Annotated in this window: 45 protein-coding genes, 4 tRNA genes and 4 pseudogenes (2 of these 53 only partly in view); 41 read left to right on the top strand and 12 right to left on the bottom strand. The window is 37.9% G+C overall.

Features of this window, described 5'->3' with window-relative positions:
* The 10 genes from AYT27_RS05605 to ilvC all read left to right on the top strand — a co-directional run.
* A protein-coding gene (locus AYT27_RS05605; protein WP_011180949.1) for a thymidylate synthase crosses the window boundary here: on the top strand, window positions 1-690 show its 3' portion. Its footprint begins 105 nt before the window's first position; only the last 690 of its 795 coding nucleotides appear in the window; its start codon lies beyond the left edge, outside the window; it ends in the stop codon at window positions 688-690.
* On the top strand, window positions 687-1,196 hold the full coding sequence (locus tag AYT27_RS05600) for a dihydrofolate reductase (protein WP_011180948.1): 510 nt from the start codon (window positions 687-689) through the stop codon (window positions 1,194-1,196). Before AYT27_RS05605 ends, AYT27_RS05600 begins: the two co-directional genes overlap by 4 nt.
* A 117-nt stretch (window positions 1,197-1,313) precedes the next feature.
* Window positions 1,314-2,459: an FtsH protease activity modulator HflK gene (hflK, locus tag AYT27_RS05595; protein ID WP_011180947.1), complete on the top strand. Its 1,146-nt coding sequence runs from the start codon at window positions 1,314-1,316 to the stop codon at window positions 2,457-2,459.
* A 2-nt stretch (window positions 2,460-2,461) separates the two neighbouring features.
* Window positions 2,462-3,409, top strand: coding sequence for a protease modulator HflC (gene hflC / locus AYT27_RS05590; RefSeq protein WP_011180946.1), 948 nt, complete (start codon window positions 2,462-2,464; stop codon window positions 3,407-3,409).
* Between the two features lie 150 nt (window positions 3,410-3,559).
* Window positions 3,560-5,077, top strand: coding sequence for a Do family serine endopeptidase (locus AYT27_RS05585; protein WP_011180945.1), 1,518 nt, complete (start codon window positions 3,560-3,562; stop codon window positions 5,075-5,077).
* 640 nt (window positions 5,078-5,717) lie between these two features.
* Entirely contained in the window at window positions 5,718-6,590 is an 873-nt protein-coding gene (gene miaA / locus AYT27_RS05580; RefSeq protein WP_011180944.1) for a tRNA (adenosine(37)-N6)-dimethylallyltransferase MiaA, read from the top strand.
* Between the two features lie 271 nt (window positions 6,591-6,861).
* A complete protein-coding gene (locus AYT27_RS05575) occupies window positions 6,862-8,661 on the top strand; it encodes an acetolactate synthase 3 large subunit (protein WP_011180943.1) in 1,800 nt (599 codons plus the stop codon).
* A 409-nt stretch (window positions 8,662-9,070) separates the two neighbouring features.
* The gene (locus AYT27_RS05570) at window positions 9,071-10,192 is read left to right on the top strand and encodes an ATP-dependent DNA helicase (protein ID WP_011180942.1); all 1,122 of its coding nucleotides are present in this window, start codon (window positions 9,071-9,073) and stop codon (window positions 10,190-10,192) included.
* Window positions 10,193-10,276: 84 nt separating this feature from the next.
* Window positions 10,277-11,011 (top strand): pyridoxine 5'-phosphate synthase, encoded by a 735-nt coding sequence (locus AYT27_RS05565; RefSeq protein ID WP_011180941.1) that lies wholly within the window; start codon window positions 10,277-10,279, stop codon window positions 11,009-11,011.
* A gap of 1,616 nt (window positions 11,012-12,627) precedes the next feature.
* Complete coding sequence (gene ilvC / locus AYT27_RS05560) at window positions 12,628-13,647, top strand: ketol-acid reductoisomerase (RefSeq protein WP_011180940.1); 1,020 nt, start codon at window positions 12,628-12,630, stop codon at window positions 13,645-13,647.
* Window positions 13,648-13,742: 95 nt separating this feature from the next.
* Here ilvC and AYT27_RS05555 read toward each other — a convergent pair whose 3' ends face one another.
* Together AYT27_RS05555 and AYT27_RS05545 are read right to left on the bottom strand one after the other, a co-directional pair.
* Entirely contained in the window at window positions 13,743-15,143 is a 1,401-nt protein-coding gene (locus AYT27_RS05555) for an amino acid permease (RefSeq protein ID WP_011180939.1), read from the bottom strand.
* A 1,390-nt stretch (window positions 15,144-16,533) separates the two neighbouring features.
* Window positions 16,534-16,609, bottom strand: a tRNA-Lys gene (locus AYT27_RS05545).
* Window positions 16,610-17,084: 475 nt separating this feature from the next.
* Between AYT27_RS05545 and AYT27_RS05535 the strand changes: the two genes are divergently transcribed.
* A complete protein-coding gene (locus AYT27_RS05535; RefSeq protein ID WP_034447910.1) occupies window positions 17,085-18,653 on the top strand; it encodes a TerC family protein in 1,569 nt (522 codons plus the stop codon).
* 681 nt (window positions 18,654-19,334) lie between these two features.
* On the opposite strand, the gene AYT27_RS05530 is transcribed toward AYT27_RS05535, so the two are convergent.
* From AYT27_RS05530 to secD, 3 genes are all read right to left on the bottom strand, one after another.
* The gene (locus AYT27_RS05530) at window positions 19,335-20,288 is read right to left on the bottom strand and encodes a lysylphosphatidylglycerol synthase transmembrane domain-containing protein (RefSeq protein WP_011180937.1); all 954 of its coding nucleotides are present in this window, start codon (window positions 20,286-20,288) and stop codon (window positions 19,335-19,337) included.
* 46 nt (window positions 20,289-20,334) lie between these two features.
* Window positions 20,335-22,068, bottom strand: a complete 1,734-nt coding sequence (gene ybaL, locus AYT27_RS05525) for a cation:proton antiporter domain-containing protein (RefSeq protein WP_011180936.1) — start codon at window positions 22,066-22,068, stop codon at window positions 20,335-20,337.
* Window positions 22,069-22,172: 104 nt separating this feature from the next.
* Window positions 22,173-24,686, bottom strand: coding sequence for a protein translocase subunit SecD (secD, locus tag AYT27_RS05520; RefSeq protein WP_011180935.1), 2,514 nt, complete (start codon window positions 24,684-24,686; stop codon window positions 22,173-22,175).
* A gap of 623 nt (window positions 24,687-25,309) precedes the next feature.
* Here secD and AYT27_RS05510 point away from each other — a divergent pair.
* The 3 genes and pseudogenes from AYT27_RS05510 (at window position 25,310) to AYT27_RS05500 (ending at window position 29,598) form a co-directional block, all read left to right on the top strand.
* Entirely contained in the window at window positions 25,310-27,673 is a 2,364-nt protein-coding gene (locus AYT27_RS05510; RefSeq protein WP_011180933.1) for a mechanosensitive ion channel family protein, read from the top strand.
* Window positions 27,667-27,939, top strand: coding sequence for a hypothetical protein (locus AYT27_RS05505; RefSeq protein ID WP_011180932.1), 273 nt, complete (start codon window positions 27,667-27,669; stop codon window positions 27,937-27,939). Before AYT27_RS05510 ends, AYT27_RS05505 begins: the two co-directional genes overlap by 7 nt.
* A gap of 774 nt (window positions 27,940-28,713) precedes the next feature.
* A pseudogene (locus AYT27_RS05500) lies at window positions 28,714-29,598 on the top strand (outer membrane protein).
* 331 nt (window positions 29,599-29,929) lie between these two features.
* Here the strand turns inward: AYT27_RS05500 and AYT27_RS05495 are convergent.
* Window positions 29,930-30,015: transfer RNA gene (locus tag AYT27_RS05495), tRNA-Leu, on the bottom strand.
* Between the two features lie 147 nt (window positions 30,016-30,162).
* Here AYT27_RS05495 and ilvA point away from each other — a divergent pair.
* From ilvA to AYT27_RS09255, 7 genes and pseudogenes are all read left to right on the top strand, one after another.
* Window positions 30,163-31,440 (top strand): threonine ammonia-lyase IlvA, encoded by a 1,278-nt coding sequence (ilvA, locus tag AYT27_RS05490; RefSeq protein ID WP_041583395.1) that lies wholly within the window; start codon window positions 30,163-30,165, stop codon window positions 31,438-31,440.
* 836 nt (window positions 31,441-32,276) lie between these two features.
* Complete coding sequence (locus AYT27_RS05475; protein WP_011180930.1) at window positions 32,277-33,659, top strand: DEAD/DEAH box helicase; 1,383 nt, start codon at window positions 32,277-32,279, stop codon at window positions 33,657-33,659.
* A 301-nt stretch (window positions 33,660-33,960) separates the two neighbouring features.
* Entirely contained in the window at window positions 33,961-34,110 is a 150-nt protein-coding gene (locus AYT27_RS08790) for a hypothetical protein (RefSeq protein ID WP_155245593.1), read from the top strand.
* A 77-nt stretch (window positions 34,111-34,187) separates the two neighbouring features.
* Window positions 34,188-34,836, top strand: a pseudogene (locus AYT27_RS05470) (lysozyme).
* Complete coding sequence (locus tag AYT27_RS05465; protein WP_011180928.1) at window positions 34,833-35,060, top strand: hypothetical protein; 228 nt, start codon at window positions 34,833-34,835, stop codon at window positions 35,058-35,060. The pseudogene AYT27_RS05470 and the gene AYT27_RS05465 overlap by 4 nt, the downstream one beginning before the upstream one ends.
* A 478-nt stretch (window positions 35,061-35,538) precedes the next feature.
* A pseudogene (locus tag AYT27_RS09565) lies at window positions 35,539-35,646 on the top strand (type II toxin-antitoxin system YafQ family toxin); the annotation flags it as partial.
* A gap of 101 nt (window positions 35,647-35,747) precedes the next feature.
* Window positions 35,748-36,110: pseudogene (locus AYT27_RS09255) on the top strand (XRE family transcriptional regulator).
* Window positions 36,111-36,188: 78 nt separating this feature from the next.
* On the opposite strand, the gene AYT27_RS05445 reads toward AYT27_RS09255, so the two are convergent.
* Window positions 36,189-36,263 (bottom strand) — tRNA-Asn (locus AYT27_RS05445).
* Window positions 36,264-36,450: 187 nt separating this feature from the next.
* On the opposite strand from AYT27_RS05445, the gene AYT27_RS05440 reads away from it, so the two are divergent.
* The 6 genes from AYT27_RS05440 to AYT27_RS05415 all read left to right on the top strand — a co-directional run bounded on the left by AYT27_RS05440 (window position 36,451) and on the right by AYT27_RS05415 (window position 43,832).
* A tRNA-Cys gene (locus tag AYT27_RS05440) sits at window positions 36,451-36,524 on the top strand.
* A gap of 202 nt (window positions 36,525-36,726) precedes the next feature.
* Window positions 36,727-37,401, top strand: a complete 675-nt coding sequence (locus AYT27_RS05435; protein WP_011180927.1) for a protein-L-isoaspartate O-methyltransferase family protein — start codon at window positions 36,727-36,729, stop codon at window positions 37,399-37,401.
* 33 nt (window positions 37,402-37,434) lie between these two features.
* Entirely contained in the window at window positions 37,435-38,757 is a 1,323-nt protein-coding gene (locus tag AYT27_RS05430; protein ID WP_011180926.1) for a TolC family outer membrane protein, read from the top strand.
* Window positions 38,758-39,009: 252 nt separating this feature from the next.
* Window positions 39,010-39,570: a DUF2497 domain-containing protein gene (locus AYT27_RS05425; protein WP_011180925.1), complete on the top strand. Its 561-nt coding sequence runs from the start codon at window positions 39,010-39,012 to the stop codon at window positions 39,568-39,570.
* A 135-nt stretch (window positions 39,571-39,705) separates the two neighbouring features.
* Entirely contained in the window at window positions 39,706-42,429 is a 2,724-nt protein-coding gene (locus AYT27_RS05420; protein ID WP_011180924.1) for a valine--tRNA ligase, read from the top strand.
* A 608-nt stretch (window positions 42,430-43,037) separates the two neighbouring features.
* A complete protein-coding gene (locus AYT27_RS05415; RefSeq protein WP_011180923.1) occupies window positions 43,038-43,832 on the top strand; it encodes a tetratricopeptide repeat protein in 795 nt (264 codons plus the stop codon).
* Between the two features lie 96 nt (window positions 43,833-43,928).
* On the opposite strand, the gene AYT27_RS05410 is transcribed toward AYT27_RS05415, so the two are convergent.
* The 5 genes from AYT27_RS05410 to xth all read right to left on the bottom strand — a co-directional run bounded on the left by AYT27_RS05410 (window position 43,929) and on the right by xth (window position 48,121).
* Complete coding sequence (locus AYT27_RS05410; protein WP_011180922.1) at window positions 43,929-44,675, bottom strand: amino acid ABC transporter ATP-binding protein; 747 nt, start codon at window positions 44,673-44,675, stop codon at window positions 43,929-43,931.
* Between the two features lie 11 nt (window positions 44,676-44,686).
* Entirely contained in the window at window positions 44,687-45,403 is a 717-nt protein-coding gene (locus tag AYT27_RS05405; protein ID WP_011180921.1) for an amino acid ABC transporter permease, read from the bottom strand.
* A gap of 3 nt (window positions 45,404-45,406) precedes the next feature.
* Entirely contained in the window at window positions 45,407-46,159 is a 753-nt protein-coding gene (locus AYT27_RS05400; RefSeq protein WP_011180920.1) for an amino acid ABC transporter permease, read from the bottom strand.
* Window positions 46,160-46,302: 143 nt separating this feature from the next.
* Complete coding sequence (locus tag AYT27_RS05395) at window positions 46,303-47,214, bottom strand: transporter substrate-binding domain-containing protein (RefSeq protein ID WP_011180919.1); 912 nt, start codon at window positions 47,212-47,214, stop codon at window positions 46,303-46,305.
* A gap of 124 nt (window positions 47,215-47,338) precedes the next feature.
* Window positions 47,339-48,121 carry an exodeoxyribonuclease III gene (gene xth, locus AYT27_RS05390; RefSeq protein WP_011180918.1) on the bottom strand — a complete coding sequence of 261 codons (783 nt, stop codon included), beginning with the start codon at window positions 48,119-48,121 and terminating at the stop codon, window positions 47,339-47,341.
* A gap of 555 nt (window positions 48,122-48,676) precedes the next feature.
* Here xth and rpsL point away from each other — a divergent pair.
* The 14 genes from rpsL to rpmC form a co-directional block, all read left to right on the top strand.
* Complete coding sequence (gene rpsL, locus AYT27_RS05385; RefSeq protein WP_011180917.1) at window positions 48,677-49,048, top strand: 30S ribosomal protein S12; 372 nt, start codon at window positions 48,677-48,679, stop codon at window positions 49,046-49,048.
* 18 nt (window positions 49,049-49,066) lie between these two features.
* Complete coding sequence (gene rpsG, locus AYT27_RS05380) at window positions 49,067-49,537, top strand: 30S ribosomal protein S7 (RefSeq protein WP_011180916.1); 471 nt, start codon at window positions 49,067-49,069, stop codon at window positions 49,535-49,537.
* A 29-nt stretch (window positions 49,538-49,566) separates the two neighbouring features.
* The gene (fusA, locus tag AYT27_RS05375; RefSeq protein ID WP_011180915.1) at window positions 49,567-51,651 is read left to right on the top strand and encodes an elongation factor G; all 2,085 of its coding nucleotides are present in this window, start codon (window positions 49,567-49,569) and stop codon (window positions 51,649-51,651) included.
* A gap of 64 nt (window positions 51,652-51,715) precedes the next feature.
* On the top strand, window positions 51,716-52,891 hold the full coding sequence (tuf, locus tag AYT27_RS05370) for an elongation factor Tu (protein ID WP_011180527.1): 1,176 nt from the start codon (window positions 51,716-51,718) through the stop codon (window positions 52,889-52,891).
* 65 nt (window positions 52,892-52,956) lie between these two features.
* The gene (gene rpsJ, locus AYT27_RS05365; RefSeq protein WP_004855744.1) at window positions 52,957-53,265 is read left to right on the top strand and encodes a 30S ribosomal protein S10; all 309 of its coding nucleotides are present in this window, start codon (window positions 52,957-52,959) and stop codon (window positions 53,263-53,265) included.
* A 27-nt stretch (window positions 53,266-53,292) separates the two neighbouring features.
* Window positions 53,293-54,033: a 50S ribosomal protein L3 gene (rplC, locus tag AYT27_RS05360; RefSeq protein WP_011180914.1), complete on the top strand. Its 741-nt coding sequence runs from the start codon at window positions 53,293-53,295 to the stop codon at window positions 54,031-54,033.
* Window positions 54,033-54,653, top strand: coding sequence for a 50S ribosomal protein L4 (gene rplD, locus AYT27_RS05355; protein WP_011180913.1), 621 nt, complete (start codon window positions 54,033-54,035; stop codon window positions 54,651-54,653). The genes rplC and rplD overlap by 1 nt, the downstream gene beginning before the upstream one ends.
* Window positions 54,650-54,943, top strand: coding sequence for a 50S ribosomal protein L23 (locus tag AYT27_RS05350; protein WP_011180912.1), 294 nt, complete (start codon window positions 54,650-54,652; stop codon window positions 54,941-54,943). Before rplD ends, AYT27_RS05350 begins: the two co-directional genes overlap by 4 nt.
* A 21-nt stretch (window positions 54,944-54,964) precedes the next feature.
* Complete coding sequence (rplB, locus tag AYT27_RS05345) at window positions 54,965-55,798, top strand: 50S ribosomal protein L2 (RefSeq protein ID WP_011180911.1); 834 nt, start codon at window positions 54,965-54,967, stop codon at window positions 55,796-55,798.
* A 15-nt stretch (window positions 55,799-55,813) separates the two neighbouring features.
* On the top strand, window positions 55,814-56,092 hold the full coding sequence (rpsS, locus tag AYT27_RS05340; RefSeq protein WP_011180910.1) for a 30S ribosomal protein S19: 279 nt from the start codon (window positions 55,814-55,816) through the stop codon (window positions 56,090-56,092).
* Window positions 56,093-56,094: 2 nt separating this feature from the next.
* Window positions 56,095-56,484 (top strand): 50S ribosomal protein L22, encoded by a 390-nt coding sequence (gene rplV / locus AYT27_RS05335; protein WP_011180909.1) that lies wholly within the window; start codon window positions 56,095-56,097, stop codon window positions 56,482-56,484.
* On the top strand, window positions 56,484-57,194 hold the full coding sequence (gene rpsC, locus AYT27_RS05330) for a 30S ribosomal protein S3 (RefSeq protein ID WP_011180908.1): 711 nt from the start codon (window positions 56,484-56,486) through the stop codon (window positions 57,192-57,194). The genes rplV and rpsC overlap by 1 nt, the downstream gene beginning before the upstream one ends.
* A 35-nt stretch (window positions 57,195-57,229) precedes the next feature.
* A complete protein-coding gene (gene rplP / locus AYT27_RS05325) occupies window positions 57,230-57,643 on the top strand; it encodes a 50S ribosomal protein L16 (protein WP_011180907.1) in 414 nt (137 codons plus the stop codon).
* A gap of 12 nt (window positions 57,644-57,655) precedes the next feature.
* Window positions 57,656-57,671, top strand: partial view of a 50S ribosomal protein L29 gene (gene rpmC / locus AYT27_RS05320; protein ID WP_011180906.1) — the start only. It continues 185 nt past the right edge of the window; only the first 16 of its 201 coding nucleotides appear in the window; it begins with the start codon at window positions 57,656-57,658; the stop codon falls past the right edge of the window.

The raw sequence follows: 57,671 nt of genomic DNA, 5'->3' as shown, positions 1-57,671 counted from the left end.
TTTGATTTACAGGCTGGATTTCCATTGTTAACAACGAAGAAATTGCATTTACGCTCGATCATTTATGAGCTTTTGTGGTTTCTTAGAGGTGATACCAATATTGCCTGGTTGAAAGAACATGGTGTGTCAATTTGGGATGAGTGGGCTGATGAAAAAGGCAATCTTGGTCCTATTTATGGTTATCAGTGGCGTTCTTGGCCAGCTCCTGATGGACGTCATATTGATCAGATCAGTAATCTTTTGATGATGATTAAAAAAACGCCTGATTCTCGTCGTTTAATTGTCTCTGCGTGGAATCCTGCCTCGATAAAGGAAATGGCTCTTCCACCATGCCATTGTTTTTTTCAATTTTATGTTGCAGATGGTAAATTGTCTTGCCAACTTTATCAACGTTCTGCAGATATTTTTTTAGGTATTCCGTTCAATATTGCTTCCTATGCGTTATTAACAATGATGATTGCACAAGTAAGTGGTCTTAAAGTCGGCGATTTTATTCATACTCTTGGTGATGCGCATCTTTATTCTAATCATTTTGAACAGGCTCAACATCAATTGTCTCGTATACCAAATGCTTTGCCGTTTATGCGTATAAATCCAGCGGTAACAGATCTTTTTTCTTTTAAATTTGAGGATTTTGAATTGCTTAATTATGATGCACAACCACATATCAAGGCGCCAATAGCAGTATGACTTTTCCCATTTGTTTAATTGCAGCTGTTGCAAAAAATGGTGTTATCGGTCGTGAAGGTGCGATGCCTTGGCATTTATCGACGGATTTGCAACGCTTTAAGGCTTTAACTTTCGGTAGTCCTGTGATTATGGGGAGAAAGACTTGGGATTCTCTCAGGGCTCCTTTACCAGGGCGTACAAATATTGTCATTACGCGCAATTGTGCATTCAAGGCTGAAAGCGCTGTTATTACCCACTCTTTGTCTCATGCTTGTTCTATCGCAAAAAAGGTGGCTTCTCAAAATGGTGCAGATGCAATTTTTATTATTGGTGGTGGGGAAATTTTTCAACAATGTTTTGATATTGCTGATAAAATATTCCTTACAGAAGTTTTAGATTCCATCGAAGGTGATAGTTTTTTTCCTGTTTTTGATAAAGAGAAGTGGACTATTGTGCAAACACAATATATTCCAGAAGGAGATAAAGACAGTCATCCGACACGTTTTGTGGTTTATGAGCGAAAATAATTATTTGTAATTAAGTGAAAAGAGGCTATCAGTTGCCTTGTAATGAGATGAGAGGCACCCTATAGATCAAGTGAATGGTTGGTATTTTAGGAATGGTAGTCAGTTAAAGAGGTGATGATGCCCTGGACAAATCAAAATGGTGGTGGCCCGTGGAGCGGCGATAAAAATAAGCTTAGTGGTGATAAAAAAACACCCTCTAAGAATCTTTTCGGTTCTGGTGGCAATAATGGTGGTGACAATAGTCCCAATATTGATGATATTTTGCGTAAAGGGCAGGATCAGTTTAAACAATTTGGCAAAAATGGACTTTTTGTTTTGTTATTTCTATTTGCTGTGTTGTTTTGGCTCTATCAGTCCCTTTATATTGTTCAGCAAAATGAACAAGCGGTAGAGTTGCGTTTTGGTGTGCCTAAGACAGAAACTATCGGTGATGGTTTGCATTTTCACTTTTGGCCAATTGAGACCTATATGAAAGTGCCTTTAACGGAAAAAACAATTGCGATTGGTGGTCAGCCGGGGCAGAGACAACAAAGTGAAGGCTTGATGCTTTCCAGTGACCAGAATATTGTTAATGTCAATTTTTCCATTTACTATCGCATTTCACATCCAGGTCAATTTTTATTTAATGTGAATGATCAAGAAGGGACGGTTCGTCAGGTTGCTGAGAGTGCAATGCGTGAAGTCATTGGTTCAAGGCCTGTTGATGATGTTTTACGTGATAAAAAAGAAGAAGTTGCAAGTGACGTTAGAAAAATTATTCAATTGACTGTAGATAAATATCAACTTGGTGTTGAAATAAGCCGTGTGTCGATCAGTGAAGCTGCTCCTCCTACCAAGGTTGCTGCTGCGTTTAATTCTGTCCAGCAAGCAGAACAGGAGCGTGGGCGAATGATTGAAGAGGGAAATCGTGTGCGTTTTAATAAGATTGGTTTAGCCAATGGTGAGGCTTCACGAACGCGGGAGATTGCAAAAGGTGAAAAAGCACGAATGGTTGAGGAGGCAACAGGGCGTGCTGAGCGTTTTCAGGCTATAGCTCGTGAATCTGCAATTTCACCAGAGGCCGTTCGTTATCGTCTTTATATGGAGACGATGGGGCGTATTTTTTCTTCACCAAATAAGTTAATTCTTGATCAAACGAATTCTCCAGCGGTGCCTTATCTTCCTTTGAATGAATTGTTGCGTAGCAATTCATCAGAAAAAGTGAAAACAAGATCAGCGCATTCTGCATCGTTGTTGGATAATCACATTTCTGGAGGACGCTAATGATGCAGCAGTCTCGTTTTTTGTTTATGTTGAGTGCTATAGTGCTTATTTTCATGGTTTTGTGGATGTCCGTTTTTATTGTCTATCCTCGTCAGCAAGTGGCAATTAAACGTTTTGGGCAAATTGTTAAAGTGGAGTCTGATCCAGGAATTTATTTGAAAGTGCCCTTTGTGGATAAGAGGATCGTTGTTGATAACCGCTTGTTGCGTTACGATGTTCCTACGCAATCTGTACAGGTTCGTGGTGGTGCCTATTATGAAGTGGATGCATTTTTTATTTATCGTATTACAGATCCTAAGTTGTTTTTACAGCGTATCGCTTCTGGGCGTCCGCAAATTGCTGCACGTGAAAATCTTGCTCCGCGTTTTATTGATGCTTTACGTGCTGTTTATGGTAAACGGGAATTTAAAGCCGCTTTATCAGATGAACGCGGAGCTATGATGGCTGAAGTACAACGCCAGTTTTCTGTAGATGCCGGTTCGTTAGGTATTACTATTGTTGATGTGCGTATTCGCAAAACCGATTTGACCGATGCAGTTTCAGAAGATGTCTATCGACAAATGGCAGCTGAACGGGAGGCTGTAGCAGAAAATATTCGTGCTCGTGGTCAGCAAGAGCGAGATCGTATTGTGGCGGAAGCTAATCGTGAATATGAAGAAATCGTAGCGGCTGCAAAGCGTGATGCCGAAATTACTCGTGGTGAAGGTCAGGCTGAAAGTATTCGCCTTTTATTGAAAGCGAGGGAGGCTAATCCATCCTTTTACGATTTTTGGTTGGCGATGGAGCAATATAAGAATTTAGAGCATACTCCGATGGTGATTTCACCAAATGAGGATTTCTTTTTCTATTTTCGTAATTTACTACAGGCAAGGGAGAAACTTTCATCGACAATGAACACTAATGGGAATACTGGACTTAATAAAACTGTTTCAAAATTTGGAGGAGAATAGATGAAACACTTGATTGCGAACACAAGATTTCGCGTGATAAGTGTAATATTTGATTGCTTTCTTTTAGGATGAAAATGGGTATTGAGCCATACTGATTTTGCAGAGATAAATTTGGTGTGGCTCTTTTCAGTATTTAGTTAGAGGCGTGTTATGGGTAGAAATGTCATAGGTAAAAATACGTCTATGAAGTGCTTTCTTATAAGAGCTTTTGTTTGCGTGCTTTTATTTTTATTAGGATCAATGAATTCTTCTTGGGCGGTGGAGACAAAAAATAGATCGCTTTCCGTTCCTGATCTCGCTGCTCAGCTTTTGGAGACAGTTGTAAATATTTCTACAGCACAGACAGTTGATGGGACCGAACAGGATGAACATACTTCGGTACCCGTTATTCCAGAAGATTCATTGTTACAAGAATATTTTACTGATTTTTTCTCTCCTAAAGATGGTCAAAAAGAGAGTCAGTTTCAAAAAGTACGTTCTTTGGGGTCTGGTTTTGTAATTGATGCCCAAAAAGGGCTTATCGTTACAAATTATCATGTTATCGTTGATGCTGATGATATTGAAGTGAATTTTACCGATGGTACAAAGCTAAAGGCAAAATTACTTGGAAAGGATAGCAAGACTGATTTGGCACTGCTTCAAGTGGATGCAGGAAGTAAAAAATTAAAGGCTGTACGTTTTGGTGACTCAGAAAAGGCCCGTATTGGTGATTGGGTGATGGCTATTGGTAATCCTTATGGTTTTGGTGGAAGTGTAACGGTTGGTATTATTTCTGCACGTAATCGTGATCTCAATGCTGGTCCTTATGATAATTTTATTCAGACAGATGCAGCGATTAACCGAGGTAATTCTGGTGGTCCGTTATTTGATAGAAATGGTGAGGTTATTGGAATTAATACAGCAATTGTTTCGCCTTCTGGAGGGTCTATTGGTATTGGTTTTGCTATACCATCGGATATGGCGCTTTCTGTTATCAATCAATTGCGTGATTTTGGAGAAATAAGGCGTGGTTGGTTGGCTATTCGTATTCAGCCGGTGACAGAGGATATTGCAAAAAGTTTAAAATTAGAAAGTCCTGTAGGGGCGTTGGTTGCAGGTAAAATGGAACAAACAGATGTAGATAATAGTCAGTTGCAGATTGGCGATATCATTCTTTCCTTTGGCAACGCTAAAATTAAACATGCACGTGACTTGCCTCGTTTGGTGGCGGAAAGTCTGGAAGGAAAGGTAGTGGATATTACTGTTTTGCGCAATGGGCAAGAAAAAACAGTAAAAGTTAAGCTTGGACGTTTAATTGAGACAGATACAAATGAGAATATGGTAGAAGAATCTGATAATGAAAGAAGCGGTCCTATATCGAAAAGCGGGACAATGCAATTTATGGGAATGACATTATCTGAGCTTACAGCGGATTTACGTCAACATTATTCTATTACGGATAAACTTCAGGGATTGGTCGTGATATCTGTTGCCAAAAATAGTGCGGCGGATAAAAAGCGTATTCGCACTGGTGAAGTGATTGTTGATATCAATCAAAGTACTGTCACGACAATTGGTGAGGCTAAAAAACGTATTCATAAATTACGTGAAGCCGGACGCAAAAATGCTCTCTTCATCATTGCTAGGCCTGATGGAGAATTACGATTCGTAACGATTCCAATGGATTGATACTTTGAAGATTGATGTTTTAGTAATTCATTTTTTTGAATATGTATTTAATCATCTGTGTTTTTGTTGTCACTATAAAGATATGGGACAGGTGAGAGTTTTTTCTCTCCAGTTTTTAAAATAGTAAATTATACAAAAAAAATTCATATCAGAGTTTTTCATCTGGACATTACTATGTTTTGCTTCGTGGTTGATGGAAAAAATTGAAAGAAAAATGGGTGCTTGAAGATGATGATCTGCAGAAAGCTTGTTATAAATAGAATATCATCCATTTTTTAAAAAGGTAAGCTGTGTGTTTATGTGCGTTAAGCGAGTATTATTTTAGTATGTGATTGCAAAAAGTATGTTTGTTGATGATCGTTTACTTGAAAAAAAATTTATGGCTGTGTTTTATTATTGAATAAGGATATAAAAAAGAACTTTAAGATTTTTTAGGTATTGTTATCGTGTTCATTTTTCCTTTTTTCAAAGGGTGCAGAGTTATCATAGGTACTTTCTTTTTGTTCATTAAAGGGATTATGATTGTATTTTCTTTAAAAGCATTCACATTTATGACGATGGAGATGAAATACAAGGTCTTTGGAGTTGCTCGTGCGTGTTGCACGAAGTTGTTGAGTGATGGATGTAAGGATTTCCATTTATGAAAGGGAGAACGATTACCTTGATAGCAGGGCCAACTGCGAGTGGCAAATCAGCGCTTGCCTTACAAATAGCTCAGGAAAAAAATGCTCTCATTATTAATACTGATTCAATGCAGGTTTATGATGTTTTAAATATTTTAACGGCAAGGCCTACACGGACTGATACTGCAACTGTTCCGCACTATCTTTATGGTTATGTGAATCCTGCTCTTCACTACTCAGTGGGACAGTGGTTATGTGATGTTAGCAAGCTTTTAATGACATTTACGTCGAAATCACTTATTTTTGTTGGTGGAACAGGACTTTATTTTCGTGCTCTTTTAGAGGGAATTTCAAAAATCCCTGATATTCCAGATGTTGTGCGGCAGAAATGGCGACTTCGGCTTGATAAAGAGGGAGCTGAGAACCTTTATCGCCAATTGTGGCAGGTTGATGCTGTTCTCGCTGAGAAAATTTCTTCACAAGATGGACAACGTATTGTTCGTGCTTTGGAAGTTTATGATGCAACTGATAAAAAGCTAAGTTGGTGGCAGAAGAAAAAAACAACACCTCTTATTGCGCGAAATTGTTCAGAAAAACTTCTTCTCATTCCACCGCGTCAGTTGCTTTATGAACGTATTCATAAACGGTTGGACTCTATGATTGAAAAAGGCGCTTTAGAGGAGGTGATTGCTATGAAAAAGCTTGCGCTTTCTCCTTTGTTACCGGCGATGAAGGCTATTGGTATACCTGAATTTATAGCTTATTTGGATGGGAAGCAAAGTTTTGAGGAGGCTCTTGAAATGGTGAAGACACAAACGAGGAGGTATGCAAAAAGGCAAATAACATGGTTTCGTAATCAATTTGATGAAGAATGGATGCTTCTTTCTTGATAAAAGAGTCAAGAATCCTAAAGGATAATGTAAAAAACTTAATTATGCATGGAATTTTTTAAGAAATATAATTTTTTATTGACGGATGGTATCAATGGAATTAGAAATCTCTTTATAAGAAAGATTTTTCTTAATATATTTTGTGCATTGGAGTAATGGGGGGATAATCATACAATCTATGTTTTGTGTGTAGTAGGCTCTCTAAGAGCCTTTTTTTATGGGCTCTTCTGGGGTCTTTTTTTATTGTGCTATCAAGTAGACGAGTGGGAAAATGACAAATCATCCAAGAATGCAAGAGAGTGCGAACGGAAAAAAAATGTTGGGCGCTGAAATGGTGGTTCAAGCTCTTATTGATCAAGGGGTTAAACATCTATTTGGTTATCCTGGTGGGGCTGTCCTTCCTATTTTTGATGTACTTTATCAACAGGATTCACTGCAGCATATTTTGGTGCGTCATGAACAAGCAGCAGGTCATGCTGCTGAAGGTTATGCACGCAGCACAGGGAAGGTCGGCGTTATGCTTGTGACTTCTGGTCCAGGGGCAACGAACGCTGTAACACCTTTGCAAGATGCACTTATGGATTCTATTCCTCTTGTTTGTTTTTCTGGTCAGGTGTCAACAACTGTGATTGGAACAAATGGTTTCCAAGAGGCTGATACAGTTGGTATTACAAAGTCCTGTACGAAACAAAATTGGTTGGTTAAAGATGTAAATGATCTTGCCGCTATCATTCATGAAGCTTTTGCTGTTGCTCAATCAGGACGTCCAGGGCCAGTTTTGGTTGATATTCCTAAGGATATACAATTAGCTTCAGGTGTTTATAGAGCGCCTCAAGTTTTGGTATCTAGGCATTTTTCTCCACAGTTGGAAAGGAATATTGAGGCTATTGAATGTGCTGTTTCTCTTTTAGAAGAAGCAAAACGTCCTGTTATTTATTCTGGTGGTGGTGTTATTTCATCAGGTCTTCAAGCTGTACAGCTTTTGCGTGATTTGGTTCAATTGGGAGATTTTCCGATTACTTCAACACTCATGGGACTTGGTGCTTATCCGGCTTCTGGTAAAAATTGGCTTGGAATGCTTGGAATGCATGGAACTTATGAAGCTAATATGGCCATGCATGATTGTGATGTTATGCTGGCTGTTGGGGCACGGTTTGATGATCGTATCACTGGGCGGCTTGATGCATTTGCACCTCATGCGCGCATTATTCATATTGATGTTGATCCTTCTTCTATCAATAAGATCGTAAAAGTGGAAGTTCCAATTATTGGCGATGTGGCTGATGTTTTAGGAGATATGATGCAATGTTTGCATAGACAGCAACCAATCTTTAAGAGTGAAGGCCGTGATGCGTGGTGGAAGCAAATTGATTGCTGGAGAGCTCGTAATTCATTAGCATACCCTAAGAAAAAAGATATTATTATGCCACAATACGCTCTTGAACGACTTTATGCTCTTACTAAAGATGTGAATGCTTATATTACGACTGATGTTGGGCAGCATCAGATGTGGGCTGCACAATATTATCACTTTGATGAGCCAAACCATTGGATGACTTCTGGTGGTCTTGGAACTATGGGTTATGGTTTGCCTGCTGCTATTGGGGTACAAATCGCACATCCTGATGCATTTGTTGTATGTATTTCTGGTGATGCTTCAATTCAAATGAATATCCAAGAACTCGCAACGGCAATGCAGTATAACACACCAGTGAAAATTTTTATTTTGAATAATCAGTATATGGGTATGGTCCGCCAGTGGCAGCAGTTGTTGCATGGTAATCGTCTTTCTCATTCTTACACCGAATCAATGCCTGACTTTGTGAAATTGGCACAAGCTTATGGAGGGATTGGTATTCATTGTTCCAAACCGGATGAACTTGATGATAAAATACAGCAAATGATTGACTGTGACAAACCAGTTCTCTTCGATTGCCGGGTTGATAATTTAGAAAATTGTTTTCCAATGATCCCATCTGGGTGTGCACATAATGATATGCTATTACCTGACGAGGCTCATGATGAAGCAGTTGCCAATGCTATTTCCGCTGAAGGACAATGTTTGGTTTAAGGAGTTTGCAATTACGATAACACGGATTTAAACTTTTGCTTTAGTGACTTTTTTTACTTTGAATATGATTCAACAGAAGCTCAATATGTAGGTTGTTTTAAGTTTATTGCATATAGTGATTTGGCTGTTCATATTGTTTTGCTGTAGAATAAGGTGTTTTGTTCAATAAGAATGAGTTTTGATTAAGGTATGTGATACAAGTTTTGCATGGGGCAAGATTGAGAATGTGAAAGCGTTTTGTGCGAAAATTTCACGGGTAGGAGGGGTGATGATTATGCTGTGAAAATGGGAGAATACTCATGTATCAAAAATTCCTAATGACAAAGATTTTTTGGGGAGTAGGATTTTTCTTAATAGTGGGGGGTGTTAAGTGCTTGCTCTTTTTATACGAATCTTATTTTGATAAATTATGCAGTTTTCACCGGAACAGGATAATGCATTGAAGGCTGTCTCTGCGTGGTTGAAGGAGGGGCGTTCTCCACTTTTTCGTCTCTTTGGCTATGCAGGAACAGGGAAGACGACACTTGCTCGTTATTTTGCAGAAACGGTTGATGGCTCTGTCCAATTTACTGCGTTCACAGGTAAGGCGGCTCAGGTTTTGCGTTCTAAAGGTGCAAGCAATGCTTGTACTATTCATTCACTGATTTATTGCCCGCGTGGGGAGGAAGAAGTTTCCGATGAAGTCACCGGAAAAAAGTCTATTGCACCGACATTTGCATTAAATCGAAGAAGTGCGGCTGCACAAGCGAAGCTCATTATTGTTGATGAGTGTTCGATGGTAGATGAACAATTAGCCCGTGATTTAATGAGTTTTCGGACACCAATTCTTGTTCTTGGTGATCCAGGTCAGTTGCCTCCTATCTCAGGAGGCGGTTTTTTTTCCAATGGTGTACCAGATTTTCTTCTCTCAGAAATTCATCGACAAGCGCGGGATAATCCTATCGTTCGTTTAGCTATGGACGTGCGTGAAGGACGTGATATTCCTTATGGTAATTACGGAGCAGCTCGCGTTGTTACACGCAAAGAGGTTCATCAGCAATTGGTTTTGGATGCTGATCAGCTTTTGGTGGGGATTAACCGAACACGTTACCTTTATAATAAACGTTTGCGTGTATTGAAGGGCTTTACGGCAGCTTATCCACAAGCAGGAGACAAGCTTGTGTGTTTGCGCAATGATCCGGCGAAAGGCTTGTTAAATGGCTCTTTATGGAAAGTAATGACTTCACAGAAGGAAACTGTTAAACCCGGTGTTAATCTTCTTGTTAAGCCAGAAGAGAGTGAGCGTGGAGTAGTGAAGATTAAGCTTTTAAAAGCATTGTTTGAAAATCCTGATAGTGATATTTCATGGCAATTAAAAAAAAGATATGATGATTTTGATTATGGATATGCATTAACTGTTCATAAAGCACAAGGGTCTCAATGGAATAATGTTGTTTTATTTGATGAAAGTTTTGCATTTCGTGATATGTCTGCGCGCTGGCTTTATACCGGGATTACTCGTGCGGCAGAGCGTTTAACCATTGTTCGATAGAGAAAATTATTTTTATTATCTGGGCTTATGCTGTGAAATGTATTTTTTTCTATCTTTTAATTATGTATGCAAATGGGAATATGTATGGCAGTAAAACTTTCGGTTAATCTCAATGCTGTTGCTGTTTTACGCAATCGACGTAATCTTCCATGGCCAAATATAAAGAGTATTGGGCATATAGCGCTTACAGCTGGCGCAGCAGGTTTGACGGTTCATCCGCGACCGGATGAACGACATATTCGTTTTGCTGATTTGCCAGATATACGTTGTTTAATTAACAGCGCTTTTCCTACTGCAGAGTTTAATATTGAAGGTTATCCAAGCGATAGATTTTTGGATTTGGCAGAAAAATATGCTGATCAGATTACCCTTGTCCCTGATGATCCAGCTCAATCAACCTCCGATCATGGTTGGGATTTTGCTCATAATGCGGAATTTTTGGCGCCTATTATTCAACGCTTGAAAGAAAAGAAAATTCGTGTGTCGTTATTCGCTAATCCTCTTGTAGATGGCCTTGACATTGCTAAAACAATTGGTGCTGATCGTGTGGAGTTTTATACTGGACCTTATGGTGGTGCATTTAAAGATAAGACAAAACAGGATCAAGAGTTGAAGAAACTTATTTTAGCGGCAAGAAAGGCCAAAGAGCTGCAATTAGGTGTTAATGCAGGTCATGATCTGACAATTACTAACCTTCCTGCTCTTGTTAATCATATTTCTTGGCTTGATGAAGTCTCTATTGGTCATGGGCTTATTGCTGATGCATTAGAATACGGAATGTATGAGACTGTTCAGCGTTTCATCCGGTTATTGTCTTAATTCTTTTCTCCTTTATTCAATTTTATGAATGAGATTTTATAAAACTCTACAAATTCTGATTCATAAGAATAATTTTGCATATGTTTGATAAAGAATAGAGCGCTGCTTTTTTCTGATATGGTTTATAACTGTGTATTAATTTTGTATTGATGTTTTTCGGTTGTGAAGATGTTTTTTAGTGAACACTTTTCCATTTAAGCTTTCAGTAAAGCTAAAAAAAATATTTTTAAGTTATTTTTTTATTTTTAAAATTGTACTCCTTTGTTTGAGGAGTGTTTTTAATGTGGAAGAGGCAAGATTGATTTTTTATACTAGATTTGTGCATCTCAGAAAGATTTGAAAGTAAGATGCGAATGATGGTTGTTTTATTTGTAAAAGATTAAGAGTGTTACTAGGAGAAGTATGATATCAAGTTAGAGGTTGACAAAAAATTTATCGTTTATGGGGGATAAGTTTTGCAGATGCTTGTGAGAAATGAAAACCTTTACTCTATCGTTTTAGTGAAGAAGTTCATATTATTGAAAAACTGAGTCTCAATGGTGAAAGTTTCTTCTCACTCTTAGGAAAGTGTGACTTTATTCATATATCCATGGGCATGGGGTGGCTTAGAATCTATCGATAAATCTTGTGAATTGTGTTGTCAGAAGGAGACATTAGTTTTTAGAAAAACTTTCTAAGAGCTAGTGGTATGGATGGTGATCTTGAAGATTTGTGTTTTCTCTATTCGTATTTATCAATGTGTTGAAAGCTCTAGATTGTGTGGCAGATTATAGAGAATGTCAGTATGAGAGGGAAGCGTTGGAAAAAGTAAACCTAAGATTTGATCACCTAAAAGTCTACACTGTTCTGAATGCCTTAAGTTAAACTTTATACTTTGAGGCTTAATAGTATCCAAGCAGTTTAGATTGTTGAAGGGCAAGAAATTACACAAGTTGTTTCTGATATGATAATAGTGGTTGGTGTTAAGAGGCATAAAGAGAAGAAATAAGCAAGCAGAATGCATTCCTTTTTCCCAATTAAGAACATAATGCAAAACGATGATGAACTTTTTGAGAAAGTACACTACCTTATCGAGTATTTTTTCAATAAATCAAATACTTAAGATGTGTTTTCTAATGATTGGATAAAAAAGCTTCTTCTGTTATAGGATTATTGTTTTAAGCTTCAATTTTCCTCAAGGGTTGGATGTTAAGTGCAAAAATCTAAAGTATAACTACGGTGCTCATTTTATAATTTTTCTTGCTATCCACTTTAATTTAGTTCATGTTTAGAGATCACATCGGTATCTTAACTTTTAAGGGTACAATGGTTCGTTGTGCAGAAGAAGATTACAATTCAAAGTCTCTATTTTTCTTCGGTAGTATTATTTTGTATAACATATTATTTTTTGTAGAATAACGGCTGAAATTTCTTTTTGGATCTCAATATGTTTTTGTAAAGATTGGGGCATATTTTTTTGTATGCAATCTATATCTTTTAAGGTTATTCAATTGTAGTTCTGTTGTGAAGAATGATTTGTTTATTCTAGTGTGTGAAGCACTTAGGGGTGGTTTTAGCTTTTTATTCAATAAAAAATCTAAAATTCAGTTTTAATATAAAGATAAGGAAGTATTTTCATGCGTGTTTATTATGATCGTGATGCGAATGTTAATTTAATTAAAGAAAAAAAAGTGGCTATTGTTGGTTATGGTTCACAAGGGCGAGCGCATGCTTTAAATCTGAGAGATTTCGGTGTTAAAAATGTGAAAATTGCTTTGCGTTCGGAGTCGGCAACAGTTAAAAAAGCTGTCGCAGACGGTTTTGAGGTTGTTTGTGTTGCTGAAGCGGCAAAATGGGCAGATCTCATCATGATGGCAACGCCAGATGAATTGCAAGCTGATATTTATAAAGAGCATATTCATGATCATTTACGTGATGGTGCTGTAATTGCTTTTGCGCATGGTTTGAGTATTCATTTTGGTCTCATTGAGCCTAAAAAAACAGTTGATGTCGTGATGATTGCTCCTAAGGGTCCAGGTCATACAGTTCGCAATGAATACCAAAATGGTTGTGGTGTTCCTTGTTTAATTGCTGTTGCACAAGATGCTTCAGGGCATGCCCATAATGTAGCATTGTCTTATGCATGTGGTCTTGGTGGGGGACGTGCTGGAGTGATTGAAACGACATTTAAAGAAGAGTGTGAAACTGATCTTTTTGGTGAACAAGCTGTTCTGTGTGGTGGTCTTGTTGAGCTTATTCGAGCAGGTTATGAAACACTAACAGAAGCAGGCTATGCGCCGGAAATGGCTTATTTTGAGTGTTTGCATGAGGTTAAATTGATTGTTGATCTCATGTATGAAGGTGGCATTGCAAATATGAATTATTCCATTTCCAATACGGCGGAATGGGGCGAATATATGTCTGGTCCACGCGTGATTACAGATGAGACAAGAGCAGAAATGAAGCGTATTTTGAAAGATATTCAGACAGGTAAATTTACATCGAATTGGATTCAGGAATATAAAGCCGGTGCTGCTCATTTTAAAGGGATGCGCCGTTTGAATGATAGCCATCCTATTGAAGAAGTTGGGAAAAAACTCCGTTCTATGATGCCTTGGATAAAGGCGAATGCTTTGGTTGATAAAGAACGTAATTGAAGTTTATATGAAATATTAGTAAACAGCTTTTACGCTTTATGTACAAAAAGGGTAACTTTGGTTACCCTTTTTTGATATGCCTTTTATGTATAATTTTATTTATTATCTTGAGCAGTTTTTTTTCTTATAAACATAAAATATGTTATGCCTAAGAAAATAAACCAAAATATACTGTATTTTAAAGCTGTTAGAGTATCAGATTCTAATGTCAACAAATAGAGCATGAAAGCAAAAAAAGCTAAAATAATCCCGCATGTGATAACACCTCCTGGCATTTTGTAGACGGATTCAGTATGTAAATGGGGGTGGTTGTGGCGATACACAATATAGCTAACTAAAATTACAGACCATACGAATAAAAATGCAATTGCTGGAATGCTGCTCACGATTGTAAAAGCACTGATGATGCTTGGAGATGATGATGCAATTGTGTATCCTAATAAAATACATAAGCAGGAAAAGAATAGGGCATTGGCTGGAACATGGTATTTGGAAAGTTTTCCAAAAAACCGAGGTGCACCTTTTTGTGTTGCAAGCCCATATATCATGCGGCTGGTAGAAAAAATACCACTATTTGCTGAAGAGGCAGCTGAGGTGAGAACAACAAAATTTATCAAACCAGCAGCTATCGGAATGCCAGCAAGCCAAAACATCGAGACAAAGGGACTTTTTTCTGGAACAACTTGATCCCAAGGTGTGACTGACATTATTACAACGAGAGAAAAGATATAAAAGAGTACAATACGAAGGGGTATTGCATTAATTGCCTTTGGTAGAACTTTTTTAGGTTCTTTAACTTCCGCTGCAGTTGTTCCGGCAATTTCTATACCACCGAAGGAAAAAATGGCTATTTGAAATCCAGCAAAAAAACCTGGAATTCCTCGAGGAAAGATATTTCCATCGTTCCATACGTGACTGAGAGAGGCAACAGTACCATTTGGAGAGGTAAAGCCAGTACAAATCATGTAAAATCCAACAACGATTAATGCCAAAATTGCTAAGACTTTAATAAGACCAAACCAAAACTCAAGTTCACCGAACATTTTTACTGCAAGGAGATTAAGGGTTAAAAAGAAAATAACGCAGGAGAAAACGATAATCCATGAATTGAGTGTTGGCCACCAAAAATGCATATAAGTAATGATGGCAATAATATCTGCAGCTCCAGTTACAACCCAGCTCAACCAATAGCTCCAGCCGACAAAAAAAGCAATTCCTGGTCCTAGCATATCGGTTGAAAAATCAATAAGAGACCGGTATCGTGAGTTAGAAAGCAATAATTCTCCCATAGCACGCATTACAAAGTATAAGGCACAACCAATAATAGCATAAACTAGTATGATGGAAGGGCCTGCTACGCTGATTGTTTTTCCTGATCCCATGAAGAGACCTGTTCCAATAGCACCACCCAGGGCTATAAGTTGTACGTGACGGTTATGTAATCCACGTTGTAATTTCTTCTTAGGATTATTTTCTGAATTTTGTTTATAGTCCATTTTTAGGAGGTTCCCTTTAATTATTGAAAATTACGCTGAAAAAGATAATCTTGCTCATCGAAGCATGATATGAATGAGGAGTAAAGGAGAAAAACATTTTTTATGACTTCATGTGGATAAAGAGAAAGAATATGGAATTAGCCTGGTATACTATTTCACTCTCGAGTAATGCAACAGATATTTGGTACAGGTTTTTAAGTTTTAGCTGAGATAGCGGATAAGAAGATTTAGTGTTATATGAGAGTTATAAGTTGTTTAGGCTACCTAGAGGTTATGGCAAACTCTATCTTTTGTAATTTTAAGTCTTTTAGTTGTTTTATATGTCATAGTAGAAAAGAACTTTGATTGTCAGTTAAATAGGGTAGAGAATTGTCATATTGCTGAAGAAAAAATTTCTAATGACAAAAAATTTTAAATGATTTCTTCATTGGTAATTTCCGTTACGATAAAAAGATCAAAAATAAAAAAGCAAACCCTGATATTCGTTTATTGTTGATTTTAGTGATGCAAAAGTCGTTAATCAGCGATCTGGCATTGAGTTCTGGTGATTTTTCTTATTGCTGAAGGATGATTTTGATGAATATTTCATCCAGAAATATTATGGTTTTTTCAATCATTTTAGTGATTTTTATTTGGTAGTATAAATGAAACAAAACTCTTTTCTTTTGTGGAAATATTTTGCACAAAGGAAGTGAAAAAGACTATCAGTTCTTTAATCCTAAAGTTGTAAAGAAAAATCTTTTTCAGATGATTATACTATTTGGTAGAATCTTACGAGAACTTCGCATTGATCATAGAGAAGGTCTTTTAGATAGAGTGGAGGAAAAAGTTGTATCCGTAGCATTTTCTTTTTTGTAGAGATTGAAAAAAATCTATTTGTGGGGGATGAAAGAGAAAATAAAAAGGCAATATAGTTTTGAAAGAAACAAAGGTTCTCTTACAAAGAGAGGCAGATAGTTGTTATAAGAATTTCAAATAATTTCTTTTTAGTCTATTTCATTGCAAAATTGTTATGATATTTGTTTAGGGAATTGTATTCTCTGAGACATATGCAAAGGAAGGCTTTTATTGTTGACGTATCAGAATCAGAAAGAGGATTTATTTGAAGCGATCTTACAAAAGAGATTAAAAAGATTCAAACAACCTATTGAATATCTTTGAAATCTCCTCCTTGAAAACCTCTTTAAAATATTTTGAAAAAAATAGTCGGTATAAAATTTATGATATATAAAATCTGCTGACAGACAATATTGTTAAAAAAGTATACGGATAAAAAAGGCGCACTTTACAGAGGAAAGTTTGAGGATTTTATTCCTGAACTTTCATTTACGTATTGCGCATCTTAAAAAGAACATGAAAATCAATATATTAAACGCAATATAAAAACAGCTGGTGGGTGATGAGGGAATCGAACCCACGACCCGCTGATTAAGAGTCAGCTGCTCTACCGACTGAGCTAATCACCCACGGTTACTCAAACAATGAGAATGAAGGGTTCTATAACGCTCCTAAGGAGCTATGTCTAGATGGTTTTATTGTTTTTTATTGAAAATGCTAAAGTCTATAGCTAAACTCGCTGTAAGGTTAAAAATATACTGTAATACCTCTTGATCTTATCTAAAAATAGACCCATTATAAAGAGCTTTATAAACTAAGTGTTCTGATTATTATGCAGAACGGGAGTTGGAGGATTGTCGAGCGTAATGCCCGAGCAAAATATAGAGGAACCTTTTTGTGGTTACAAGTGGTGTGGGCCATCGTTCTATTTTATCAACTTTATCAATAATTATGTGCGTTTAAGCAATGTTTTGTTGTTGCTTGCTTTGTTTGCAGTTTGTTTGCGTTCAATGGTTTTGTTCAATTATGAGAATGAAAGCTCATGAGTTTGTTTTGTCAACAGTGCGCTTTTGAGCTTTTAAAGACATTTTTAAAAGGTGAACTATGATGGAATGGATCGCTGATCCCCATGCGTGGTTTGGCTTGGTTACTTTGATTTTTCTCGAAATTGTTTTAGGAATAGATAACCTTGTCTTTATTGCAATTTTAGCTGAAAAATTGCCGCTACATTTGCGTGATCGTGCACGCTTGATCGGTCTCACTTTAGCATTAGTAATGCGGTTTTTTCTGCTTACGGTTATTGGATGGGTGATGAATCTCGATACGATGATTTTTGCATTCTCATCCTTTGTGTTTAGTTGGCATAGCCTCATCTTAATTGGTGGTGGTGCTTTTTTGCTGGCAAAGGGAACGTTAGAGTTACATGAAAGATTAGAAGGTGCAGTGCATGAAAGAAAAACAGATGTTGCTTATGTCGTTTTTTGGCAAGTAATTGTGCAAATTGTGGTGCTTGATGCTCTGTTTTCTTTAGATAGTATTATTACTGCAACGGGTATGATTGCAAAAGAGCAGGCAGCGGTTATGTATATAGCAGTCATGGTTGCTATGAGTGTGATGATGTGGGGATCGGGCGCTCTTATGCGTTTTATTAATCGTCATCCCACTATTGTGATCCTTTGTCTTGGCTTTTTGATGATGATTGGTTTTGCTCTCATTGTTGAAGGGTTTGGTTTTCATATTCCAAAAGGGTATTTGTATGCCGCTATTGGTTTTTCTGTTCTTATTGAAGTTTTTAATCAAATTGGACGTCGTAATCGTGAAAAAATGATTACAACAAATGATCTACGTGGTCGAACAGCTGATGCTGTTTTAAGACTCTTAGGGGGTGGAAACAAAGATGGTAATCTGAGTGAGACTGTAGATGTTATTGCTGAACAGGCCGCAGCTTCTGAGTTGTTTCGACCGGAAGAAAAAGAAATGATTCGTGGTGTTCTCGATTTGGCTGATCGTCCTGTTCGTTCTATTATGTCACCGCGTAATGAGATTGAGTGGTTGGATCTTAATGGTGATGAAAGTGAAATGCGTGAAGAATTACAAAAGGTTAAACATAGTCGCTTAATTCTTGCACGTGAAAAAGTGGATGAGTTTGTTGGCGTTGCTTTGACTAAAGATCTTCTGTTGAATTTGGCTGAGGGAAAAAAGATTAATTGGAAAAAAGCTATGCGAGAACCCCTCGTTGTTCATGAAAATACAAGTGTATTACGATTGATGGAGCAATTACGTCATTCTTCAATTCAGCTTGCAATTATTGTTGATGAGCATGGATCTTTTGAAGGGATTGCAACACCAACCGATATTCTTGAAGCTATTGCAGGTGATTTTCCTGATGATGATGAGGAACTCATGATAGCAGAAAAGCTTGAAGATGGAAGTCTTCTTGTTGAGGGGTATGCTGATATTCGCCGTTTAAGTGGGTATCTTGAGCGTAATTTTGTTGATGAGGCAGATCGTTATACTACTTTGGCAGGATTTATGCTTTGGCGGTTTGGTCATTTACCAAATGAAGGTGAAAGCTTTGAAGCTGATGGTTTACGCTTTAAAGTTATTGAAATGGATCGCCGTAATATATCTAAAATCCTTATCTCTCCACTTGTCTTGCAGGAAAAAAGCTAATTATTGGGAAAGTCCAAGTGATAGGAAAATGCTTTCTTCTTAGAGAGAGTGAAAAGAATAAAGAGATTAGCTTTATAATGGTATTTTTATTATTTGCAGGCTTTTAAATGTCAAATGATGGAGATAGGCAAATGCTTGAATTATTCATGAGTTTTCATATCAAAAGAAGGATTTTTATCGATGATTTGCGAGAGAGGTTCAAGTAGAAAAATGGTGTGCAGTGCTTTTTTAAATAGCCATGAATCTCAAGAATAGTGATTATATCTGTTTTATTTCTGCATTTTTTAAAGAAAAAATTTTTTCAAATTATTGCTCGTAGTTTATATAATTGTTTATAAGACCTCCTTTTATTCTTTTCTTTCATTAAAAGTATGAGAGAAGGTTATTATATTGCAAAAGAGCAATCCAATATTTAAAATCGATTAAAGAGGATAGACATTGTTGTTTTTCATGGCAGAGCTATTCAGGGAGCTAATCAAACGGTTTTTTGAAAGAGAATTTAAATATCAAATATTTTTTATATTTTGAACGGTGAGCTGGGGTTGCTTTGAAAGAGAGACGCTTCAATACACAATCTTAAAAAAGATAAATGAAAATACTGGTCGTTTGATTGACATATGAGCTCAAATTCAGTGCGGTTATCGTTATTCATTTGCGAGAAAAAGGAGAGACGGTTTTTATTTACTTAGGTGGTGTTTTGCGCGTTTTTTTGCAATATTGTTGAGTTTCGAAAATTGCTACAACAAATAACGAGATAATGAGTGGTATGATTAAATAAAGCATTCTAAATACAATAAGTGCTGCAACAACATCGGTTGGATTTATACTGGACATGCCTGTTATGAATAAAGCTTCAAGAACACCAACTCCTCCAGCGGGGGCATTGGAGAGAAGCGTTATTGTGAAAGATGCCAGGAAAACACCAAGCACAGAAATAAAATGAACATCTGTATTGTGAGGGAGCACAGCGTATATAATTCCTGCTGCTCCTAAAAGCTCTAAGGGGCCGATAAGAAGTTGTTGAATGACAATTTTCAACTTTGGATAAGAAAGTTGAATTTTTTTCCCTAGACGTAGGGGTTTTAATTGAAGCCAGCTACCAAAAATATAGAGTGCTGTACAACCGAGTAAAATTACACCAACTGCTGTTCCAAGCCATTCAGGAAGATCATTATAAATAAGAGTGATAATTTCGGGTTGCAAAATTAAAACAATTCCAAAAAGTAAGACTGTACCTATTACAAAAGTAAAAGAGCAAAACCCTACTAATATCGCAATTTCCGTTCCACTTAATCCTTTCATTTTATAGGCGCGGTAGCGCACGACTGCACCAGAAAAAACTGAAGCGCCAATATTGTGTGAAAGTGCATAGGTGGTAAACGAACATAGAGCAATAAAAAACCAAGAAATCTTATGGCCGAGATGTTGTAAAGCAATTCGATCATATCCAGCAAGAGCAGCATAAGCTAAAAGAGAGCACAAACAGGCTAATAGCCAGTGTTGTACACTTAAATTGCTTAGTCGTTCCAGTACATCACTGAAAGAAATGGCAGAGAGCTTTATATAAAGAATTCGGATAGATATCAGCATGGCTAAGATACCGATAAATGGCCATATCAATTGCTTCATTTTCATGCTGTTTTATCCGTTTTTGTTTTTATATGTTTTCTGTAAATATCATTCATGATTGCGCAATATTTTTTATGAATCTCTGTCCAGTTATATGCTCAATAACACCATTTGCGATTTCTTCTTCATCAGTTACTACAATATCTGCGCCTAAATCAATGAGATAAGCTGTATCTACATCGGATAGTGTATGTGTGATTATCTGGATATCCTTATTCATATCACGTATATTCACTATACATTCTCCTACTTCAATAGTATTGCACATTGTAATAACAACTTTGTACGCATTGCTCATATTTGCAGCATTCATGACATCTTGTTTAATGATATTACCGCAAATGACCTCAAAACCATCTGCAATCGCTTTATCAGTAAGGCGTTTTGATTCCTCTACGATAACTACAGGATCACCTCTGTTTATTAAAGATAGTGCAACACATTTACCAATACGGCTGTAACCAATAATTACGATATGATTTGTTTTTGAGGTCATTGGTAAAAATTCTTGGTCAGGGTCTTTCGGATCAATATCAATGATTTTTTGTGTGTCTTGTGAGTTTTTAGGCAAATTTTCTAGATGTTTTTTAATTTTATCAAAGGCAATAAAAATGAGAGGATTGACTAAAATAGAAAGAATTGCCCCTCCAAGGATAAAGTCATGAGCATCGTTGTTTAAAAGCCCAAGGCTTAAACTTAAACCTGCAAGGATAAAAGAAAATTCTCCAATTTGGGCGAGGCTGGCAGAAATTGTGCAAGCTGTTGCATTAGAGTAGCGAAAAGCTTTAAGGATGAAAAAGGCACCAGCAGATTTTCCTATTATAATAATGAATAATGTTGCTAAGAGAGGAAAAAAGTGAGACAGTATTTTTCCTGGGTCAAATAACATGCCTACAGAAACAAAGAAGAGAACAGAAAATGCATCTCGCAGGGGTAAAGACTCTTCAGCAGCACGATGGCTTAATTCTGATTCACTCATAACCATACCTGCAAAAAAGGCTCCAAGGGAAAGAGAAACACCAAATAAATGAGCAGCTCCGAAAGCTACCCCTAGTGCGGTAGCAAAGACACTCAGACGAAATAATTCACGTGATCCTGAATGTGCACTTACTTTTAATAACCATGGTATAACGCGTCGTCCAATCACGAGCATGAGAATGATAAATAGAATAACTTTTAAAATGGTGAGACCAAAAATTCCCCAAATACTTAAGTCTAACCATTGAATAAGAGGATCAATGGCTTCTTTTTTCGTATTGCCAAGGATATTTGCCAGTGATGGTATGAGAACAAGTATCAGAACCATCGCTAAATCTTCAATAATTAACCAGCCAACAGCAATGCGTCCTTTTTCTGTTTCAATAAGATGGCGTTCTTGCAAAGCACGTAAGAGAATAACAGTACTTGCTGTTGATAAAGCTAAACCGAAAACTACACTACTGCTTAAACCCCATCCCATGATTAAGCCAAGGCACGAGCCTAGAAAAGTAGAAAATGCCATTTGTGCAATGGCAGCAGGGATAGCAATAGCTTTGACAGATAACAGGTCTTTCAATGAAAAATGCAGTCCAACACCAAACATTAGCAAAATGACACCAATTTCAGCAAGTTGGTTGATAATACCGGAATCTATTCTAAAACCGCCTGTGTTTGGTCCTACAATAACACCAGCTAATAAGTATCCCACAAGTGGTGAGATACGCAAACGACTGGCAATCATTCCTAAAAGAAATGCTAAGCATAAACCTGCAACGATTGTTGTAATAAGTGGCGTATCATGGAGCATAATATTTATGACTTTTTCAAAAAAAATGAATTCATTAAAGCGACTATAGCTTTTTTTATAAGAAAAGAGGAATGGTATTTCATATATGAATTAACGTGGCATTTTTATTGTAGTGTCGTGTTTGTGTGATTATTTCTTTTACGCCACCAATTCCCAAGTAGTAGTAAAATAGGAGCAGCAATAAAGATTGAAGACGATGTTGCAATAATAATTCCAAATACCATAGGAAATGCAAAATTATAAACAGCGCTTCCGCCCCATAATGCCATAGGGAGCATAGCGAGAACTGTGGTAGCGGATGTAAAGAGACAGCGTATAAGAACTTGATTAATTGAAAGATCAATTAGTTCACGTAGTGACATTTTTTTATAAAGGCGCATATTTTCGCGCATTCGATCATAAACCACTACTTTATCATTTATGGAATAACCAACAATCGTTAAAAGAGCGGCGATGGCAGTTAAATTGAAATCAAACTGAAATAAAGCAAAAAAACCAATCATTTTTGTGGTGTCTAGGATGAGCGTTACAATTGCCCCAACTGCAAAAAACCATTCGAAGCGTAACCATATATAAAGAGACATGGCAATTGCCGCAAGAATAACCGCAGTAAAAGCAGCTGTAGCAAGTTCACCTGAAATTTTGGGACCAACGACTTCTATTTGATCGAATGTAGCATTAGGATAAATATTGTGTACTGTTGTTTTCACCTTATCAATAGCAGTGGTTTGTTGTATTTCACCACCACTTTGTTTTTGAATGCGGATGAGCACGGTGTTTGCATTATCCATATTTTGTAGCGTAACTTCACCGATATTAAGGGTAGAAAGTTGTGAACGTAAGGTTGTTAAATTTGCTGGAGCTTTGGTAGTAATGCTCATTTGGCTACCGCCAATGAAATCAATTCCGAAATTCAAGCCAGGTTTAAAAAACAAAAAAATAGAAGCAAGCGATAAAACAATTGAGACACCAATACCAATGAATCGCGCTTTCATAAAGTGGAAAGTTGTATTTCGTGGGATGATATTGAAAACAGAGTGAAGATGCAGAGCTTTAATTTTCCATTTACGGACAACCCAAATCATCATGATGCGCACAATGGTGATATTTGTAAACATGGAGATGATAATACCAAGCAACATTGTGACAGCAAAACCGCGAACAGGACCGGTGCCAAACCAAAATAGTAAAATAGTTGCAATAATTGCAGTAACGTTGGCATCAATAATGGTCGCGAAAGCTTGTTTGAAGCCACGATCCAAGGCAGCAAAGGCGCTGATGCCTTTTCGACTTTCTTCACGGATACGCTCATTGATAAGAATATTAGCGTCAACAGCGATACCGATGCCTAAAATAATACCAGCAATACCTGGTAGTGTGAGTGTAGCACCGAGAAGGCTTAGTGCGGCAAATGTTAAAATAGTGTGGAGTGCTAGTGCGATATTTGCAATAATACCCCAAACTCCGTATAGAAGAAAAATAAAAACTGTAACAAAAACAAAGCCAATGATACCTGTGTAAAGCCCCATTTGGATGGCATCAGCACCAAGGTTTGGACCTACAGTTCTTTCTTCAATCACCGTTAGCGGTGCCGGTAAGGAACCAGCCCGTAAGAGAGCTGCTAGAGTCGATGCTTCTTTGGGATCAAAATTTCCTGTAATTTGGCCTTGTCCGTTGGGAATGACACTATTAATAGTTGGAGCGGTTAAAACTTTGTTATCAAGAACGATTGCAAAAGGACGGTTAATATTTTGTCGTGTTATGTCCGCGAATATTTTTGAGCCCGTGGAATTCATGGTAAATGAAATAATAGAACGCCCTGGCATTTGCGGGTCAAAACCTGCGCGAGCGTCTTTGAGGACATTTCCATCCAAGGCGATTTGGTCATAAATCGCATAGCGTTGTGTTTCATCAGTATAACCAGGAAGGATTGAAACACCTGTGGGTAAGTTATTTATATCCACGTTGGAGGGAACAAGATGAAAGGTCATCTTAGCGGTTGTTCCTAATAGATCGCGTAACTGCTTTGGGTCTTGTAGACCAGGCAACTGAACCATAATACGATCAGTTCCTACCTTTTGGATGGCTGGTTCCGTTACACCAACCTGATCTATACGACGACGGATGATTTCTAAGCTTTGCTCAATAGCATTGCTGATACGTTCTTTTATACCAGCTTCGGTTAACATGACACGGATAGTTTTATCTTGAGCACTGATAGTGATATCATCGGCTGTAGTTCCAAAACTGCTGTGTATAGGTGTAATCAATGTTTTTAAAGCAGAAACAGCTTTTTCACTTTCTGTTGGATCAGAAATAAGAGCAATTACGCTATCCTCGAGAACACGAACGCTTGATGTGCGGATTTGCTTTTCACGAAGTATATTTCGCACATTGCCTAAAACCATGTGTAGTTGATCACGTTTTAGTGTTTTTGTATCGACTTCGAGGAGGAGGGAAGAGCCTCCTTGAAGGTCAAGACCAAGTGTTACACGAGTGTCAGTTAGGAATTTTGAGTTTTTAACTTGTTCTTGTGAAAATAAGTTGGGCAAGGCAACGTAGATGCTGCTTAAAAGGATAAAACAATAAAGAGTAATTAACCAACCGGGTGTGCGCATGATATATTCCGCTAATAGGCAATCTAATGGTTATTAAAATGAAACGCAGGAGTAAGATAGGATGACGGTTTCATAGTTCAAGAAAAAGGAGGAGTACGTTTGTTTGTAAAACATTGCATCTGAAAATTATTAAGTTGTGTGCAAATAACTATGGCAGCTATTAAAGATGTATTCAATACTAGGATACTTTGAAAAGTCCTAAAAGGCAAAACATAATCTTTATGGAGTGTTAAAAACTTTTTGTTTGTAGTTGTTGTAATGTTCAATTGATCATACTTGTTTTCTAAATCAAATGCATTAATTGTAATGACATTACTGACATGGGGGGGCAATCAGATGAATATATGCTTCTAGATCATTGATTAATAATATGCCTAAGCTGGACAGAAGCAACCAGATCGTAAAAGGGGGGAATTTTTCTTTTTTGCAATAGATGTGCAAAAAAAACATACTAGCTTGCTTTCTGTTTCTTATTTAATGTCGGCTTACTTTATTCTTTCTTTTATCAGTATTATAGGATGAGGGGAAGCTTGTATAAAAATTATTCTACATAAGTTGAAAATATTTGTCTCATTTCATATTTCTACGAAGAGGGGATTCCACATCTTAGACCTAAGGTAGATATGTGTTCATTTTTTAAAAAAAAATTATGCATTTTTTTCTTCATTCTTGGGAATGTTGTTGGATGGAGCTCTTGTGTATGGGGGCATCTAGGATCACAATATACAATAATTGGGCAATCGGTAATTTCTCACTCAATTGATGAAATTATTCAAAAACAACAACAAATTATTAAGATACTTGAACAAGAGATAAAAAATTTACAAAAAGATTTTGCCAACGAATCAGCAAATGAATATGCTTTAGCAAAGGTGCGCTTGCGCGCGCGAGATATCAATAAACGTGCTATAGAAGCAGCATTTGTTTTGCGTAATCCTCTTAATGATATTAACGTTCTTCTTGATCAATTGAAAGAGCTCCAAGATGAGCCAAAAAATTTGAAAGAGCGCTCTCATCTGATAAAGAAAAAAGCACAGATTAATAATATGGTGCTGCAGTTCGAAGAAATCTTTTTGGCTACAAATAAAATAGTTGAACTTTCTCTTTCTCAGTCTCGAGAACTTTTTAAACGCACATTTAAGAACAGACTTGAGTTTTCAATACCGATGCTTAAATATTCCGTTGAGAAAATGAAAGAGGCTTCCTCTGATTTTCTTTTTCTATTTAGTTCTTGGTGTAAATTCGTATTTCATTTCAAATTTTTACAGCTGTTTCTTTCCTTTTTAGTTCCGCTTTTTGTTGCTTTGGGTCTTTCTTATTTTTCTCGTAAAGTTCTCGCACATGTGAACTGCTATTTTACTAAGGGCAATGAGGAAATATCTTATTTACAACGCTTATTGGTTGCTTTTATTTCAATTCTTTTGCCTTTGCTTGTTTGTGTTGTTTGCGTTTATCTCGTGTTTTTTTTGTTTCATAGTTTTGGTATGGAGTTAGGGAAGCTCACAACGATATTTTATACCGTTGGACATCAAATTATTTTAGTCTTTTTGATCAACCGTTTAGCTCTTGTTCTTTTATCATTGAATATGGTTCATGTGCGCCTTTTTAATATTACGCCGTTTGTGGCACATCAATTGGTAATTTTGCTCACTTTTCTAGGTGGCATTTTGGCATTTGATGCTGTTCTTGATAGTATTTATCAAGTCGTTTCAGCTTCTCTTTCTTTGACAATTGCCAAAAGTTTTATTGCTGTTTTTCTTTTTGCAATACTGCTGTTTATAATTTCATTTGTGCCGTTGCGGTTTAGACGTAAATCTTCTCAAAATGAAGAGAGAGAAACGCATTTTTTGCCACTTTATATACGTATTCCATTCATTGTATTGGGATTATTGCTTATTGTGATGGATTCTTTAGGGTATGTTGGTTTGGCGCATTTTATTATGCAGCAAATCGTGATTGGTGGTGCATTTTTGGTTCTCATGTATTTAGGAATAAAAAGCGCTCAAGTAATTGGAACTAAAGGGCAATTTATGAAAACGAGCGTTGGTCATGCTTTGATGCAATGGTTCCATTTAGAAGAGAAAACAATGAATAAGTTGGGGATTGTGATAAGTGTTGTTCTCAATTTAATTGTGGTTATACTTTGTGCAATGCCAATTGCTGTGCAATTTGGATTTTCGTATTCTGATTTGCGAAGGGTATTATTGCAGGTTATGACCGGTTTTCAAATTGGAAATATATCTGTTTCTTTAATTTCTATTGTAATTGGAATCATTGCTTTCTTTGCTTGTTGGTTCCTTAACCGCCGATTTATCTGCTGGCTGGATGGAATGGTATTGGTGCATGGGGAGTTTGATTCTGGTGTCCGTAATTCTATTAAAACAGTCATTAGTTATGCTGGTGTTGTTGTTTCTGCTTTGATAGGATTGTCAATGGCAGGTTTGGATCTCAAAAATTTTGCACTCATTGCTGGTGGGCTTTCACTTGGTATAGGTTTTGGTTTACAAAATATTGTTCAAAATTTTGTCTCTGGACTTATCATTTTGATTGGAAGACCATTTAAACTTGGAGATTATGTGGAAGCTGGATCAGTGGGGGGGATTGTCAAACGTATTAGTGTACGTGCGACAGAACTTGAAACATTTCAGCGAAAGACAATCATTATTCCTAATTCAAGTCTCATTAATAATAACGTTAGTAATTGGACTAGAGGGAGCAAAATGGGGCGGGTTGATATCCCTATTGTTGTTTCTCCTAATGTTGCTCCAGAGCGTGTTGTTGAAATTTTGCTAGAGATTGCTTCTACGACAGAAGGTGTTTTAAAAAACCCTGCGCCGCAGGTGAGTTTTACTGCGTTCGATAGTAAGAAATTTTCATTTAGTTTGGCTGTTTATGTGCCTAACATTACCTCATCTTTTAAGGTAACAAATGCTCTTCATTTTGTATTATATAAACGTTTTGTTCAGGAAGGAATCCTAGAGTGCTGAAATATCTTCATGTTTTTGTTGCGGTCACCTTGTTGGATATTTTTATCATGACAACTTTTGCAGCAACTGTGAAAAATACTGATTTAAAGATACAATCTTTTATTCTTGTCGAAGGGAATAACCTTTCAAATATCACCTTGAATCCTCATCAAACAGCTACTGTTTGTATGAAGGGATGTTTTATCACTTTTCCTAATAAAGATCGTTTTGCAGTAAGGGCAGAAGATAATATAGAAATCAGTGAAGGTAGAGCGATTTTTAAATAAAATGATTTAATATTTTTGTGATTAGACAAAATTTGGAAGAATAATAATACTGTTTTTTCTTTCTTTAAATAATATCATATTAAAAAATGAAGAGGGAAAGCTGTGATCTCAATATGAGGTTTGGCATTTGATTAGTAAGGCAGGTAGGTTTTTTTAGCTGTTTACAGTATCTGCAATACGTGTTTTTAGCCTGATATCCCTTAAACATTTCTATAAGATTTTCGTATGGAATATAAAAGATAAGAAGTTTAAATAAACTCTTCTAAGTTTTTATTTTTATAAGCTTTATTAAAATATATTTATTTTAAATTTAATTATATTTTTTATTTAGTTAATTTATATTTACTATTATTATTTGCAATAATTATTCTTTAAAGTTAATAATATATTTCATTTTTATTTAGTTAATATTTAAAAAATTCCGATATATTAAAAATAACCTTCCCTTTTCAGAGGGCGATTTATGCAAAAAGATTGCTGAATGATCCATTTTTAGAATTTTGATACGCTAATTTGAATAAGAAGAGTATTATAGTTTCATAATATAGCATTTTTTTGTTAAAATTTCATATTTAAATTATTTTATGATAGCAAAAGTCGTACAAAGTGATTAAATTTATTGCCTAAAATTAAATTGTTATGTAATTATATTTGATGTACTGTATTTATAAAAAGATATATGTATTTTTTAGCATAAGATTCTACGGTTTTTTCTATTTTTCTAAATCTAATGTTTTTGTTATATCTAAATAATAGCAATGGGGTATAATTTTAATGAATACAAGGTTTATAATAGCATCCGTTTTTGCTTTCATTCCAGTTTCTGTGATACAGGCTGCAGATGTAATAGTTCCTCATCAGTCAGAACAAGTTATTCCATCAGTTATCACTTCTCCTCCTTTTTCTTGGGCAGGTTTTTATTTCGGAGGCCAAATTGGTGGTTTTTCGAGTAAAATTTCTGCAATGACTCGTGATGTTGACATTCCTCTTTATCCTGATGAGAGTAGTAAGAATAAAAAATAGGTTCCGGTTGAGAAGCAATATATGCCTAAGCTTTCCGGTTTTATAGGCGGTTTTTATACAGGTGCCAATCTCGAATTTGACAATGGTTTAATATTAGGAGTTGATACAGATATACTTTTTTTTGGACAAAAGGATACAAAAACTATTGTTCATGACGAAACTGTAGAGAGTAGTGCGGAAGAGGGAGGGAGTGAGCCTAAGCAGGTTAGTTTTAAGTTAGGTCACTTAAGCGAAGTTTCTAAGCCGGTTGTAAGAAATCAACAAGAAGTAGAAGGAAATCATCTTACTTTTAGTCATACTTTGAAACAAAAATGGACTGGTGCAACACGAGCGCGTATTGGTTTTTCTGTTGCGCGTATGATGCCTTATATCTCTGGGGGTGTTGCTTATGGGAAATTTCAAGATATTTTGTCCACCTCAATTACTGGAGAAGATCCCTTTTCTGCTACATCAGATGAAACAAAGACAATGATTGGTTACACTGTTGGTGGTGGTGTTGACTTTGCAATGACAAATAATTTTATTGTTCGTGCGGAATATCGTTACTCAGATTTTGGTAAAAAGAAATTCAAAGATACGATTGAGCTTGATTATAAGACGAATGATTTCCGTGTTGGAATAGCTTACAAATTCTAATTTTATAAAATTAAATTTGCTTAAGAGGTTCTATCTTTGATAGGACCTTTATTTTTTTATCTATGTAACATACTGTTTTGTGGTGGAGAAGAGGTTATTGATTTTGATTGTTAGGTGATGAAAAAAGTTTCTCAGATACCAATTTTAAAAAATAAAAGCTTTTGAGATTATGAGTACAGCTAAAACATGTGTTCAAAAGGAAACCCTGATTCGTAACTTTCCATAATTATGGCTCAGTTCAATAATGCTATAACGTTATCATAAACTTTGAAAGGTAGTTTATTTAGCAATTTATTGAATTATTGAAAAATAAGGGAAAATCCACATGGGGTGGTGCGGACGGCGGGACTTGAACCCGCAAGGTCTTAGACCGGCAGATTTTAAGTCTGCTATGTTTACCGATTTCATCACGTCCGCGATAAGAACTCTCTCATAAGCTATATCTTTTATTGAATCAAGGATTAATAATAAGAAGAAAACTTTTCATTCTTCGTTCAATTTTTAACTGACAATGGCCGCTTTTATAGCTAGAAGGGGCCTGTATAGTATTAATTGAAGCATGAAATGACTGCTGTTATGAGTAAATTTATTCAAGATGTAAACAAGGCTATGGTGGCTTTGCATAATGTATTTGCTGAAACACCTCTTCAAAGAAATGATTTTCTTAGTCAAAAATATGATGCAGAAATTTATTTGAAACGTGAAGATTTAACTCCGGTGCGATCTTATAAAATTCGCGGTGCTTTTAATTTTGTTTCAGAAATGCTTAGTAAGATATCTCAAAATGCAGCATTTGTTTGTGCGTCAGCGGGGAATCACGCGCAAGGGGTTTCATTTGTTTGTCGCTATTTTAAACGTAAAGGCGTGATTTTTATGCCTGTGACGACTCCGCAACAGAAAATTGATAAGACGCGCGTTTTTGGCAAAGAGTTTGTTGATATCCGTTTAATTGGTGAAACGTTTGACCAATGTTATGCGGCAGCACAATCTTTTGCTACGGAGAGTGGTGGTGTTATGGCACCGCCTTTTGACGATACTCGCATTATTACGGGGCAGGCGACAGTTTTGTGTGAGGCTGTTTTGCAATGGAAAAAACTCAATGGTGAAAGCGAGCCAGATTTGATTCTTGTTCCTGTAGGTGGAGGTGGTTTGGCCAGTGGTGTGAGCAAGTTTTTACATGAATATGGTTGGAAAACCGAGCTTCGCTTTGTTGAGCCGAAGAGAGCTGCAAGCTTGTTCGCTTGTTTGAAGAGTGGAAAACGTGTCAAACTTGAAAATATCGATACATTTGTAGATGGAGCTGCTGTAGCGGAAATTGGTGCATTAAATTACACAATGCTGAAGAATTTTTCACCAGATTCTGTTATTACAGTTCCTGAGAACCGTGTGTGCTCTACAATGGTTGAAATGCTCAATGTTGAAGGTGTGGTCCTTGAACCAGCTGGTGCTTTATCGATTGATGCTCTTAATAGTCTTCCTCCTCAAGAGTTAAAAGGCAAAAAAATTCTTCTTGTTATTTCAGGTGGTAATTTTGATTTTGAGCGTTTGCCAGATATTAAAGAACGTTCTCTCCGTTTTCAGGGATTGAGAAAATATTTTATTTTTAGTTTTCCGCAACATCCTGGTGCGTTGCGTAGTTTTCTTGCTCAACTTTCTCCCGATGATGATATCGTACGTTTTGAATATCTTAAGAAATCATCTAGAAGTTTTGGCTCTGTGTTGATTGCAATTGAGACAAAAAAATATGATAATTTTTGTCTTTTAGAGAAAAAATTTCAAGAGTTAGGTTGGCGCTATCGTGATATTACCGATGATCAAACGTTATTTGATTTTGTTATCTGACGACCAATTCTTGCTGAAAAAAAAATATAAAAATCAGATCTCTTTTTTTGATTTTGTGCTGGAATTGTCTTTTTAAATATTACTACTCAACACAGTTTAATATCTGAACTAACCGGTAATATAAAAAGCTGAACTTCTGCAATTCGTTTTTGATGTCAATTATGTTGTAAAAACGGAAATTTTATGCTTATTTCGGCTTATATGTTCGGTTGTGATTTTATAAAAAATAGCTCGCTGATTGAATATGGCAGAGTATCATTTACCGCACAGTTTTTTATAGCTGAGCTTTCAATTTAAGACTTTTTGTTCGCTAGCGCTTATCGTTTAGATGAAACAAATATAGACTATCTGCCCATTAATAAAAGTCATTTTTATGTTTTGATTTCGACTACGCTTGAGATGAAAGATCATATCATTTACTCTCAAACTTTAACAATTTTTGATAAAATGTAATGGTATTTTATCTATGTTTGTCAAGAAAATTTTAAAAAATCCAGTTTTCCTTGAGATTTACCCTAATTTTAAGAGAGGAAAACAAGAAATGAATGATTACAATATTATTTTTCTTATTTTTAATAAATAATTTTCGCAAAATCCTTGCTTTTTTTTTTCATATAATGATAGTGAAAGTGTTTAGGTTGGTGATCTAGCTCTTTTTAAAATAAAATTTATCCGCCTTTACCCTTGATTTCAAGTTGTTCATTAGCTGTGTAATCGCTTTTCCAAGCGTTGCTTCATAAATTTGAAATATAAAGAGCTTTTTTGTGCTGATTCTTGAGTAACAGAATTCAGCTTGTTCCTTTTTTAGAGTTGTTGAGCTGGAGAAAGATTTTATTTTGAACGTAAATAGAGAAAATATTTTCACAAAATTAGGCTTATCTGCTCTTTTGGTTAAAAACTTGACCATTGCTGGTATGAGTAAACCTAAACCTATTCAAGAACAAGCTATTCCAATGATGCTTAAAGGCCATGATATTCTGGGAATTGCACAGACAGGTTCTGGAAAGACCTTGGCATTTAGTTTACCTATTTTAAGTCAGATTTTGGCTTTGGGTGATAAGCGTTTTCCTAAAACTGCACGCGCTTTGATTTTAGCTCCTACGCGTGAGCTTGCTGTTCAGATTGATGAAACAATTCGTGCAGTTGCGAAAGGAACACACCTTTCAACATGTCTCATTTTTGGTGGGGTATCACGTTTGAAACAAATTAAACGCATGGAAGCAGGTGTGGATATTTTGATAGCAACGCCAGGTCGTTTAAGGGATCTTATTCGTGAAAAATACGTTGATCTTTCTCAATCACGTTTTTTGATTCTGGATGAGGCAGATCGTATGTTAGATATGGGCTTTATTCATGATATACGGCATATTGTAAAACTTTTGCATCAAGTACGTCAAACCGCACTTTTTTCTGCGACAATGCCGAAGGAAATTACCACACTTGCAAAGTGTCTGCTCAATGATCCAGTAAAAATAGAGGTTTCTCCTCAAGGGACTACGGCTGCGGAAATTGCTCAAAAATTATATTGTGTTCCTACATGTGAAAAAAAGAATGTTTTAGGTAAGCTTTTGACAAATCCAGATTTTGTTTCGGTTATTGTTTTTACTCGAACCAAATACTGTGCTGATGCTGTCACGCGGAATTTAGCAAGTAGAGGATATTCTGTTGCGACAATTCATGGAAATAAATCACAAAGTGCTCGGCAGTCTGCATTGAAAGCTTTTCGTGAAAGATCAGTACGGATTCTTGTTGCAACAGATATTGCAGCGCGTGGTATTGATATACCAGGCATAAGCCACGTTATTAATTACGATTTACCAGATGAAGCTGAAAGTTATGTGCATCGTATTGGTCGCACAGGACGCAATGGCGCATCTGGTGAGGCACTAACACTTTTTGATGAAGGTGTGGAGCAGATGCGGTTGCGTGCTGTAGAGCGCTTGATTTGTATGAGATTGGTGCGTGAAACTATACCAGAACAGTTTGCTGCTTTTCCAGAAAAGCCTCTTGTGATAGAAGGGATAGAAAAAGAAAACATTAAGGGACCTCATTTTAGAAAATCTAAGCGTCAGAAATGGTTTAAGAGTCACAAAGATAATGCAGCACAGTCAGAGGGAAGAAAGTCTTCGTCTCAAAGTGAAAGACACAGAAAAGCAAAAGCAATAGCAAAACGTGCGAAGTCTTTTCATTCTCGCAAGTCAGTAAACAAGGTAGCTTGAGTAAAATTAAGATCGTGAGTTTAGAATATTTTCTTCTCAGTTAGAACTAAAGTAAGAGATACAAAAAGCAACTCTTTTGCCAAAAGAAGAGAGAGGACGTTTTCGATTTTTTAGAAGTAAAAATATTTGCGATGTAGAGGCATCAACAGAGACAGTAATAGAGGTAGTTTGTCAAGTTTAGAGTAATAGTGTGTTAACTTTTATTCTTAAGGAAACTTTTAAAAGCGTATTTTCATTAGGTGGTGGTGAAAGATTTTGATGAAAAAAGGCGAGCGTTGAAGATGAGCAGCATAATGTTGGTGTGGAAACAGATATACCGATAGGTTTTAATGGGAATGCTACAGATATTCTAGAGAAAAGGTATCAGTATGAATTGAAAGAAAATGAACACGCCCATCTTGATTTTAGTGTTGCAGAGGTCGAACAATTGATCAAAGACAATAAGGAATAAAGCCGTTATAAGCACAAAATCAGAAATTATCTTTTAGACAGCCTCACTTTTGTGAGGCTTTTTTTATGGAGAAGCAGATGAGAAAGGTATCGCAAGAAGGTCTAGCTCTGATTAAACAATGGGAAGGTTTACGGTTAGAGGCCTGTAAAGATACAGTGTGTGTTTGGAGCATAGGTTATGGTCATCCAGTGAAGAGGGTCCTCCGATTGTCAAAAAAGGAATGCGTATTACGCAAGAACAAGCGGAAGCAATCTTTTGTGAAGACTTAAAGCAATTTGGGAAGACAGTCGAGCAATCCGTGAAGGTTTGTTTAACGGATGCTCAAATCGCAGCATTAGTGTCGTTTTGTTATAATGTAGAGACGCAAGCCTTTTGCAAGTCGACCTTGTTAAAAAAACTCAATAATGGTGCTTATGAGTCTGTTCCAGCTGAACTACAGAAATGGAATAAGGTAGGAGGTAAGGCCATCCAGGGGTTTGTAAACCGTAGAGCCGCAGAGGCGGGGTTATGGGCAAAAGGGTCTTATGTTTGCTTTAACACGCAAAGAGTAGAAACAAAAAATACAATAGGTCTTCTCAAAATAGAGACCCTAGCGCCGATGATAGGGTCTTGTTCAGGACTTGGTGGGCTCTTGGTTGGCAATGGGCCTTTGCCGGCATTATGGTTTTAGCCGCCTGTACAGGCATTGTGATTGTCTTCAAACGGTTTAAGGAGCAGTGTTTATGATTTTTTGGTTCAAAAGACATCTGTTTCTTGTGATGATGGCTTTAGCCGTTTTTTTTATGGTTTTAGCAAGAGCCTTTCAGCTTGGCAAGAAATCTGAACAGTACAAGAAAACAGAGTATGCTTTAAAGACAGCCACAACACGGCTTGAGGTAGAAAATGAGATTAATCAGAAAAGTGATGTTGATGTGCGTACTGATCTCTTTAACTGGTTGCGCAACAAATGAACCTGTTTCTTGTATTGGTTGGTTACCCATTTATTTGGATAGGCAAGATGTTAGTGTGATTAGCCAGAATCTAGCAAGAGATATTTTGAAGCATAACAAACAGGGTGAACGCTTGTGTGGTTGGAGAAATGACAAGAAAGCGAAGGTATCAAGAGAAAGCTCTCACCAAAACAGAACAATAGCTGCTTCACGAGATGATTAAACCCTACCAAGGTGTGAGGATGATGTCTCGTTGTATGAAGTGGGTAGCATTCATCATCTTTATGTTTGTTATCGATTTTGCCCGCCTTATGGACGCACTCGACAATATCTTCTCACATCTAAAAAAGTGGTTCACAAAGAGTTAAGAGAAGAAACAGTGTTCGATTATAAACGTAATTCAGAGAAACAGGAGAGATAGAAAGACACACTTTTTCTGCTTAACAAAAAGCAATTGCCTGCTGTATTAAATAATCATGCATTATAAGGAAACTGGAAGCCTCGTAGAGATCTTCATATAGAACCAGATTGGTTATTAGTTTATATATTTGACCAAGAGCGTGTCCATTTTGATAGGACAGATGCACATTCAGACTTATTTAGATAAGTGAAGAGTATTATAGCGCTATTCGTAATCATTGCAGAGGAGAAACTGAAAAGTTGTGTTAGAATCACAAGAATATTTCTTCTTCTAACAGGGCTTTTTAGATGCTTACATCATTTGGTAAAATCTTACGCAAGCTTCGCATTGATCACTCAGAACACCTCTTAGATATGGCAATTAGATATCTCTATAGCATTTTTATCTTCTGTAGAAATTGGCAAAAAATCTGTACCCGTTGGCATGGAAGAAAAGATCATTGAACTCTAAGCTTTAAACTGAGAAGCAGCAGATCATTTAAGAAGGAATGCTGATGTCGGCCGTATAGTTTTTACAGTAAAGCCTTGTGATTCCTTTAGCCATGAAATTGTTGGCATGTTCGTTAGAAGTTTAGAGAATTTTTACAACAGAACTTAGCAAAATCCAAAGAATTGTTAGAAAAAGTTTGCAAAAAAGGATACACTTTTTAAATCTGTGTTGGGAAATCCTATTCCCTCACCTTTAAAAAAAGATATATAAACAATAAGTTACGCATCATAAAAAGAAAGTGGCTCCCCGGGCCGGATTCGAACCAGCGACCAACCGGTTAACAGCCGGTTGCTCTACCACTGAGCTACCGGGGAACAGTGCCCAATCATTTGACTCCAAGGGCTATAGCAAAGCAAGAGTGATTTGCAAAGGATAAAATTGCTTTTTTTAAAAAAAATGTCAGAAATTGCGTAATGAAGAGGAAAAAAGGTTAGAGAAAATTTCTATACCTTGACGTATGCATTGCCTTCCCTTATTGACACTCTGTATGTTTGTTGATGAGGCCTCGTGCGGGAATGGTTACGCAGAGGACTGCAAATCCTTGTATCCCGGTTCGATCCCGGGCGAGGCCTCCAGCCGGTTTTAAACAGAATGGCCTTTAAGGGTAATATGCGCAAGTGAACTGTTGCTCTCTGTGGTAAAAACGCTTTACTATGAAAATAGAGTGCGGTTAGAATCTCGTTGTTGACTGGAGCGTATTTTTGAAAACACCTTTATAAGGATTGTAGATCCTTATTATCGTTGTTTTGTTATTGTATGGAGGAGACAAGGGGCATTATGGTTGCAGATTTCGCAGAGCTTCGCCGGAAAATGGTCGACAATCAAATTCGTACAGTGGATGTGACGGATTTATCAGTTCTTGAAGCGTTTTTAATGGTACCGCGTGAAGATTTTGTACCGGAAAATATGAAAGCTTTGAGTTATCTCGATACCGATATTCTTCTATATCCAGCGCAGGAGGGAGTTCCTGCGTGCTATTTGATGGGACCTGCGCCTTTAGCTAAATTGCTACAGCTTGCCGCTGTAAAATCATCGGATATTGTGTTAGATATTGGGGCTAATGGTGGTTATTGTGCAGCATTGCTTTCAAAACTTGCGCGTTCTGTTATTGCGTTAGAAGCTCATAAAGCTCTTTTAGAACGAACTGCCTCGACTTTAGAACGTAATCAATGTAACAATGTGGTTGTGGTTCATGGAGCATTGGAGCAGGGCTATGCCGTTGAGGGTCCTTATGATGTGATTTTTATTGAGGGTTCTGTCGATTTTATCCCAAAGATTATCTTTGATCAGATGAAAGATGGGGGGCGTCTTGTTGTGGTTGAAGGACACGGTAACGCAGGTGTTGCTCTAATCTATGTAAAAGAAGATGGAATTATTTCTGCGCGTCGTGCTTTTAATCTGGCTGTAAAACGTATTTCTGGTTTTTTAAAGACGCCTGATTTTATATTTTAGTGCTTGTTTTGTTTGTGAATAAAAGATAATTGTATGAATTTGGGGTTTTTTATTGTGTGTGTTGTGTTCAGAATGAAAAAGAAACTTCAGGCGTGTTTCTTTCTGGTGTTGAGCGTTTTCCTATCAGAATCAGTTTATGCTGAAACATTGATGGATGCTTTTTCTAAAGCTTATATACACAATGCTAAATTGAAGAGTGAACGTGCGGCTGTGCGTATATCAGATGATGACGTGGTGATTGCACGATCGGGGTTATTACCACAAATTGAAGGAATTGGAAGCTATGGGCGCAGTAAGTCTATTATAGGTCCCTATAGTACTTCTGGATCTTTTGGGGTAAGACTAAATCAAAGATTATTTGACGGTTTTATCACACAAAATATATTTTTTTCAGCTCAGGTTAAGCTTCAAGCGCAGCGTGAATATCTTCGAAATGCTGAACAAAATATCTTTCTAGACACTGTAACCGCTTATGCTAATGTTTACCAAGCGCGTCGTATTGCTGATCTTCGTAAAGAAAATTTAGCTGCCCTCGAAGAGCAAGTTCGTTCGAATAAAGCAAAATTTGATGTAGGAGAGGGAGGGCGTGTTGATCTTTCTCAGGCACAAGCTGCACGTTCTGTTGCTGTTTCGGAACTAAGCCTTGCACGTGCTGATGTAAAGTCAGCAGAAGCAGTTTATCGACAAGTTATTGGTTCTGATCCTGAAAATTTAAAACGTCCACCAGTAGCAAAAGGTTTACCCGTAAATCTTAATGCTGCTTACCAAATGAGCGTTGCTCTGCATCCAGCAATTCTTTATGCAAAATATCTCGTTGATGCTAGCTTTTATAATGTAAAGGCAAAAGAAGGAACGTTACTTCCTAAAATTGATTTTTCTGCTGCGGCGTCTTATAATCGAATTTACAGTGGCCTTGGAGAAGATGGAGTTTCTAAATCAATAGGATTGTCAGTGAATATTCCGATTTTTGAAGGTGGGCGTACGACTGCTCAGATACGACAGTCTAAAGAACGACTTGGACAGGCTCATCTTCAGCTTGATTTAGCTCGTAATAATATAAGACAGGCACTTACTTCTGCTTGGTTTCAGTTAGAGGGCGCGCGCGCCTCTGTTGTTGCTTACCGTGAAAGTGTTCGTGCTGCGGAAATTGCTCTTAAAGGTCGCGTTCAAGAAAACCGTGTTGGGCAGGCAACAACGTTGGATGTTTTAAATTCTCGAACTCAGTTGATTAATGCTCAAATTGCGCTTGCAATGGCAGAACGGAATGCTGTCGTTGCAAGCTATGGTGTTCAATCTTCAGTTGGAAAATTAACGGCAGATTATTTAGGCTTAAAAACGGTTAAATATAATCGATAAAAGCATAAAAATGGCTCTTTTATCTGCTCAATAGTTTTAATCTTTAAAAGATCTGTAAACCTGTAATTTACTATGTTGAAAAAGAAAACAGTTCAATGTTACTTTTTATAAATGAAGAAAATTGTGTGTAGCAGCATCTTCATGACAAGCATGTTGGAAAATATAGTGGGAGGCATGTTGATCTTATGATTCTTTTGCTTACACTAAAAGTGTGATTCTGTTTGTTGTTGCGTCTTTGAGAGGTTTTTAAGTATGGTACAGAGTTCAAGCGTGTTACGTGAGCCAAGTATGGATGAGATTTTAACATCTATTCGTGAAATCATCGAGGAGAATGCAGTTCATCCTGATTACTTTTCAAATGAAGGCGCTGCGGGGAATTCTTCGAGAGAAAATTTAGAGATACCATCGGAAGGTGTTTATGATACAAGCTTATCAGTTGATGATGCGATGAAAGCTCTTGCTGATCGCATTGGTCTCTCTTCTGAGAACCATGATTTTTCTTTAACGAAAGACAAAGAGAGTATAGAGGCTGAAAATAATACTGTCGGTGTGGATATGCAAAAGATGAAGCGTTCTTCTGAAGAACAGAGTTCTGTTCATAGAACACAAGAACATAATAAGCCCTTTTCACAATCTGAAAATGTAATTGCTGGTCATGTAGAATTGTCTGCGTATTGTATTTCTTCTGCAGAGAAGATTGCAAAGGATGTGTTGCGTCCGGCTATAGCAGAGTGGTTACAGCATAAATTGCCCGTTTTGCTTGAAGATATTTTACGGGAAGAGATCGTTAGGGCAATTAAGAAGTCGTCTTAATTTTTTTCTCATTATTTTCTTATATGTTCGTTTTGTTTGTAGTTTTGCAGATTTTATGTGAGTAATTGGGTTTTGCAGAGAGTATGATCGGATTTAGATCGTACGGTGCACTTTTGTGCGTTATGGATGAAGAGAATGTTAGAGAAAAACTATGATGCTGCTTCTATAGAGCAGCGGATTGCAAAAAAGTGGGAAGCTCGGGGTGCTTTTAAAGCGGGAATGGGTTCTAAAAGTGCTGCGCAATCTTTTTGTGTTATGCTACCACCGCCCAATGTTACAGGCTCACTTCATATGGGGCACGCACTCAATACCACAATTCAAGACATTGTAGTCCGATTTCAACGGATGCGTGGCAAGAATGTATTGTGGCAACCTGGTATGGATCATGCAGGGATTGCTACGCAAATGGTTGTCGAGCGTCAGCTCGCAGAACGTCAAGAGCCAACACGTCAAGAAATGGGCAGAGAAAAATTTGTTGAGCGTATTTGGGAATGGCGTTATGAAACTGGTGGCGTTATTGCAAACCAGCTACGTCGTCTTGGTGTTTCTTGTGACTGGTCGCGTGAGCGGTTTACAATGGACGATGGTTTGTCCGAGGCTGTTCGTGAAGTTTTTGTCACGCTTTATAAGCAAGGGCTGATATATAGGGACAAGCGTCTTGTCAATTGGGATCCTAAATTATTAACGGCTATTTCAGATCTAGAAGTTGAGCAAAAAGAAGTTAAGGGGCATTTGTGGCACTTTAGGTATCCACTTGAAGGTAAACTTTTTGACCCAAGTGATGCTACAACTTTTATCACAGTTGCTACAACACGGCCAGAAACAATGCTCGGTGATACAGGAATTGCGGTTAATCCTGAAGATGATCGTTATAGAAATCTTATAGGTCAAAATGCTATTTTACCCCTTGTGGGGCGTAGGTTGTCGATTGTTGCTGATGCTTATGCCAATCCTGATGAGGGAAGTGGTGCTGTAAAAATCACGCCAGCACATGACTTTAATGATTTTGAAGTGGGTAGGCGCAATAATTTACGCTTGATCAATATCTTTACTGAAAAAGCTGAAGTTTTTCTGCATGAGAATGAAGCATTTTTTGAGGGAGTGGTCTTATCCGATGCGTTAAAAATGTTGGTCAAAGATCTCGATCAAAAGGATCGTTTTATTGCACGTGATCAAATTGTTTCTTTGATGGAAGAGAAAGGATATTTGGTAACCGTTGATGATCATCCACATACCGTTCCTTATGGAGATCGCAGCGGTGTACCTATTGAACCCTTTTTGACAGATCAATGGTATGTTAATGCTGCAGAATTAGCGAAGCCAGCGATAGAGGCTGTTCATCAAGGAAAAACGCAATTTATTCCAGATAGTTGGCAAAAAACCTATTTTAATTGGATGCAAAATATTCAACCTTGGTGTGTTTCGCGCCAGTTATGGTGGGGGCATCAGATTCCAGCTTGGTATGGTCCTGATGGGAGGGTCTTTGTTGAAAAGAGTGAAGAAGAAGCTTTAAATTCAGCTCTCTCTCATTACGGTGAAGTGGTTAATTTAACCCGTGATCCGGATGTTTTGGATACTTGGTTTTCATCAGCTCTTTGGCCTTTTTCAACTCTTGGTTGGCCTAATAAAACGCCCGAATTAGCTACCTTTTATCCAACATCTCTATCGGTTACAGGGTTTGATATCATTTTCTTTTGGGTTGCTCGCATGATGATGATGGGACTGCACTTTATGGGTGAGGTTCCTTTCCCAACGGTTTATGTACATGCTCTCGTACGGGATCAGAAGGGTGCAAAAATGTCAAAGTCTAAGGGGAACATTATTGATCCTTTAGAGCTCATTGATCAATATAGTGCGGATTCACTCCGTTTTACTTTGGCTATTATGGCGGCACAAGGGCGTGATGTAAAACTTGATCCATCCCGTATTGCAGGTTATCGTAATTTTGCTACGAAATTGTGGAATGCTACTCGGTTTGCACAGATGAACGGTGTTAAGCATGACCCGGACTTTAAGCCGGAAAAAGCAAAACTTGCGCTTAATCGGTGGATTTTAACAGAATTGTCTAAAACTGTTGTGGCAGTGACAACTGGAATTGAAAACTATAAATTTAATGAGTCAGCTAGTGCGCTTTACCGCTTCATTTGGAATACATTATGTGATTGGTACCTGGAACTTCTCAAACCTATCTTTCAAGGCTCCAATGAAGATGCTAAAAACGAAGTGCAGGCGTGTACGGCTTGGGTTTTGGATGAAGTCTATAAACTTCTTCATCCTTTTATGCCTCATATGACGGAGGAATTATGGTCTCTCACTGAAACACTAGGCATGAAACGTGAGGATATGCTAGCATTGATACAATGGCCAGAAGCAAGTTTTTCAGATGAAGAAGCTGCTTCTGATATTAATTGGCTTATTGATGCTGTGAGTGCGATTCGATCTGTGCGTTTTGAAATGAATATTCCTGCGGCTGCGTTAGCACCTCTTGTTATTGTAGAGGGAGGAGAATTAACGCTAAAGCGTGTTGAGCTTTATGAGTCTCTTCTTAAAAAATTAGCACGTGTTGAAACAATTAGTTTCTCTGATAAAGCTCCAGCTCTCTCAGCGCAAATGATTTTAGGAGAGGCGATTTTTTGTTTACCATTGGGTCAGTTGATTGATTTAGAAGCTGAACGTGCTCGTTTGATGAAAGATGTCAGTAAAATTGAACAAGATATTGAGAAACTATCGGCTAAACTGAGTAATCCTAAATTTATAGAAAATGCAAAACCAGAAATTGTTGAGGTTGAACGTAATAGGATAGTAGAATTGCGTACTGCACAGAAGAAAATATCTCTTGCTTTAGAGCGGTTGGTATAGTTGCACCTTTTTATTTTTTTCTTCTCATGGATCATTCCATACCATTATGCTGTTCATTTATAGATTTTCTAAAAAAGAATGTCTCCTTTCTTCCAATATTATCTTCTAACATTATTCATGAATACTATAATACGTTTTTCCTGAATGTTATAATGGAAAGTCTACATCGCTTTACCATTTTTCCGTTTATGAATTAGTTAGTGATTAGCATCATTCTCTTTTGTTTTGCTTATTGTTCTCGCATTAAAGTGGTTAGGTTATCACATGTTTTACCCATTCTAAGACTGCTTTTCAAAATACAGATGTCTCTTTATTGAACAGTTTCTACTTATTCATAATAAGGATTTTGGAAATAACCTATAATATTAAGGGATCTGATACAGGATACAGAATAAAAATTTATACTTAAAAATCAAATTATTGCACGAAAATGTAAAAGCTTTTTTTTGGTAAAGTATTTTTTGCAATTCCTATTTATCTCCCTTTTTTGTTAAAATAATTGTTTCAAAATATTTTGTTTTTTTTTACTAAGAAAAAGATTTTGAATGCATACAAAGAAGTTTGCAGCAGTTGTAAGATTTAAACTGATATAAAGGGGGGAATTTCAGATGCTAAACAGGCTTAAATTATGGAAAAAAACAGCAATTATTATTATTTTAAGTGGTTTTTTTTCTAATAATGTTTATGGAATGGATGTAAATAGCGCACAGAAAGCGTCTTATAATTCATTTTATTTTTTTAAACGTGGTATGTCTGCTTATAAAAATGGACAAATAAATCAAGCTATTGCAGCATTACGTTGTGCCGCCAATATGGGGCATATTGGTGCGAATTGGAAACTTGGCCACATCTATGCAGATGGTGATGGTGTCCCTGAAGATAATTATAAAGCATATAACTTTTTTGCATATATCGTGGAAAAAGGTGCTGATCTTGATTCAGAGAATGAAAGTTATGTTTCTGATGCGTTGGTTGAACTTGCGGGATATATAAAAAAAGGTATTCCTCAATCACCTGTAAAATCTAATCCTTCTTATGCTGCTCGTCTTTATATGCAAGCTGCGATGAATTATGGAAATCCTAAAGCTCAGTACTATTTAGGAGAAATATTTTTAAAAGGAGAGGGTAGAGAGAAAAATCTTGTACAAGCAGCAAGATGGTTTCAGCTTTCTGCAAGAAAAGGGAATCCCCCTGCTCAAGCGATGCTTGGAAACATGCTATTTCAGGCAGGAAAAACAGTGCGTGGGGTAGCGATGTTAACTGCTGCATATGAAAAAGCTAACCCAAAAGATCGAGATTGGATCGGTCCTCTGCAAGAGCGCGCTTTTGCTACTTGTGATGAATTTGAGAGAAGTAGGGCAATGTCACTCGTTGCTGATATGTTAAAAAACAACAGTTTTTGAATATTTTACTTTAATGTTTTTCTTATCTCTCAAGATTAAAGTTTGAATTTTTATGTATGGTTTCGTAATAGAAACAGCTTTTGTCTTACTTCATGATTAATGGTTAAGGATTTTAGACAGAAATTCTTGCGCGCGCGGTGTTCTGTCTTGTGGAGAAGAAAAGAACTCTTTGGATGAACAGTCTTCGAGAATTCTTCCTTGATCCATGAAAATAACACGCTCTGAGACTTTTTGAGCAAACCCCATTTCATGCGTTACACAAATCATTGTCATACCTTCTTCTGCTAAGCTGATCATGACATCTAATACTTCACCTACCATTTCAGGATCTAGAGCAGATGTTGGTTCATCAAAAAGCATAACGAGTGGATCCATGGTTAAAGCACGTGCAATAGCAACACGTTGTTGTTGACCTCCGGAAAGTTGACCGGGGTATTTATTTTTATGTTCAATTAGTCCAACGCGTTCAAGATATAATAAAGCGCGTTCAAGGGCTTCTTTTTTGCTGCGCTTTAGGACTTTGATTTGTGCAATTGTTAAATTTTCTATGACAGATAAATGTGGAAAAAGCTCGAAGTGTTGAAATACCATTCCTACATGACTGCGCAATTTAGACAGATTGGTTTTTTTTGAATGAACAGGTGTTCCATCAATCCAAATTTCACCTTTTTGAAAAGGGACCAAAGCATTAATAGTTTTAATAAGTGTCGACTTACCTGAACCAGACGGTCCACAAATTACAACAACTTCCCCTTTGTCAATAGTAGTTGTGCAGTTTTTGAGCACATTGATTTCGCCATACCAGTTAGAAACATTTTTTATTTCGATCATATGAGTAGACATTTTTTCTCCTGTTAGCGAATAATGGATATTTTTTTCTGTAGATATAAAACTATCTGCGACAATGTGAAGCAGATAACAAAATAGAAAATAGCTGCCAAGATATAAGCTTCTTGCTTTACACCAAAATTGTTAGCAACAATATCAAAACCATTCAGAAGGCTATTGCCACTGATTGCGTAAACAAGGGTTGTGTCCTGGAAGAGGATAATAACCTGTGTTAAAAAGACTGGCAGCATGTCTCTAAAAGCTTGGGGAAGAATTACAATATACATATTTTGCCAGTATGTCATTCCAAGAGCTTGTCCCGCGTGTTTTTGTCCTTGCGAAACTGAATTTATACCAGCACGTATAATTTCGGCAAAATAAGCGGTTTCAAATGCAGTAAAGGTAATGAGTGCTGATTTATTTGCACCGATTGATGTACCGGTAATGAAAGGTAAAAGCACAAAAAACCATAAAATAACCATAACAAGTGGTATTGAACGCATAGCTGTTGTGTAAATTATTGCCAGTGAGGAAAGTAATTTAGTGCAAGAAAGCCGCATCATCGCTAAGAGTGTGCCGAAAATAAGCCCCAATATCGTTGCAAAAAAAGTTAGAAAAACACTAAAGAGTAATCCTGATAGAATGTAAGAGCAGAATATATCAAAAGTAAAAAATGAAAAATCAAAATTTGAAAAATTGAAAGGAAAATAAAATCCAAACTTGGAGCTTACAGAATTTATCATTATTCAATGTCCCTTTGTTTGAAAATTCGGAATTTTGAGCATTTGTTCAATGACTGTCATAATGATGAATATAAATAGGGCTATAAAAATATAAAGAATCGTAACGATTAGATAATTTTCATAAACATGACTCATTTCTTCAATCGTTTGATATTGGAATTGCATGAGTTCATTTATTGAAACAGCGAATGCTATAGATGAATTTTTTACAATCCCCATTGCTTCTGAAGTAAGCGGTGGCATGATTGTGCGCATAGCGCGTGGTAATATGATGTAACGGTAAATTTGATATGTTGTAAATCCCATTGCCATAGCTGCATAGCGTTGTCCAGAAGAAATAGCTTCAATGCCTGAGCGAACCTGTTCTGCAATCCGAGCAGATGTAAAGAATCCCAAGGCACATGTTATTAATAAAATAGGTGAGTAATTTATCGCTGGTGGATAAATTTTAGGTACGACAAAATACCATAAAAATACTTGTACAAGGAGAGGGATGTTACGCATAACCTCCACCCAAATATAACCAATAGTGCGAAATGAGCAATTGGTCATGGATGTGTTTGGTAGAGTGCGCATTGTTCCTACAATAACACCTAAAAATATAGCTAAAATCAGTGAGGAGATGGATAAGACAAATGTATTTTTTAAACTCTCGAGCAATGTATCTAAATAGGTATGACTGACACCAGGGATTCCCAGGCATCCCGCTACCAGTGTTTGGGTAAGATCATCTTTACAAAGGAAAGAAAAGTCCATTAATTGATATTTCCTAAATTGAATTATTTGCAAATGAAACAATAAATCCGCCATGTTTACATATGGCTAAATTTATTGCAAAATAAACAAAAGCACAATGACACTTAATTTTCTAAAGAGTGTGATTGTGCTTTTTTAAAATTCTATAAATTATTTTCTGAGTAGTCTTCACGAGGCTTATTGTTTGGATGTTCCCAAGCATATTTTGTCAATTCGGATAAGGCAAGATTGACAATAGTATTTGCAGGTGGGATTGGTTTCATAAACCATTTATCATAAAGTTTTTCAAGTGAATGGTCTTTGATTTGGTGCACGATGCTCTCATTGATTGCGTGTTCCAAGTTTTGGTCATTTAATCGGAGCATACAAGCAATGGGTTCGACTGAAAGTACCGTATCAAGGATGACATAATCAGATGGATTTTTTGATTTAGCAATATGCCCCGCAAGAATTGAGGCATCCATGATAAATGCGTCTGCACGGCCTGATTCTAGTAATAAGAAGCTATCTCCATGGTCTTTGCCCTTTACGACCTTAAAGTTAATGTTTTTTGCACGTTTGTTTTTGCGAATAAGCTGAACAGCGGTTGTTCCAGTGGTGGTGGCAATTGTTTTTCCGTTTAAATCTTCAAGGGATTTAATGTTAGAATTTTTCTTTACGGCAATCCGAACTTCTTCAACATAAGTGGTGTAAGCAAATGCTGCTTCTTTACTACGAAAAATATCATTTGTTGTTGAGCCACATTCAAAATCATAGGTATTGTTCTGCAGTAGAGGAATTCTATTTTGTGATGTGATGGGGAGATAATGAATTTTAATTGGTTTACCAATTTTTTTTGAAATGTCATCAATGATATGCTCTGCCATTTCTGTGTGAAAGCCTACATATTTTCCATTACCAAGAGCATAACCTAAACCAGATGATTCGCGAACACCTAGAGTAACTTCCCCCGTTTTTTTTATTTTTTCAAGCGTATCATTTTCAGCTTTTGCAATACCTATCAGTCCAATGATGGTTGTGGTTGCTGCAATGAATATTAAAAGTGATTTTCTCATTCTTTACTCCATGCATTTACGATTTCTTTTTGTTTTTTTGGATTACCATAGGCTGTATAACATATTTATTATTCTCATTGGGATATTTTTTTATTATCTCAATGAAACAGTTATTATACTTTAGTTAATTGAAATTAAGGTCAATCCAAACGGGAGTATGATCAGATGGTTTTTGGTAGCCTCTTACTTCTTTTTGGCTATAAGCGCAAATAAGCTGATCGACAGCTTCTGGTGATAAAAGCAAGTGATCAATACGGATCCCGTTGTTTTTGCGCCATGCGGCAGCCTGAAAATCCCAGAAGCTGAATGAGGGAGTATCTGTGACATTACGAATAGCGTCATAAAAACCCAAATGAATAATGCGTTGGAATGCTTGTCTTGTTTGTGGAAGAAATAAGGCGTCATCACTCCATTCTTTAGGGGTTTTTGCATCCAATGGGGTCGGGATGACATTATAATCGCCAGCTAGAACAAGAGGTTCTTCATATTTTAGCAATGATTTTGCATGTGTATACAATCTTTCCATCCATTCCATTTTATAAGGATATTTTTCGCTGTTGATGGGATTACCATTCGGAAGATAGAGTGATGCAACACGAATAACACCTTTATTTGTTGAATAAACGGCTTCAATGTAACGTGTTTGTTCATCTTTGTCATTGCCTGGTAGTTGGCGGATAACTTCATCGGGTGTTTTTTTGGAGAGAATCGCAACCCCATTAAAACTTTTTTGTCCGTGTGTTTCTATGTGATAACCTAAGCTTTCAATTGCATCGCGTGGAAAATTCTCATCGGTACTTTTGATTTCTTGTAAACAGACTATATCAGGCCGATTTTGCTGTAGCCATTGATATAATGTTTCATGCCGTGCTTTTATTCCAGCAATATTCCACGTTACTATTTTCATGATACTCAATCTTAAGTGTTATATGTGCGTTATAATGCCCTATATGCAATTTGTTAAATTACGATGTTAAAGCGTTCTATAAATGTCTTCGACTATACACATCCCCCGATATGTTGCCTCTCTATTAATTATTGTGAGGCGGATATTACTATGGTAATCTGATTTATCAAGAGCGCCTGCTAAAAGCTAAATTTGATATTTTACGGTTTAATTTATTTTTATTTTTAGAAACTTTCTGATGTTTAGTTCTTGACGAATGTATGTGTTCTCGCTATTAGAAACTATTACAACCGGTGTTAAGAGTGATGAGCACTTTTTGAGTGTTATTCTAGAAGGTCATTTGTACAGGGGTTGATTAGGAAATTAAAAGCAAATGCCAGCGCAAGAGGCTATTGCCTTCTCTGCTTTTAGTCGGGTAAGCTGTTTATAGCAAGCGTGCCCGATTTTGTGTGTAAGCTTAAGCTTAAGTGTTTACTCCGATTGTATTCGGAATAAATGAAAATAAATGAAGCCCAAGTGGGTGAAACGAACGTAGATCGAAAAGAGGAAGGTTACATGCCTACCGTAAATCAGTTGATTCGCAAGCCGCGTATTACGCCAATTAAGCGTAATAAGGTTCCTGCTCTTCAGTCGAATCCACAGAAACGTGGTGTTTGTACGCGTGTTTATACAACGACGCCGAAGAAACCAAATTCTGCTCTTCGTAAAGTTGCTAAAGTCCGTTTGACAAATGGATTTGAGGTGATTGGTTATATTCCTGGGGAGGGGCATAATCTTCAAGAGCACTCTGTTGTGATGATTCGTGGTGGTCGTGTGAAAGATTTGCCGGGAGTTCGGTATCACATTATCCGTGGGTTGCTTGATACACAGGGTGTCAAGAATCGTAAACAGCGTCGTTCAAAGTATGGCGCGAAGCGTCCAAAATAATATTGAGAGACAGAGCCAATGTCCCGTCGCCATAAAGCAGAAAAACGTGAAATTAATCCAGATCCTAAATTTGGTGATTTGGTCATTACAAAATTTATGAATGCCATTATGTTTGATGGTAAAAAGTCCGTTGCTGAGCGTATTGTTTATGGTGCGCTTGATGTTGTAGAGAGTAAGGTGAAATCAGATCCTGTGGCTTTGTTTCATCGGGCGTTAGAAAATGTTGCTCCTCATATTGAGGTGCGTTCACGTCGTGTTGGTGGTGCTACTTACCAGGTTCCGATTGATGTTCGTCCTGATCGTCGTCAAGCTCTTGCTATTCGCTGGTTAATTTCGGCAGCGCGTGGGCGTAATGAGGCGACAATGATTGATCGTCTTTCTGGTGAATTGATGGATGCAGCTAATAATCGTGGTTCTGCAGTGAAGAAGCGTGAAGATGTTCATCGTATGGCTGAAGCTAATCGTGCATTCTCTCATTATCGCTGGTAGGTGTGTTTAAGAAAACTAAGGCAAGTGCAATGGCTCGCGAATATAAAATTGAAGATTATCGTAATTTTGGTATTATGGCACATATTGATGCCGGTAAAACCACTATGACTGAGCGTATTTTGTTCTATACCGGTAAGAATCATAAAATCGGTGAAACCCATGATGGTGCTTCTACGATGGATTGGATGGAGCAGGAGCAAGAGCGTGGTATTACGATTACCTCTGCTGCTACGACGACCTTTTGGGAGGGGCGTGATGGTCGGAAGCGGCGTTTTAATATCATTGATACGCCGGGGCATGTTGACTTTACGATTGAGGTTGAGCGTTCTTTGCGTGTTCTTGATGGTGCGATAGCGTTGCTGGATGCAAACGCTGGTGTGGAGCCTCAGACAGAAACCGTTTGGCGTCAGGCTGAGAAATATCGCGTACCACGCATGGTGTTTGTGAATAAAATGGATAAAATAGGTGCTGATTTTTATCGTAGCGTGGAAATGGTTGGTTCGCGTTTGGGTGCTAAGGCACTGGTTTTACAATTGCCAATTGGTGCTGAGAATGATTTTGAAGGTGTTGTTGATCTTATTGAGATGCAGGCATTAAGGTGGGATGGTTCTATTGGTGCTTCGGCAACGGTTGGTGAAATTCCTTCTGGTTTGAAGGAGAAAGCTGAAGAGTATCGTGAAAAATTAGTTGAGATGGCCGTTGAAGTTGATGAGGCTGCGACGGAGGCTTATTTGGAAGGTGTGATGCCAACCAATGAACAGCTTGTTGCTCTCATTCGTAAGGGGACCGTGGAGGTTCAGTTTCATCCAGTTTTGTGTGGTACTGCTTTTAAAAATAAAGGCGTCCAACCTCTTTTGGATGCTGTTGTTTCTTATCTTCCTTCTCCTGTTGATGTACCTGCAATTAGTGGAGTTGATGTGAAGACTGAAGGTGAAACAACACGTGAATCTTCAGATGATGCTCCACTTTCTATGCTTGCTTTTAAGATTATGAATGATCCTTTTGTAGGGTCGTTGACTTTTTGTCGTATTTATTCTGGTAAGGTTCAAAAAGGTATTTCTCTTGAAAATACTGTAAAAAGGAAGAAAGAGCGTTTGGGGCGTATGCTTCAAATGCATTCAAATTCTCGTGAAGATATTGAAGAGGCTTTTGCAGGTGATATTGTTGCTCTTGCAGGGCTTAAAGAAACAACAACAGGTGATACTCTTTGTGATCCTCTCAAACCTGTTATTTTGGAGCGGATGGAATTTCCAGAGCCTGTTATTGAAATTGCGATTGAGCCGAAAACGAAAGCAGATCAAGAAAAGATGGGTATTGCACTTAATCGTTTGGCGGCTGAGGATCCTTCGTTTCGTGTTAAATCGGATGAGGAATCAGGCCAAACGATTATTGCTGGAATGGGTGAGCTTCATCTTGATATTATTGTTGATCGTATGCGGCGTGAGTTTAAGGTTGAAGCTAATGTTGGGCAGCCTCAGGTTGCTTATCGTGAGTCGATTACAAAAATTGCGGAAATTGATTATACGCATAAAAAGCAGTCGGGTGGAGCTGGGCAGTTTGCTCGTGTGAAGATTATTTTTGAACCTCATGATGGTGATGATTTCATTTTTGAGTCGAAAATCGTTGGTGGAGCTGTCCCTAAAGAATATATTCCGGGTGTTCAAAAGGGGATTGAGAGTGTTATGGGGTCTGGTCCTCTTGCAGGTTTCCCTATGCTTGGTGTAAAAGCTACTTTGGTCGATGGTGGTTATCATGATGTTGATTCTTCTGTTTTAGCTTTTGAAATTGCTGCTCGTGCGGCTTTTCGAGATGGTGCAAAAAAGGCTGGTGCACAACTTCTTGAGCCTATTATGAAGGTAGAGGTTGTTACTCCCGAGGATTATGTTGGTGATGTCATTGGTGATTTAAATTCTCGTCGCGGTCAAATTTCAGGAACTGAAGCGCGTGGTATTGCAACGGTTGTGAATGCAATGGTTCCTTTGGCGAATATGTTTGGTTACGTGAATAGTCTTCGTTCAATGAGTCAAGGACGTGCACAGTATACAATGCAGTTTGATCATTATGAACCTGTCCCCTCGGCTGTTGCTTTGGAGATACAAAAGAAATACGCGTAATTTTAGGTAGCGTAATTAATTTTTAACTTTAGTCCTTGATTTGGACAGAAAATGGAGAGCTCAAATGGCGAAGAGCAAATTTGAACGCACGAAACCGCATGTTAATATTGGTACGATTGGTCACGTTGACCATGGGAAGACCTCGTTGACGGCAGCGATTACGAAATATTTTGGTGAATTTAAGGCCTATGACCAAATTGATGCAGCGCCTGAGGAGCGTGCACGTGGAATTACTATTTCTACAGCGCATGTTGAATATGAAACAGAGAAGCGGCATTATGCACATGTTGATTGTCCAGGTCACGCGGATTATGTGAAGAACATGATCACGGGCGCGGCGCAAATGGATGGTGCGATTTTGGTTGTTTCAGCTGCTGATGGTCCGATGCCTCAAACACGTGAGCATATTCTTCTTGCCCGTCAGGTTGGTGTTCCAGCGATTGTTGTTTTTCTTAATAAGGTTGATCAGGTTGATGATGCTGAGCTTTTGGAGCTTGTTGAGCTTGAAGTTCGGGAGTTATTGTCGAAATATGATTTTCCAGGAGACGATATTCCGATCGTTAAAGGTTCTGCTTTGGCAGCGCTTGAAGATAAAGATAAAAGCATTGGTGAAGATGCGGTTCGTCTTTTGATGAGTGAAGTTGATAATTATATACCGACGCCTGAACGTCCTGTTGATCAGCCGTTTTTGATGCCAATTGAAGATGTTTTTTCGATTTCGGGTCGTGGAACTGTTGTGACGGGTCGTGTTGAGCGTGGTGTTATTAAGGTTGGTGAAGAAGTTGAGATTATCGGCATTCGTCCAACTTCTAAGACAACAGTTACAGGGGTTGAAATGTTCCGCAAGCTTTTAGATCAGGGGCAAGCGGGTGATAATATTGGAGCGCTGCTTCGTGGTATTGATCGTGAAGGGATTGAGCGTGGACAAGTTTTGGCGAAGCCTGCTTCGGTTACACCTCATACGAGATTTAAAGCAGAGGCTTACATTTTGACGAAAGATGAAGGTGGTCGTCATACTCCATTTTTCACGAATTATCGTCCTCAGTTTTATTTCCGTACTACGGATGTAACGGGAATTGTTACGCTTCCAGAAGGTACAGAGATGGTTATGCCTGGTGATAATGTTGCTATGGATGTCTCTCTGATTGTTCCAATTGCCATGGAAGAAAAACTTCGTTTTGCTATCCGTGAAGGTGGTCGTACTGTTGGTGCAGGTATCGTTTCTAAGATCATTGAGTAAATAATGGTTGTTGAAAGAGCGCTTTTATTGTTAAAGGCGTTTTGCATAACAAGGAAATAATGAGCATGAACAGTCAAAATATCCGCATTCGTTTGAAAGCGTTTGATCACAGAATTCTTGATGCGTCGACGCGTGAGATTGTGTCTACCGCTAAGCGTACCGGTGCGAATGTCCGTGGTCCTATTCCGCTTCCAACGCGGATTGAGAAGTTTACGGTCAATCGTGGGCCGCACATCGATAAGAAGAGCCGTGAGCAGTTTGAAATGCGTACACATAAGCGTCTTCTTGATATTGTTGATCCAACACCGCAAACAGTAGATGCGCTTATGAAGCTCGATCTTTCTGCTGGTGTGGATGTCGAGATTAAGCTCTGAGGTTTGAGGACGGAAGGAACAGACCCAATGCGTTCAGGTGTAATAGCACAGAAGCTGGGCATGACCCGTATTTATAATGATGCTGGTGAACATGTGCCAGTCACGGTACTTCGTTTGGAAAATTGTCAAGTTGTTGCTCAGCGTACAGTTGAGAAAAATGGTTATACTGCTGTTCAATTAGGTGTAGGTTTTGCTAAGGTGAAAAATACCTCGCAAGCTCTTCGTGGACATTTTGCCAAGGCTTCCGTTGAGCCAAAAGCTAAGATAGCAGAATTTCGTGTGAGTCCCGATAATCTTCTTGATATCGGTACTGAGATTACAGCGGAACATTTTGTTCCGGGGCAAAGGGTTGATGTGACAGGCACGACTATCGGTAAGGGTTTTGCTGGTGTTATGAAGCGGCATAATTTTGGTGGTCACCGTGCTTCACATGGTAATTCAATCACACATCGTGCTCATGGTTCGACAGGGCAATGTCAAGATCCAGGTAAAGTGTTTAAAGGTAAAAAAATGGCTGGCCATATGGGTCAGGTCCGTGTAACAACACAAAATATTGAGGTTGTTTCAACGGATGTTGAACGTGGTTTAATTTTAGTGCGTGGTGCTGTTTCTGGCTCTAAAGGTGCTTGGATTTTGGTGCGGGATGCTATAAAAAAACCTCTTCCTGATAATGCACCAAAGCCTGCTGGTATTCGCCAACTTGCGAAGGAGAAAACGGAAATGGTTGCTCCGGTGACGGAAACTTCTGAAGTTGAGGGGGCCGAATAATGGATCTTTTAATAAAAACTCTTGATGGGAATGAAGTTGGGAAGTTAAAGGTTTCTGAGAGTGTTTTTGGTCTTGTGCCGCGTGAGGATATTTTGCAACGTGTTGTTCGTTGGCAGCTTGCGCGTCGTCAACAGGGGACACATCAGTCCCAAGGGCGGTCTGACGTGTCGCGAACAGGGGCGAAGATGTTTAAGCAAAAAGGAACTGGACGTGCTCGGCACTCATCTGCTCGTGCGCCACAGTTTCGAGGTGGTGGTAAGGCACATGGTCCGGTTGTTCGTAGTCATGCGCATACTCTGCCTAAGAAGATTCGTGCACTTGGATTACGTTTTGCTTTATCAGCGAAATTAAAGGCAGATGATTTAATTGTCGTTGATGAATTTAATGTTAAAGATGCTAAAACCAGAATGCTTGTTTCTTGTTTTTCTAAACTTGGATTTGATAATGCTCTCTTAATTGGTGGCAACGAAGTTGATCTCAATTTTTCTCGTGCAACGTCTAATATTCCTAATATTGATATTTTGCCAATTCAAGGAATTAATGTTTATGATATTTTGCGTCGCAGTAAACTTGTGTTATCAAAAGCGGCTGTCGAGGTCCTTGAGGAGCGTTTTAAATGAAAAACCTTCGCCATTATGATGTAATTGTTAGTCCAATTATTACTGAAAAGTCGACTATGATTTCTGAATATAATCAAGTTGCTTTTAATGTCGCGCCGAAAGCGACAAAGCCTGAGATTAAGGCTGCTGTTGAAGCGCTTTTTAGCGTTAAGGTTAAAGCAGTTAACACGATAGTCCGTAAAGGTAAAGTGAAGCGTTTCAAAGGTATTGTCGGTCGGCAAAATGATGTCAAGAAAGCGATCGTGACACTGGCGAGTGGTCAGTCCATCGACGTTTCGACAGGTCTTTAAAGAGGCTCGGAGATAAGAATAATGGCACTTAAGCAGTTTAATCCAACTACGCCGGGGCAACGTCAGCTTGTTATCGTAGATCGTTCTTGTCTTTATAAGGGTAAGTCTGTAAAAACTTTGACTGAGGGTTTGTCATCAAAAGGTGGACGTAATAATCGTGGTCGTGTTACTGCTCGTTTTCAAGGTGGTGGTCATAAGCGTAGCTATAGGTTTGTTGATTTTAAGCGTTTCAAACGTGATGTTCCTGCAAAAGTTGAACGTTTGGAATATGATCCCAATCGTACAGCTTTTATTGCGCTCATTCGCTATGAAGATGGACAATTAAGTTATATTCTTGCGCCGCAACGCCTTGATGTTGGTGATTCTGTTATTGCTGGATCAAATGTTGATATTAAGCCAGGTAATGCTATGCCGCTTGGTAATATGCCAGTGGGTACGATTATTCATAATGTTGAGATGAAACCGGGAAAAGGTGGTCAAATTGCACGTTCGGCTGGTGCTTATGCGCAGTTGGTTGGGCGAGATCAGGGAATGGCTATTCTTCGTCTTAATTCTGGTGAACAGCGTTTGGTATCTAGCGGGTGTTTTGCAACTGTTGGTGCTGTTTCAAACCCTGATCATGCGAACATTAATGATGGTAAAGCAGGAAGGTCACGTTGGCGTGGCAGACGTCCCCACGTTCGTGGTGTAGCTATGAATCCGGTTGATCATCCACATGGTGGTGGTGAAGGTCGTACATCAGGGGGGCGTCATCCAGTGTCTCCTTGGGGTAAGCCTACGAAAGGTAAGCGTACACGTTCCAATAAAGCCACTGATAAGTTTATTATGCGTACGCGTCATCAGCGCAAGAAATGAGAAAGGTAGTCTGAAATGGTTCGTTCAGTTTGGAAAGGTCCGTTTGTTGACGGCTATCTTCTTGGTAAAGCAGAGAAGGTACGTGCAAGTGGGCGCAATGAAGTTATAAAAATATGGAGTCGACGCTCTACTATTTTACCACAATTTGTTGGTTTGACTTTTGGTGTTCACAACGGCAATAAGCATATTCCTGTTTCTGTTTCAGAAGAGATGGTTGGGCATAAGTTTGGTGAATTCGCTCCCACCCGGACTTATTATGGGCATGGTGCAGACAAGAAAGCGAAGAGGAAGTAGGGATGGGAAAAGCTAAGTTTCCGCGCCAGCTTAAAGATAATGAGGCGAAAGCTGTGGCTCGGACAATTCGTGTTAGTCCGCAAAAACTTAATTTGGTTGCTGCGATGATTCGTGGTAAAAAAGTTGGTGCTGCACTGGCTGATTTAACATTTTCACGTAAACGTATTGCTGGGACGGTGAAAAAAACTCTTGAATCAGCGGTTGCAAATGCAGAGAATAATCATGATCTTGATATTGATTCGCTTGTTGTCGCAGAAGCTTATGTTGGTAAGTCGATAGTAATGAAGCGTTTTCATGTTCGTGGTCGTGGGCGCGCTAGTCGCATTGAACGTCCATTTTCGCATCTTACTATTATTGTTCGTGAAGTTATCGAAAAAGTGGAGGTCGCATAATGGGTCAGAAGATCAATCCAATAGGACTTCGTCTTGGAGTTAATCGGACCTGGGATTCTCGTTGGTATGCTGATAGTGGGGAATATGGACGTTTGCTTCATGAGGACTTAAAGATTCGTTTATATGTGCTTGAAGAACTCAAACAAGCAGCTGTTTCTAAGATTGTTATTGAGCGTCCTCACAAGAAATGTCGTGTAACTATTTATTCAGCGCGTCCTGGTTTGATTATTGGTAAAAAAGGTGCTGATATCGAGAAACTTCGTCGTAAGCTTTCGGAAATGACAAATGCTGAGACTTCATTAAATATTGTGGAAATTCATAAGCCAGAGATTGATGCAACAATTATTGCGCAATCCATTGCTCAGCAGCTAGAGCGTCGTGTTGCTTTTCGGCGTGCGATGAAGCGTGCAGTTCAATCGGCTTTACGTCTTGGTGCAGAAGGTATTCGTATCAACTGTTCTGGTCGTCTTGGTGGTGCTGAAATTGCTCGTATGGAATGGTATCGTGAAGGTCGTGTTCCACTTCATACCTTGCGTTCTGATGTTGATTACGGTACAGCAGAAGCTAAGACCGCTTATGGTATTTGTGGTGTTAAGGTCTGGGTCTTTAAGGGTGAGATTCTCGAATATGATCCGATGGCTTCAGAACGTCGTGCTGCGGAAGTAGATCATTCGGGTTCTTCGTCGAATCGTCGCCGGGAAAATGCTTAGTTTTGTGAGTAAGCTAAATTTTGGAGTAGAGAGCAATGTTGCAGCCAAAGCGCACAAGGTTCCGTAAACAGTTCAAAGGTCGTATTCATGGTGTTTCGAAAGGTGGTACGGATTTGAATTTCGGTGCTTATGGTTTAAAAGCTGTTGAACCGGAGCGGATTACTGCCCGCCAAATTGAGGCGGCGCGTCGTGCGATTACACGTTATATGAAACGTTCTGGTCGTGTGTGGATTCGTATTTTTCCGGATCTTCCAGTTACATCTAAACCGACCGAAGTTCGTATGGGTAAAGGTAAGGGAAGTGTCGATTATTGGGCAGCTCGTGTGGCACCGGGACGTATCATGTTTGAGCTTGATGGGATTCCCGAAGACGTGGCACGTGAAGCCTTAAGATTGGGTGCTGCGAAATTACCTATTAAGACGCGTTTCATCCAGCGTATTGCTGAATAAAGAGGTTAAGCGATGAGAGCCAGGGAGT

This window comes from Bartonella henselae str. Houston-1, assembly GCF_000046705.1.
Taxonomy (GTDB): Bacteria; Pseudomonadota; Alphaproteobacteria; order Rhizobiales; family Rhizobiaceae; genus Bartonella; species Bartonella henselae.
Note: the sequence above shows the minus strand (reverse complement) of the source record. Positions and strands in the feature narration are given on the sequence as shown.

Excerpts from the sequence above, each read along its gene's own strand:
- AYT27_RS05530 (WP_011180937.1), bottom strand. The coding sequence starts at position 20,288 with ATGAAAATGAAGCAATTGATATGGCCATTTATCGGTATCTTAGCCATG.
- rpsS (WP_011180910.1), top strand. The coding sequence starts at position 55,814 with ATGGTTCGTTCAGTTTGGAAAGGTCCGTTTGTTGACGGCTATCTTCTT.
- rpsC (WP_011180908.1), top strand. The coding sequence starts at position 56,484 with ATGGGTCAGAAGATCAATCCAATAGGACTTCGTCTTGGAGTTAATCGG.
- secD (WP_011180935.1), bottom strand. The coding sequence starts at position 24,686 with ATGCGCACACCCGGTTGGTTAATTACTCTTTATTGTTTTATCCTTTTA.
- rplP (WP_011180907.1), top strand. The coding sequence starts at position 57,230 with ATGTTGCAGCCAAAGCGCACAAGGTTCCGTAAACAGTTCAAAGGTCGT.
- ilvA (WP_041583395.1), top strand. The coding sequence starts at position 30,163 with ATGACTGCTGTTATGAGTAAATTTATTCAAGATGTAAACAAGGCTATG.
- AYT27_RS05435 (WP_011180927.1), top strand. The coding sequence starts at position 36,727 with ATGGTTGCAGATTTCGCAGAGCTTCGCCGGAAAATGGTCGACAATCAA.
- AYT27_RS05420 (WP_011180924.1), top strand. The coding sequence starts at position 39,706 with ATGTTAGAGAAAAACTATGATGCTGCTTCTATAGAGCAGCGGATTGCA.
- AYT27_RS05555 (WP_011180939.1), bottom strand. The coding sequence starts at position 15,143 with ATGGACTATAAACAAAATTCAGAAAATAATCCTAAGAAGAAATTACAA.
- rpsL (WP_011180917.1), top strand. The coding sequence starts at position 48,677 with ATGCCTACCGTAAATCAGTTGATTCGCAAGCCGCGTATTACGCCAATT.
- AYT27_RS05600 (WP_011180948.1), top strand. The coding sequence starts at position 687 with ATGACTTTTCCCATTTGTTTAATTGCAGCTGTTGCAAAAAATGGTGTT.
- AYT27_RS05410 (WP_011180922.1), bottom strand. The coding sequence starts at position 44,675 with ATGTCTACTCATATGATCGAAATAAAAAATGTTTCTAACTGGTATGGC.
- ybaL (WP_011180936.1), bottom strand. The coding sequence starts at position 22,068 with ATGCTCCATGATACGCCACTTATTACAACAATCGTTGCAGGTTTATGC.
- AYT27_RS05565 (WP_011180941.1), top strand. The coding sequence starts at position 10,277 with ATGGCAGTAAAACTTTCGGTTAATCTCAATGCTGTTGCTGTTTTACGC.
- AYT27_RS05570 (WP_011180942.1), top strand. The coding sequence starts at position 9,071 with ATGCAGTTTTCACCGGAACAGGATAATGCATTGAAGGCTGTCTCTGCG.
- AYT27_RS05465 (WP_011180928.1), top strand. The coding sequence starts at position 34,833 with ATGATTTTTTGGTTCAAAAGACATCTGTTTCTTGTGATGATGGCTTTA.
- AYT27_RS05575 (WP_011180943.1), top strand. The coding sequence starts at position 6,862 with ATGACAAATCATCCAAGAATGCAAGAGAGTGCGAACGGAAAAAAAATG.
- xth (WP_011180918.1), bottom strand. The coding sequence starts at position 48,121 with ATGAAAATAGTAACGTGGAATATTGCTGGAATAAAAGCACGGCATGAA.
- AYT27_RS05510 (WP_011180933.1), top strand. The coding sequence starts at position 25,310 with ATGTGTTCATTTTTTAAAAAAAAATTATGCATTTTTTTCTTCATTCTT.
- AYT27_RS05350 (WP_011180912.1), top strand. The coding sequence starts at position 54,650 with ATGAAAAACCTTCGCCATTATGATGTAATTGTTAGTCCAATTATTACT.
- AYT27_RS05430 (WP_011180926.1), top strand. The coding sequence starts at position 37,435 with ATGAATTTGGGGTTTTTTATTGTGTGTGTTGTGTTCAGAATGAAAAAG.
- AYT27_RS05585 (WP_011180945.1), top strand. The coding sequence starts at position 3,560 with ATGGGTAGAAATGTCATAGGTAAAAATACGTCTATGAAGTGCTTTCTT.
- AYT27_RS05415 (WP_011180923.1), top strand. The coding sequence starts at position 43,038 with ATGCTAAACAGGCTTAAATTATGGAAAAAAACAGCAATTATTATTATT.
- rplD (WP_011180913.1), top strand. The coding sequence starts at position 54,033 with ATGGATCTTTTAATAAAAACTCTTGATGGGAATGAAGTTGGGAAGTTA.
- rplV (WP_011180909.1), top strand. The coding sequence starts at position 56,095 with ATGGGAAAAGCTAAGTTTCCGCGCCAGCTTAAAGATAATGAGGCGAAA.
- miaA (WP_011180944.1), top strand. The coding sequence starts at position 5,718 with ATGAAAGGGAGAACGATTACCTTGATAGCAGGGCCAACTGCGAGTGGC.
- AYT27_RS05425 (WP_011180925.1), top strand. The coding sequence starts at position 39,010 with ATGGTACAGAGTTCAAGCGTGTTACGTGAGCCAAGTATGGATGAGATT.
- rplB (WP_011180911.1), top strand. The coding sequence starts at position 54,965 with ATGGCACTTAAGCAGTTTAATCCAACTACGCCGGGGCAACGTCAGCTT.
- hflC (WP_011180946.1), top strand. The coding sequence starts at position 2,462 with ATGCAGCAGTCTCGTTTTTTGTTTATGTTGAGTGCTATAGTGCTTATT.
- ilvC (WP_011180940.1), top strand. The coding sequence starts at position 12,628 with ATGCGTGTTTATTATGATCGTGATGCGAATGTTAATTTAATTAAAGAA.
- rpsG (WP_011180916.1), top strand. The coding sequence starts at position 49,067 with ATGTCCCGTCGCCATAAAGCAGAAAAACGTGAAATTAATCCAGATCCT.
- AYT27_RS05395 (WP_011180919.1), bottom strand. The coding sequence starts at position 47,214 with ATGAGAAAATCACTTTTAATATTCATTGCAGCAACCACAACCATCATT.
- AYT27_RS05535 (WP_034447910.1), top strand. The coding sequence starts at position 17,085 with ATGATGGAATGGATCGCTGATCCCCATGCGTGGTTTGGCTTGGTTACT.
- hflK (WP_011180947.1), top strand. The coding sequence starts at position 1,314 with ATGCCCTGGACAAATCAAAATGGTGGTGGCCCGTGGAGCGGCGATAAA.
- AYT27_RS05400 (WP_011180920.1), bottom strand. The coding sequence starts at position 46,159 with ATGGACTTTTCTTTCCTTTGTAAAGATGATCTTACCCAAACACTGGTA.
- rpsJ (WP_004855744.1), top strand. The coding sequence starts at position 52,957 with ATGAACAGTCAAAATATCCGCATTCGTTTGAAAGCGTTTGATCACAGA.
- fusA (WP_011180915.1), top strand. The coding sequence starts at position 49,567 with ATGGCTCGCGAATATAAAATTGAAGATTATCGTAATTTTGGTATTATG.
- AYT27_RS05405 (WP_011180921.1), bottom strand. The coding sequence starts at position 45,403 with ATGATAAATTCTGTAAGCTCCAAGTTTGGATTTTATTTTCCTTTCAAT.
- rplC (WP_011180914.1), top strand. The coding sequence starts at position 53,293 with ATGCGTTCAGGTGTAATAGCACAGAAGCTGGGCATGACCCGTATTTAT.
- tuf (WP_011180527.1), top strand. The coding sequence starts at position 51,716 with ATGGCGAAGAGCAAATTTGAACGCACGAAACCGCATGTTAATATTGGT.